This is a genomic window from Fibrobacter sp. UWB5, from assembly GCF_002210295.1.
Lineage (GTDB): Bacteria > Fibrobacterota > Fibrobacteria > Fibrobacterales > Fibrobacteraceae > Fibrobacter.
On the sequence record NZ_MWQH01000001.1, the window covers coordinates 114591 to 172261 of the forward strand.

General features: G+C 51.7%; 45 protein-coding genes (2 of these 45 cut by a window edge). 33 read left to right on the forward strand and 12 right to left on the reverse strand.

All coding sequences use genetic code 11. The features are described from left to right. From B7989_RS00595 to B7989_RS00620, 5 genes are all read left to right on the forward strand, one after another. Positions 1–522: the 3' portion of a hypothetical protein gene (locus tag B7989_RS00595; protein WP_088626718.1), read on the forward strand. 363 nt of this gene lie to the left of the window's left edge; the window shows 522 of its 885 coding nt (coding positions 364–885); its start codon lies off the left edge, out of view; its stop codon occupies positions 520–522. Between the two features lie 99 nt (positions 523–621). Next, positions 622–2355, forward strand: coding sequence for an NPCBM/NEW2 domain-containing protein (locus B7989_RS00600; protein WP_088626719.1), 1734 nt, complete (start codon positions 622–624; stop codon positions 2353–2355). A gap of 91 nt (positions 2356–2446) precedes the next feature. After that, entirely contained in the window at positions 2447–3184 is a 738-nt protein-coding gene (locus B7989_RS00605; RefSeq protein ID WP_088626720.1) for a tetratricopeptide repeat protein, read from the forward strand. Beyond that, positions 3184–3846 carry a hypothetical protein gene (locus B7989_RS13800; RefSeq protein ID WP_144264924.1) on the forward strand — a complete coding sequence of 221 codons (663 nt, stop codon included), beginning with the start codon at positions 3184–3186 and terminating at the stop codon, positions 3844–3846. Before B7989_RS00605 ends, B7989_RS13800 begins: the two co-directional genes overlap by 1 nt. A gap of 43 nt (positions 3847–3889) precedes the next feature. Then, positions 3890–4966 carry a hypothetical protein gene (locus B7989_RS00620; RefSeq protein WP_233144188.1) on the forward strand — a complete coding sequence of 359 codons (1077 nt, stop codon included), beginning with the start codon at positions 3890–3892 and terminating at the stop codon, positions 4964–4966. Here the strand turns inward: B7989_RS00620 and B7989_RS00625 are convergent. Further along, entirely contained in the window at positions 4963–5517 is a 555-nt protein-coding gene (locus tag B7989_RS00625) for a DUF1353 domain-containing protein (RefSeq protein WP_088626722.1), read from the reverse strand. The genes B7989_RS00620 and B7989_RS00625 overlap by 4 nt on opposite strands. A gap of 150 nt (positions 5518–5667) precedes the next feature. On the opposite strand from B7989_RS00625, the gene B7989_RS00630 reads away from it, so the two are divergent. The 6 genes from B7989_RS00630 to B7989_RS00655 all read left to right on the forward strand — a co-directional run bounded on the left by B7989_RS00630 (position 5668) and on the right by B7989_RS00655 (position 14063). Continuing rightward, on the forward strand, positions 5668–7044 hold the full coding sequence (locus tag B7989_RS00630) for a sensor domain-containing diguanylate cyclase (protein ID WP_088626723.1): 1377 nt from the start codon (positions 5668–5670) through the stop codon (positions 7042–7044). 1 nt (position 7045) lies between these two features. Then, positions 7046–8434, forward strand: coding sequence for a DNA methylase (locus B7989_RS00635; protein WP_088626724.1), 1389 nt, complete (start codon positions 7046–7048; stop codon positions 8432–8434). Then, complete coding sequence (locus B7989_RS00640; RefSeq protein WP_088626725.1) at positions 8427–8642, forward strand: hypothetical protein; 216 nt, start codon at positions 8427–8429, stop codon at positions 8640–8642. The genes B7989_RS00635 and B7989_RS00640 overlap by 8 nt, the downstream gene beginning before the upstream one ends. Positions 8643–8654: 12 nt before the next feature. Next, complete coding sequence (locus tag B7989_RS00645) at positions 8655–10607, forward strand: translation factor GTPase family protein (protein ID WP_088626726.1); 1953 nt, start codon at positions 8655–8657, stop codon at positions 10605–10607. A gap of 305 nt (positions 10608–10912) precedes the next feature. After that, positions 10913–11617: a hypothetical protein gene (locus tag B7989_RS00650; protein ID WP_088626727.1), complete on the forward strand. Its 705-nt coding sequence runs from the start codon at positions 10913–10915 to the stop codon at positions 11615–11617. 22 nt (positions 11618–11639) lie between these two features. Continuing rightward, complete coding sequence (locus B7989_RS00655; protein ID WP_088626728.1) at positions 11640–14063, forward strand: AAA family ATPase; 2424 nt, start codon at positions 11640–11642, stop codon at positions 14061–14063. A gap of 69 nt (positions 14064–14132) precedes the next feature. Here B7989_RS00655 and B7989_RS00660 read toward each other — a convergent pair whose 3' ends face one another. Further along, positions 14133–15023 (reverse strand): DUF58 domain-containing protein, encoded by an 891-nt coding sequence (locus B7989_RS00660; protein ID WP_073057186.1) that lies wholly within the window; start codon positions 15021–15023, stop codon positions 14133–14135. 310 nt (positions 15024–15333) lie between these two features. On the opposite strand from B7989_RS00660, the gene nhaA reads away from it, so the two are divergent. From nhaA to B7989_RS00675, 3 genes are read left to right on the forward strand one after another with little or no spacing between them, the layout of a single operon-like run. After that, positions 15334–16680: a Na+/H+ antiporter NhaA gene (nhaA, locus tag B7989_RS00665; protein WP_088626729.1), complete on the forward strand. Its 1347-nt coding sequence runs from the start codon at positions 15334–15336 to the stop codon at positions 16678–16680. Next, positions 16680–17030 (forward strand): GIY-YIG nuclease family protein, encoded by a 351-nt coding sequence (locus B7989_RS00670; protein WP_088626730.1) that lies wholly within the window; start codon positions 16680–16682, stop codon positions 17028–17030. Before nhaA ends, B7989_RS00670 begins: the two co-directional genes overlap by 1 nt. Before the next feature lie 46 nt (positions 17031–17076). Then, the gene (locus tag B7989_RS00675) at positions 17077–18027 is read left to right on the forward strand and encodes a tetratricopeptide repeat protein (RefSeq protein ID WP_088626731.1); all 951 of its coding nucleotides are present in this window, start codon (positions 17077–17079) and stop codon (positions 18025–18027) included. On the opposite strand, the gene B7989_RS00680 is transcribed toward B7989_RS00675, so the two are convergent. Both B7989_RS00680 and B7989_RS00685 read right to left on the reverse strand, forming a co-directional pair. Next, a complete protein-coding gene (locus B7989_RS00680; protein WP_088626732.1) occupies positions 18028–18801 on the reverse strand; it encodes a sulfite exporter TauE/SafE family protein in 774 nt (257 codons plus the stop codon). 17 nt (positions 18802–18818) lie between these two features. Beyond that, positions 18819–19907: a serine hydrolase gene (locus B7989_RS00685; RefSeq protein WP_088626733.1), complete on the reverse strand. Its 1089-nt coding sequence runs from the start codon at positions 19905–19907 to the stop codon at positions 18819–18821. 54 nt (positions 19908–19961) lie between these two features. Here B7989_RS00685 and B7989_RS00690 point away from each other — a divergent pair, with 54 nt between their 5' ends. The 6 genes from B7989_RS00690 to B7989_RS00715 are packed head-to-tail and all read left to right on the forward strand — an operon-like array spanning position 19962 to position 27838. Then, a complete protein-coding gene (locus B7989_RS00690) occupies positions 19962–22601 on the forward strand; it encodes a hybrid sensor histidine kinase/response regulator (RefSeq protein ID WP_144264925.1) in 2640 nt (879 codons plus the stop codon). Beyond that, the gene (locus tag B7989_RS00695) at positions 22598–23695 is read left to right on the forward strand and encodes a BMP family ABC transporter substrate-binding protein (RefSeq protein ID WP_088626735.1); all 1098 of its coding nucleotides are present in this window, start codon (positions 22598–22600) and stop codon (positions 23693–23695) included. Before B7989_RS00690 ends, B7989_RS00695 begins: the two co-directional genes overlap by 4 nt. Further along, positions 23679–26183 (forward strand): hybrid sensor histidine kinase/response regulator, encoded by a 2505-nt coding sequence (locus tag B7989_RS00700; protein WP_088626736.1) that lies wholly within the window; start codon positions 23679–23681, stop codon positions 26181–26183. The genes B7989_RS00695 and B7989_RS00700 overlap by 17 nt, the downstream gene beginning before the upstream one ends. Beyond that, a complete protein-coding gene (locus B7989_RS00705; protein WP_088626737.1) occupies positions 26167–26700 on the forward strand; it encodes an NUDIX domain-containing protein in 534 nt (177 codons plus the stop codon). The genes B7989_RS00700 and B7989_RS00705 overlap by 17 nt, the downstream gene beginning before the upstream one ends. Next, complete coding sequence (locus tag B7989_RS00710; RefSeq protein WP_233144190.1) at positions 26700–27569, forward strand: patatin family protein; 870 nt, start codon at positions 26700–26702, stop codon at positions 27567–27569. Before B7989_RS00705 ends, B7989_RS00710 begins: the two co-directional genes overlap by 1 nt. A gap of 29 nt (positions 27570–27598) precedes the next feature. Beyond that, positions 27599–27838, forward strand: a complete 240-nt coding sequence (locus B7989_RS00715; RefSeq protein ID WP_088626738.1) for a DUF1653 domain-containing protein — start codon at positions 27599–27601, stop codon at positions 27836–27838. Between the two features lie 8 nt (positions 27839–27846). Here B7989_RS00715 and B7989_RS00720 read toward each other — a convergent pair whose 3' ends face one another. Continuing rightward, on the reverse strand, positions 27847–28758 hold the full coding sequence (locus tag B7989_RS00720; protein ID WP_088626739.1) for a DMT family transporter: 912 nt from the start codon (positions 28756–28758) through the stop codon (positions 27847–27849). 214 nt (positions 28759–28972) lie between these two features. On the opposite strand from B7989_RS00720, the gene B7989_RS00725 reads away from it, so the two are divergent. The 4 genes from B7989_RS00725 to B7989_RS00740 all read left to right on the forward strand — a co-directional run bounded on the left by B7989_RS00725 (position 28973) and on the right by B7989_RS00740 (position 36179). Continuing rightward, complete coding sequence (locus B7989_RS00725; protein ID WP_088626740.1) at positions 28973–30250, forward strand: O-acetylhomoserine aminocarboxypropyltransferase/cysteine synthase family protein; 1278 nt, start codon at positions 28973–28975, stop codon at positions 30248–30250. A 536-nt stretch (positions 30251–30786) separates the two neighbouring features. Beyond that, on the forward strand, positions 30787–33474 hold the full coding sequence (gene leuS / locus B7989_RS00730; RefSeq protein WP_088626741.1) for a leucine--tRNA ligase: 2688 nt from the start codon (positions 30787–30789) through the stop codon (positions 33472–33474). A gap of 148 nt (positions 33475–33622) precedes the next feature. Further along, positions 33623–35050 carry a fibrobacter succinogenes major paralogous domain-containing protein gene (locus B7989_RS00735; protein ID WP_088626742.1) on the forward strand — a complete coding sequence of 476 codons (1428 nt, stop codon included), beginning with the start codon at positions 33623–33625 and terminating at the stop codon, positions 35048–35050. A gap of 133 nt (positions 35051–35183) precedes the next feature. Further along, complete coding sequence (locus tag B7989_RS00740; RefSeq protein ID WP_088626743.1) at positions 35184–36179, forward strand: bile acid:sodium symporter family protein; 996 nt, start codon at positions 35184–35186, stop codon at positions 36177–36179. Between the two features lie 112 nt (positions 36180–36291). On the opposite strand, the gene pgi is transcribed toward B7989_RS00740, so the two are convergent. Continuing rightward, the gene (gene pgi / locus B7989_RS00745; protein WP_088626744.1) at positions 36292–37956 is read right to left on the reverse strand and encodes a glucose-6-phosphate isomerase; all 1665 of its coding nucleotides are present in this window, start codon (positions 37954–37956) and stop codon (positions 36292–36294) included. A gap of 75 nt (positions 37957–38031) precedes the next feature. On the opposite strand from pgi, the gene B7989_RS00750 reads away from it, so the two are divergent. Continuing rightward, the gene (locus tag B7989_RS00750; protein WP_088626745.1) at positions 38032–38595 is read left to right on the forward strand and encodes an HD domain-containing protein; all 564 of its coding nucleotides are present in this window, start codon (positions 38032–38034) and stop codon (positions 38593–38595) included. Positions 38596–38603: 8 nt separating this feature from the next. Then, positions 38604–39713, forward strand: a complete 1110-nt coding sequence (locus B7989_RS00755) for a GTP pyrophosphokinase family protein (RefSeq protein WP_088626746.1) — start codon at positions 38604–38606, stop codon at positions 39711–39713. Between the two features lie 71 nt (positions 39714–39784). Here the strand turns inward: B7989_RS00755 and B7989_RS00760 are convergent, their stop codons facing one another. The 3 genes from B7989_RS00760 to B7989_RS00770 are packed head-to-tail and all read right to left on the reverse strand — an operon-like array spanning position 39785 to position 41385. Continuing rightward, on the reverse strand, positions 39785–40492 hold the full coding sequence (locus B7989_RS00760; RefSeq protein WP_144264926.1) for a Spy/CpxP family protein refolding chaperone: 708 nt from the start codon (positions 40490–40492) through the stop codon (positions 39785–39787). 4 nt (positions 40493–40496) lie between these two features. Beyond that, on the reverse strand, positions 40497–40856 hold the full coding sequence (locus tag B7989_RS00765; protein ID WP_088626747.1) for a hypothetical protein: 360 nt from the start codon (positions 40854–40856) through the stop codon (positions 40497–40499). Further along, on the reverse strand, positions 40849–41385 hold the full coding sequence (locus B7989_RS00770) for an RNA polymerase sigma factor (RefSeq protein WP_088626748.1): 537 nt from the start codon (positions 41383–41385) through the stop codon (positions 40849–40851). The genes B7989_RS00765 and B7989_RS00770 overlap by 8 nt, the downstream gene beginning before the upstream one ends. 100 nt (positions 41386–41485) lie before the next feature. On the opposite strand from B7989_RS00770, the gene B7989_RS00775 reads away from it, so the two are divergent. The 5 genes from B7989_RS00775 (at position 41486) to B7989_RS00795 (ending at position 49612) form a co-directional block, all read left to right on the forward strand. Then, positions 41486–43018: a DUF1538 domain-containing protein gene (locus B7989_RS00775; RefSeq protein ID WP_088626749.1), complete on the forward strand. Its 1533-nt coding sequence runs from the start codon at positions 41486–41488 to the stop codon at positions 43016–43018. 8 nt (positions 43019–43026) lie between these two features. Further along, positions 43027–43443 (forward strand): hypothetical protein, encoded by a 417-nt coding sequence (locus tag B7989_RS00780; RefSeq protein ID WP_088626750.1) that lies wholly within the window; start codon positions 43027–43029, stop codon positions 43441–43443. Continuing rightward, a complete protein-coding gene (locus B7989_RS00785; protein WP_175549828.1) occupies positions 43440–43844 on the forward strand; it encodes a P-II family nitrogen regulator in 405 nt (134 codons plus the stop codon). Before B7989_RS00780 ends, B7989_RS00785 begins: the two co-directional genes overlap by 4 nt. 47 nt (positions 43845–43891) lie before the next feature. Beyond that, positions 43892–46879: a spermidine synthase gene (locus B7989_RS00790; RefSeq protein WP_088626751.1), complete on the forward strand. Its 2988-nt coding sequence runs from the start codon at positions 43892–43894 to the stop codon at positions 46877–46879. A gap of 108 nt (positions 46880–46987) precedes the next feature. After that, positions 46988–49612: a fibro-slime domain-containing protein gene (locus tag B7989_RS00795; protein WP_144264927.1), complete on the forward strand. Its 2625-nt coding sequence runs from the start codon at positions 46988–46990 to the stop codon at positions 49610–49612. 172 nt (positions 49613–49784) lie between these two features. Here B7989_RS00795 and B7989_RS00800 read toward each other — a convergent pair whose 3' ends face one another. Together B7989_RS00800 and B7989_RS00805 are read right to left on the reverse strand one after the other, a co-directional pair. Further along, complete coding sequence (locus B7989_RS00800) at positions 49785–50597, reverse strand: outer membrane beta-barrel protein (RefSeq protein WP_088626753.1); 813 nt, start codon at positions 50595–50597, stop codon at positions 49785–49787. A 115-nt stretch (positions 50598–50712) separates the two neighbouring features. Further along, the gene (locus B7989_RS00805) at positions 50713–51756 is read right to left on the reverse strand and encodes an outer membrane beta-barrel protein (RefSeq protein ID WP_088626754.1); all 1044 of its coding nucleotides are present in this window, start codon (positions 51754–51756) and stop codon (positions 50713–50715) included. A gap of 61 nt (positions 51757–51817) precedes the next feature. Between B7989_RS00805 and B7989_RS00810 the strand changes: the two genes are divergently transcribed. Both B7989_RS00810 and B7989_RS00815 read left to right on the forward strand, forming a co-directional pair. Continuing rightward, a complete protein-coding gene (locus tag B7989_RS00810) occupies positions 51818–53647 on the forward strand; it encodes an ATP-binding cassette domain-containing protein (protein ID WP_088626755.1) in 1830 nt (609 codons plus the stop codon). Positions 53648–53804: 157 nt separating this feature from the next. Further along, a complete protein-coding gene (locus tag B7989_RS00815) occupies positions 53805–56486 on the forward strand; it encodes an Ig-like domain-containing protein (protein ID WP_088626756.1) in 2682 nt (893 codons plus the stop codon). A gap of 133 nt (positions 56487–56619) precedes the next feature. On the opposite strand, the gene B7989_RS00820 is transcribed toward B7989_RS00815, so the two are convergent. Then, on the reverse strand, positions 56620–57671 hold the 3' portion of the coding sequence (locus B7989_RS00820; RefSeq protein ID WP_073056524.1) for an acetate/propionate family kinase. The gene runs 121 nt beyond the window's last position; the window shows 1052 of its 1173 coding nt (coding positions 122–1173); the start codon falls outside the window, past its right edge — the gene reads right to left on this strand; its stop codon occupies positions 56620–56622.

Genomic DNA, 57671 nt, shown 5'->3' on the forward strand with positions numbered 1-57671 from the left:
TCCTCCGTGGTTGATCCCATGCCGGCCACATCGTCGTCACGGACGGAATATATATTCAAAACGGAACAGGAAGTGTTCTATGAAGCAGCCGATTGTTATGTGAGCATTTTTGAACAAGAATCGGGTGTTAGAATTATTTATAGCGGTAAGGAATTGAAGGGTAGTTTTGCAAGAATTTCGTTGTACTATCCAGAAGACGGCGTGTTGCTGCGCTTGGTAAACAACTCTTATTGGGGCGGCGCCTGCGAAGAGGATTTGGTCGCTTTCAAGAGCGAATGCGAAAATGAACTGGGCATTTTTAGGGACTACAAAAATGGCGTAGGCTGCACCCAAAATGGAAAGATGGAAGCCGCATGCGCTACACTTGCCGATGCGGGATCTCCGCGGGCAATGCTCCAGAGGGAGGCGAATCTTTACAAGCGGATTTGTGATTCAAACCCAACTCCGGCGGCACGCGAATGTAGTGTCTATTGCCGGATAGAAAACAATGTGAGCGTTTGCGATACAACTTGTAGCGAATAGCCGGATAAAAGTTGCATTTTTGCATGTTGACGCTCACACGGATTCCGCGAGGGCGTTCATGTATCGGTCTGAATTTATATTAATAACTATATTTCCTCTATGCGTATTTTTTCGAAGCTTAAGGTCCATTTTTCTAGGGATTCTTTTGCCCTTTGGGGGCTACTGGTCATTCTGCTCAATTTCGTGATGCTGCACGGAATCGGGTTTGCATCGGATTTGACGTTCTGGCGCCATTGGGTAACGGACTTGCAGCAGGGGGTCGGGAACTTTACCGGCAACTACCCGCCGCTTTATGTGTTGTGGCTTCGCGTGGTCGGCTGGATTTACCAGGTGACCGGCCTCAACATGGATTTGGAATATGAACTCAAGCAGTTCTGCCTTTTCCCGGTGATTTTGGCCCACATTTCGCTTGCTCATTTTGTGTGGTTGCGCATTCATAAAAAGAGCTGGCTTCCCGAAGTAAAAACCGTCGTGATGCTCCTAGTGGTGGCAAACCCGGCATTTTACCTGGATGGCCCCATTTGGGGACAAGTCGACATATTGCCGGTGACGTTCTGCGTGTGGGGCCTTTGGTATGCCAGCAAGCCTAAAACTTATGGCTTGGGCATGGCCCTGTTCATGCTTGGACTTTTGACGAAGTTCCAGATGATTATGTTCTTGCCGGTGTTCGGTGCGCTTTCTCTGCGTTACCGCAAGGTGATGTGGAAAGGTCTCCTCTCGATGGCGGGCGTGTTCTTGCTGGTGTTCTTGCCGTTTATTATCGCGGGAAACTTTAGCAAGGAATTTGCCCAGGCTTACCTGAGTACGATCGACGAATATCCTTATGCATCGATGAATGCGGGTAACTTGTGGATGGTATTCTCGGGGAACATGACGCCGCAATCGAGACCGATTTTTGAATGGGCTCCGGCATTCATGAACCCGGGCCTGCTTGGAAAGATTTTCTTTGTGCTTGTCTCGGTCGCAATCATGGCGCTGACCTTCTTTAAGCGCTTGCCGGTGTCGCGTATAATGACCTTGGCCGCCTTGAATGCGTTTGCCTTCTTTATGATTTTGCCCTGCATGCATGAGCGCTACGTGCTTGCGGCAGCTGTTGTTGCCATTGCGGGCGTTGCTTGCAAGGATCGCCCCGTTGTGATTTGGGCGGTGCTCCTTTCGATGGTCGCTTTCTTGAACATTTCGATGATGACGTCGGTTCGCGGAAGCGCTCTCTGGTTCTGGATTGCGATGGCGGGCATTGTGGTGATGTTTGCGTACATGGTGCATACCTTTGCCCCGGCGGTACTTGACAAGGCCTTGCTGGTATGTAACAAGGTGAAATTGCCCGCGCTTGTGCCGTATGCGCTGTTTGCCTTGATTTATTTGGTGGATGTGGGTGGTAGCTATTTGCAGCAGGCAAGGACTGCTTACCACCTTAAGAAGGGCGAAAGCTTTGTTTATGACTTGAAATTGCTGCACCAGTCTCAGGGCTACGGCAATACCAATATCGGTAAGACGGTCGACAACAATCCGCTGCATTTGAAGGGTGTTCTTTACCTGAACGGAATCGGGTCGCACGCGCCGTCGAAACATGTTTATGCACTTCCGGAAAATGCTTCTCGCTTTACCGTGATTTGCGGTGTTGACGACGAATCGGGCAATGGCGTGGTAGAATTTATCATCAAGCTCGACAATAAGGAAATTTGGCGTAGTGGACGCATGGAAGGCCGCCAGACGGCGACGGCCGATTTGGATATTCGCGGTGGTAAAAAAATTTCTCTTGAAACCGATGAACTGGGCTCCAAGAATTTTGACCATGTCGACTGGGTAAATCCGGTGATATATACGGAATAATAAAGGCGCCTTGAACCCTACCGATTGTAATGTCTGGTCATTGGTCAGGCATTTTTGTATATTCTAGCTAACTCAATGTGAAGGCTTGAAAATGCGATTGTTTGTGATATTGTTGTGCATGCTGTCGGCGGCCCTGTGGGCACGCCCCATTAATGACGGCAATAAATTGTTTAAGAACGGCGACTATGCCGGTGCGCTCGAAAAGTACATGAAGGCCCGTGAAGCGGAGCCTGCAAACCCGCTTTTGTTCTACAATATCGGAACTTGCCAGTACAAGCTCGGCAACTATGACGAAGCCAAGAAAGAGCTTGAGAGCGCCGTGCGCATGCCGGATAAAAAGATGGCGGCGAAGGCAGCCTACAACTTGGCGAATACGCATTTCCGTATTGGCGAAAAAGCCGCCGAAGGCAGTGAACGCATTGCCGCGTGGCGCGAATCGGTCGCTTACTTGAAGAAGGCGATTGACCTAGACAATAGTTTCGAAAATGCGAAGAAGAACGTGGAAATCGTTCAGCGCAAACTGAAGGAAGAACTTGACAAGCAAAAGCAAAATCAGGATCAGAACCAGGACCAGAATAACGACCAGAAGCAGCCGCCTTTAAGCGACAAGGCCAAGGAAGTTCTGGCCCGAGCCTTGCAGCTTTGCAAAGACGGCAAGTACGCCGAAGCAAAGGAAATGCTTGAGAACCTGATTGCCGAAGACGAAACGGCAGGCCAGCTCAGCGGACATGTGCAGCGCATTGACGACGTCATTGAAATTAAGGCCGGTCGCAAGCCCAAGGCAAAGATTGACGCCAGCAACACCGATAACGACTTGGAGGTAATCTAATGAAAAAGATTATGTCTATAGTCGCGGTCTTGTTCCTTGCGGTGGCTGCATTTGCGGCGCCGAAGTCTGCTAGCGCTTATTACAGCGATGCGGCTTTCCAGTACATCGAAAACCGCTTGCCCTCGGCAGAAATTACTTGTAACGAAGGTCTGCAATATTATCCGAACGACCAGAAACTGCAAATGCTCTTGGATCGTATTCACGAGGCCAAGGACGAGCAGAAGAACGAAAACAAGAAGAACGACAAGAATCAGGATAATAACCAGGATCAGAACCAAGACCAAAACAAGGACCAGAATCAGGATCAAAATCAGGACCAGCAAAACCAAGATCAGAACAAGGATCAGCAAGATCAAGATAAGGACCAGCAGAATCAGGACCAGAATCAAGATCAAAATGGTGAAAATGGTCAGTCCAGCGATTCAAAGGCCGAAAGCTCTGACAGCAACGAAGGCGGTGCAGGCCAACAGCCAGAGCAGCAGCCTGAAGGTGAATCTAGCGACAGCAATGGCGGCGAAGAACCGCAGGAACAGCCGGTGCAGATGGGTGAAATGAGCCCTGAAGACGCTGCCCAGCTCCTCAAAGATTTCGACGAGCAGAATGGCGAACGCAAACCTTGGAAACCTATCCGCGGCCAAGCCAGACCTTTAAAAGACTGGTAAGCCGAGTAGTCTTTTTCTCCATAAATAATATATATTCAAGGGTATGAGAAATCTTGCCCTTGTTTTTTGTTTTAGCGCCCTGGTGGGTGCAGGCATTGTCGCTTGCGGTGACGATTCTTCGTCGGCAAATGCCGCCGATACGCCTTCAAGCGAAAGCTCGCTCTTGTCTAGTTCTTCGGCGGATAATTCTGCCGGAGCAAAGTCTTCGAGCTCGGAGAAAACGTCTTCGGAATCAAAGCCTTCTTCGTCTAGTACAGAACCGGGTTCTTCGGAGGATGTCGCGAAATCTTCTGAATCGGCTCCGGAGTCTTCTTCATCCGTTGTGTTGGAGGTTTCTTCGTCGAGTGTGGCGCCGGCTTCTTCTGATTCTGCTCCTGCATCGTCTGACGATGGCAAGTGTACGAATTGCGATAGCTTTACTGCGGCAGACCCCGAACTCACCGAAAATGGCGGCAAGGGTTCCGTGACCACCTACGGAAGCATTACGGCGAAAGAAACGAGCTTGGGTGGCGCTTGCAATTACGGCCAGACCAACATTCAATACTATGCGGCAATCCATGTGAATGTTTCTCCGGGCGATGAAAAGGGCCCGTGGAATGGCGGCGCCGCTTGCGGCGGTTGCGTACATGTGAAGGCGAGAACGCCGGACGGTTGGAAAGAAGTCACGGTGCGCATTACCGACCGTTGCCCCGATGCGAACTGCGGCGTGGACTTGGGCGGCGCTCCTGCTAGCGATATCATGGGAATTCAAGTGGGCCGTTACTCCGGCGAATGGGAATTCGTGAGCTGCGAAGGCGTCGAAGGCGTATGGGGCGATTCCACCTCGATTTGGGTCAAGGAAGGCGCCAGCGAATTCTGGAGCATCATCCAGGTACGCAACCCCAAAGACATGGTCAAGTCCATCTCGATTTACGGCGTTGACACTCGTGATGCCCATGAGCTTGAAATGGTCGTGGGCACTGAAAACTTTTGGACTGTTCCGAAAGCAGTGCTGCAGACCGACAACCGCTATCGTGTGGTGGTCAAGTACCGCACCGGAACCGATGACGAATGGAAAATTAAAGGCTCCGAACTTGCGGAGCCTGAAGCGAATCTGTATTTGTACGAACACCGCGATTAACGGTATTCGAGTTTAGCGACAAACAGGTGCTTGCAATTGTTGTAGTCGTCGCCCCAATGGCTTGTTGAGCCTGCAAAGACTTTGATTCCGAGGTCGGCGGCGCCTGCGACCACGCGGTCCATGCCGGAGATTCTCCAGATACCGCGGAGAATATCGTCGCATTCTTCACGAGTGAGGTCTGCGCCGGTGATGGTGCCCTTGTACATGTAAAGACCGTCGTGAATAAACGGTGCGGAGTTGTAGACGTCGTTGCCCTTCTTGATATCGGGGACGATCCATTGTGCGAATTTCGGGGCGGATGCGCCGTCGGTCATGAAACCCTTCTTGAAAAGGCATGTCAGCAAGAAATCGCGGGTTTTACCGTCGGCCTTGGTGTAGCGGGAACCCTTGACGTATACATAGCGGTCAAGCTTGAAGAAATACATTTTGCCGTTGCCTTCGAAGACGAGCGGGAAATCGATGGTCACATCGTCCACGGTAATGGAATTGCGGTCTTTTTGCAGGTATTTACGGCTCTGCAGCTTGTCGATATACTTTTTTAAGATGGACATAGACTCCTTTTGGGTGCATCGCAGATGATGCACTCACCTTAAAAGATAATATTTATGTAATTAATTTATTGATAATTGCGAGATTATTTGATAATCTTTTTAAATTATTTATGAAAAGAGTAAAAGAATGCCGTGGGAGGGCAAACTTGTATGGATTTTGATCAGATTCTATCGCATTATAGGGCGAATGCCTGCGTAATGTCCGTAGACCTCTATCCGGATGGTTCTTACGGTAACATTCGCGTGGTGGCGGGGAACAAGGCTCATTGCGAAGAAATGGAATCAACTCAGGGGCACCCGTTTGTGCCGGGTTGTCCGTATGAGCTGTGTTTTCCGAAGAATCTGAATTTCGAGGACCATTGTTTCCGCTGCGTGCAGTCGGGCAAGCCTCTCCATGCTTACGTTGACCTGTACATGATGGGTCTTTGGCTGAACATGTTCTTGATGCCGCTGGACTCTGACCGCGAAAATGTCGGTTATTGCATTTACTGTTACGATGTGGCGCCCAAGGCGGATTCTTCGGCCATGGCAGACCTTTCTGCAGAAACCGCCACGAATGTCCTCAAGGCCTGTATCAAACTGCGCGGCGCAGAAAATGTCAAGCAGACTTTTCAGGAAGTGGTCGAAGATATCCGTAAATCTTGCGGTTCCGACCATTGCTGCATTTTGCTCACCGATGCCGAAAATCGCGAGTGCTCGATTTTTGCGGAATCGATTCGCGATGACCTAAAAATAAAGCCGATGTCGCGGTATGTCGAAGGCTTTTACGCGATTGCAGAAACATGGCCCGAAACACTTGCCGGCAGTACTTGCATTATCGCGAAAGACGAACGCGATATGGAAAAGCTTCGCTTGGCCAATCCGATTTGGGGCTCGATGCTTGACCTTTCCGGCGTAAAGACGATTGTACTTTTCCCGCTGCGCCATGGCGGCGAATTGCTCGGCTACTTGTGGGCAGTTAATTTTAATGTCAACGATACTCTGAAGATTAAGGAAGCGCTTGAAGTCACGACGTTCCTTATCGCGTCCGAGATTTCGAGCTACCTGCTCTTGAACAAGCTTCAAACGATGAGCACGATTGATTCGCTGACGGGCGTGAAAAATCGTAATGTGATGAACCATACTATCGATCAGATTGTGGCAGGACGCAAGCCGACGCCTGAAGCCGTTGTATTCGCTGACTTGAACGGTCTGAAGCGCACCAACGACGAACAGGGACACATCTCTGGCGATAAAGTGCTGTGCTCGGCGGCAGAAATTTTGCGGTACGTTTTCCCGGAAGTAGACGTGTACCGTGCCGGTGGCGACGAATTCATGGTGCTTGCTTCAAACATTACGGAAGAGGAGTTGAACACCCGTGTTGCCAAAATCCGCACGATGGCAAAGCTGTCCGAAAATGTGCGGTTCTCCATTGGCACTTGTTATGGTGATCCCGATGTCCGTCGGGCAATGCATATTGCTGACGAGCGGATGTATGTCGATAAAAATTCTTTCTACGCCGAACACCCTGAATTAAAATACAGGTAAAATCGTGGGACGCACTTATGCGGCCATTGACCTCAAGTCGTTCTTTGCCTCGGTGGAATGCATTCTCCGGGGCCTTGACCCCTTAAAGGCAAAATTGGTGGTGGCCGACGAAAGCCGTACCGAAAAGACGATTTGCTTGGCGGTAACGCCGGCGCTCAAGGCTTACGGGATTCCGGGACGTGCGCGGCTTTTCGAGGTGAACCAGAAGGTACGTGAAGTACAGCGACGCACGGGCGAAAAGATTGAATTCACCATCGCGAAACCGCAAATGGCGAAGTACGTGGAATATTCCACGAAGGTCTACAATGTTTACCTGAAATATGTGAGCGCCGAAGATATTCACGCGTATTCCATTGACGAATGTTTTCTGGACTTGACGAAATACCTGAAGTTGTACAAGAAGACCGCCCGCGAACTGGTAAAGACGATTATCCAAGATGTATTCACGACTACGGGAATCACGGCCACGGGCGGCATCGGCACGAATCTGTACCTGTGCAAGATTGCGATGGATGTGATGGCTAAGCATGTGGAAGCGGATGCAGATGGCGTGCGCATCGCGGAACTAGACGAGATGAGTTACCGCAAACAGCTTTGGTCGCACAGGCCGATTACGAGCTTTTGGCAGGTGGGCCGCGGTATAGCAGAGCGCTTGGAAAATTGCAGGCTGAATGCGGGGCGTGGCATTTACACGATGGGTGACATTGCCCGCGTGAGTGTCAAGAATCCCGAGGCGCTTTACAAGCTGTTCGGCGTGAATGCAGAAATCTTGATTGACCACGCCTGGGGTTACGAGCCCTGCACGATTGCAGACATCAAGAAGGCGAAGCCGCGGAACAGGAGTACGGGCGAAGGCCAGGTGTTGCAGGATCCGTATCCGTTTGACAAGGCGCGTCTTGTGGTGCGCGAAATGGTGGATACGGTTTCGATGACTTTAATTGCCCACGACCTAGTAACAAATGCGATGGTGCTCACGGTAGGTTACGACCGCGAAAACGTGGACAAGGGAATTTACCACGGCGTGACTGTGACCGATTTTTATGGACGCACGATTCCGAAGCCTGCACACGGCACGGCAAACATTGGTTATTATACCAGCTCGCAGTCAGTGATGGCGGATGCCGTCATGAAACTTTTTGACCGCATTGTAGACCCGAAACTGACGGTGCGCCGCTTGAACTTGGTGGCCGCCGATATTGTAGACGCTAGCCACGAACAGTACGACTTGTTTACCGACGTGAAAAAGCAGGAACGCGAAAAGAAACGCCTGAAGGCGGAACTCCTTATCAAGAAGCGTTTTGGCAAGAATGCCATTGTGAAGGGGATGGACTTGCAAGAGGGCGCCACCACCATTGAACGCAACGGACAAATCGGAGGACACCGTGCCTAATTTTGATTATAGCGATATTATCGATTTGCCGTATCCGCGGAACGATTGGAATTTCTTAATCAAGCATCCGCGTATGAGCATGGAAGACCGGGCGAAGATTTTCCACCCGTTTGCGGCGTTGCGCGGGCATGCCGAGGCGCTTGGTGCGACGGCCGAACGCAAGCAAGAGGCGGTCGCGAACGAGCTCACGCTAGACGAGAATTTTTAAATTAGTGGTATCATGACTCAGCCTGTTCGAAACATTGCAATCCTTGCCCACGTGGATGCCGGAAAGACGACTCTTTCGGAGCGTATTCTTTTTGCGGCGGGCGAGGTTCGCCGGCCGGGCAAGGTGGAAGAAGGCCTTGCCACCATGGACTACATGCCCGAAGAAAAAGAACGCGGCATTACCATTGAAAGCGGCGTGGCGCATTTCGAATGGAAAAACACCTGGTTCAATTTTATCGATACTCCGGGCCATGTGGATTTTGGTGCCGAAGTCGACACGGCGCTGACAGCCGTCGAGGGCGCGGTACTTGTGGTGAGTGCCGCGAGCGGAGTGGAAACGCAAACGGTAGCCGCCTTCCGTAAACTGCGCGAAGCGGGCGTGCGGACGATTTTGTTTGTCAATAAGCTTGACAATCCTGATTATTCGCTTGACGAAACGCTAATCAATATTGAAGAAGTTCTGGGCGTGCGCCCGGTGCTCATGACGCTCCCCGAATACAAGGGTGGACGCATGTCGGGCGTGCTTGATGTGCTCAGCAAGAGTCGCTTGATTCATTCGGATTCGGGCGAAGAAATTGTAGACGATTCCTGGCCGCAATCGGGCGAAGTGAGCGATTCTACCGAGAAAATAAAGAAGCATTACGCCGAGGCGGTGGAATTCGCGAGCAACTTTGACGACGAAGTCTTGCAGCTTGCGCTTGAAGGAAAGCCGGTTCCGCCCAAGACGCTTTTGCGCGGGCTGAAGGAACTGGCGAAGAATAAAGATTATGCTCTGTGCTATGCGGGCTCGGCCATTGAAGGCTTCGGGGTACGCAGCCTGACAACTGCGCTATCGTTCTTCTTGCCCGATGTGCCTGAATTTGCAGACAATGAATTAGGCCAAGTCATTCGACTGCGCCATTTTAAAGGCGTGGGCGAAATTTCGCTGTTCCGTAGCCATACCAACATGGAACGCAAGGAATGGCCCGCGGGTTTTGAATTTTCTCGCTTGAAGGCGAACTTGTTGCAGCCTGTCGACGAAATCCGTTCGGGCGATATTTACGCCATGCGCAGCCCCTTCGAAACGGAACTCGGACAGACGATTTCTCTGGATGGATCGATTCCTTCTTGCGAAGAAGAGGAAACGAAACCTTCGATTCGCGACAAGTACCAGCCGCTTTTGCAGACTCGCGTGGAATGCTTGGGCGCCGAAGATTACCACCATGTGGAAAAGAGCTTGAATGTCCTTGCCCGTATGGATCCCTCTTTCCGCGTACAAAAAGACGATGGCGGATTCTGGTACCTGCATACCGTGGGCGAAGTGCAGCTCGATGTGTTGCTTGCCCGACTCAAGCGCGAATTCGGCTGCGAAGTCAAAGCCGGTAGCCCGGAAGTACGTTGGCAGGAACGCCTCTGCCGCAATGTGGGTCCTGTCGAAAATACATTCCAGCTGGGTCCCCACAAGATTTCCATTAAGCTTTCGGCAAACCCGCTCGATGGCGATGCCCATGACATCCGCCTGTCGGCGGAATTCTTGGAAACGGCCCCGCGTGAAATTCTGGCCGGCGTGCGTTCTGCACTTTTGGAATCGACTGAAATCGGCGTGCTCGGCAAGGGCCCCCTTGTGGGTGTTTGCTTCGAAGTCCATGAATTCACCTGGACCGAAGGGGCACTCCCGCCCATGATCAAGAAGGCCTGCGCCGATGCGGTCACGAAACTCATTAAACCTGCCGATGTCCAGCTTTTTGAGCCCGTGATGGAACTTTCTCTGGAATGCCCGGTGAATTTTGCGGGCCTTGTGACGGGCGACATTCAGTCCCGCGACGGCAAGGTGAAAGAAATCGGCGGCGACGGTAAGACCCACTTTTTAAAGGCCGATGTCCCGCTGCGCAAGATTTTCGGTTACGCCACAGGCGTTCGCAGCATCAGCAAGGGTACGGCATTATATAGTATGAAGCTGCTCGGATATAAACCGGCGACCCTCTAAATTTTTTTTGAAAATCGTTTGACAAATCAAAAACTAAAAGCGATAATGTGGTGTATGCGCTTTTGGTACCCTAGACAATGTGAGTTATTTTTACTATATTGCAGTTCCTCTGCTCAAGAGGTTTAGGTGTTTGGAGGGGTTATGTCAATAAATGACATTAAATTTAAGCTATATTTAAGGGAGAGCTTCCCGACGTAATAGAAATCTTAAATCCGACTATCTAGTTGGTTTAATGTTACACATTTGTCCTTTGATCGGCCTCAAAGGGGTTTTCAACTGTCGCCTCGCGACAAAAAGGAGCGCCAATGCGCAAAAATATCGTCCTTGCAATGATCAAGATTGCACAAACCACCCCCTCCGTTTGCGAACAGATCGCAGATCGCCTCTGGAAAGTCCTTGGCGAGAAGTTGACGGACCGTGCCGTCGCCCTCTTTTACCGCATCAAGCCGGATTTCTCCAAGATGAAGATGAAAATGGATGCTCTTCGTCTGGAATTGGGCGGCGATATCTATCCGCTGTTTATCGATGCCATTATGCAGTACGACGAAAGCGAAAAAGCGTCTTTTGAAACCTTCGTGACGACCAAGATTTACTGGAAGTTCGTGGAAGACAAGTGCGAAAACTCGGAACGCACCGCCCACGAAGTGCCGGCGAGCCAGCTTTCGCCCGAAGACCTGATGACCCAGGACGAAACCCTTTCTTTTGCCGATTACTATAGTGACGATTCCGATTTGACAAATGACGGACCTTGTGACGATAATGAAGATGAAGACACCAGTTGGAAGGAGTTGTTGGCTTTGGCCTTGAAAATGGTTGAAGAATACCCGGTTCTGAAGGAATTCATGAAGACGCACCGCGAAACTCTGGAATATTGCGACCGCTACGAGGAAGTCGAAACCGCCGAACGCATGGGTTGCTCGCGCCCCACGGTGTACAACCGCTTCAATCAGATTCGAAAGATTCTGGTCGAAAACGGTCTCGACAAGGAATTCTATCGCCTTGCCGCCTAGTTGAATTTTAAGAGAGTGAATTATGCAGTCTAACACCTACTTTAAAAAGGTATACAACGACCTCAAAAAGGCCGAATTGAAGAAATTTGCGAAGACAAACGCCCCGATGAGCTTCGCGGATCTCAAGATTCTGGAATACTGGGTCCGCATTATCGACGAAAATCCGGATGGCCTGAACAAGGCCAGCGCCTTTCAGTTGATGGGGCGTGCTTGCCGCGAAAAAATCGTAAAAGGCTTTATTGACATCTTCAATCCGTTCATCACGCCGAAGAAAAAGCCGGTAAAGCCCGCCCGCAAGCAGGCTTCGATCGACCGCGAATTCGCTGATGACGATATCCCGTTCCTCGATGACATTGTGGACGATGTTGACGAGGATGAGTGCGAACTGGATACGCAGTATTGCAATGGCAGACTGCTCCGCCAGATTTGCCGTTACCGCAAAGAAATGAAGTTCGGTTGCGCCGACAGGGTGACCGACAACCTGGTAAAGGCGATTGTCGATGTCGATGCGGAATCGATGGCACCGTTCCTTTACAAGGAAGTCCAGGATATCGTGTGCGAAAACTTCAAGAACTTTGCGCTTGAAAAAATCCAGAAGGGCGTGCGTCGCGACGATCCGGTTTATGAACGTGCGCTGAAGGTAAAAGAGGTTTACCGCCTGGACGATGACGAGTTGGAAATCCTTCTCTACATGTGGTTGCGCAATCGCGATGTCATGCAGTGCGATCCGGATGGAGAATTTTTCGGTCGTCGTCGCCATCGCTTTGGACCGCCGTCGGATTCCCCGAGGGTGTTTTCGGAAGTTGCCATGACGACTGGCTTGAGTGTTGACCGAGTCATGAAGCTGATGGGTAAAGACAGTACGCTTCGCAAGCTGGGCTTGTGCAGCGAAGATATGGACATTCCCATGGAAGTCGGGTGTTTCTTGGATGGTTCCTGTGACAGCACGGGCCTCAAGGCCTTCCATCTGGCAGAACCGGGAACGGTTCCTTTCGCCCAGTTGCAGGGAAACAATCCCGATGCCATCTTGGCTCTTGACCTGATCAAGCACCACAATTGGGATCGCCCGCTGAACATTCTCCTTTACGGTGTAGAAGGTACTGGCAAGACAGAACTTGCGAAGGCTCTCGCCGCCGAAGCGGGGCTCCCTTTGCTTGAAGTGAGCATCGATGCCGACAATTCCATGGAAATGGGACGCCGTTTTGAAACGCGTTCCCAGAGCCTGATGCTTTACCGCATCCGTGCGGCGATGCTCGCCGATTGGCAGTGCGAAAAAGAGCACGGCATTATCTTGATGGACGAAGCCGACTTGGTGCTGAACGGTTTTGAAAAGGGTAGCCTGAACCATTTCTTTGAATCGGTGAATACCCCCATTATCTGGATTACCAACTCGATCAGCTTTACCGAAAGGAGCTCTCGCCGCCGTTTCGATTTTTCGATGGCCTTCAAGGGCCTTGCCAAGGACGAACGCCTGAACATGTTCGAATCGGTGCTGAAGGCGCAGGGGGCGGAAACCATGCTGACGCCCGAAGAAAAGATGAAGCTCGTGGTGGAATTCCCGGCAATGGCTGGCGGCTTCACGATTGCGACGCGCGCTACCCAGAACCTGCTTGCGAGCGGGGCCGATGTCAAGGCTTATCCCACCATGGCCCGCCTGCTCAAGGCTCACACCAACTTGCTGGAAATCAGTACGGGTTCCCTGCGCGATGTGGAATGCCATGCTCCCGCTTATACCTTGAGCGGCCTGAATATGGAAGGTTCCGTCGAAGAAATCATGGAAGTCGTCCAGAACTATGATTCGGTCTGGAAGACTCTCGAAGAAGATTCCGCTCCGAACTCCCTGAACATCTTGCTGTACGGGCCTCCGGGAACCGGCAAGACGGAATTCGTGCGCCATATTGCGCGCACCTTGGGCCGTAACTTGATCGTGCGCCGTGCAAGCGACCTGTTGGGAATGTTTGTCGGCCAGACCGAGGCGAACATTGCCGCCGCCTTCGAAGAAGCGGAACGCACCAAGTCGATTCTGTTCTTCGACGAAGCGGACAGCTTCTTGCGCGACCGTACGGGCGCCATGCAAGGCCACGAAGTTTCGAAGGTGAACGAAATCTTGACCCGAATGGAAAACTTCAAGGGAATCTTCATTGCAGCGACAAACTTTGAAAGCACGCTGGACACGGCAAGTCGCCGCCGCTTTGCCCTGAAGCTTGGCTTTGGTTACTTGAAGCCCGAAGGCATTCGCCATATCTGGAACGTATTCTTCCCGAATGTGGAATGCCCGAAGGCGGTGACCGAGCTGCCGCTCTTGACTCCGGGTGACTTCAACGCCGTCAATGGCCGCTTGCGTTTCTTGCCCGAAAGCGCCAAGTGCGCCGAACGAATCGAAGCCGAACTCCGCAAGGAATTAAGCGCAAAGGACAGCCACGCGGGCCGATCCATGGGCTTCTAAAGATACCGTGCATCCTGCCGGTGTGTTGTGGTAAGGGGCCGTGCGGGCGAAAGCCTGCACGGTTTCTTTTTACATTCTTGCCGCACGGGCTCTGCGGCGGAAGTGCTCGATAAGCGGGGCAACGGTTTCCTTGAAGTCGTCGTGCGTTTCGATGCGCACGAAGTCGATAGACATGCGCTGGAATAGTTCCTTGGTCGCCTTGCCCTGGCGCTTGGCTTCGCGGGCGAATGCTTCGCGGAAGGTAGCGTCGCCAGTATCGATCAGGAGGGTTTCGCCGGTTTCGGGGTCTTCAAGTTCCACAAGGCCTGCGGGCGGGAGTTCCATTTCACGAGGGTCTACGACAGAGACCGCAAGCACGTCGTGGCGCTTACGGAGAATCTTGAATGCGTTTTCGAAGCCTTCATCGAGGAAGTCACTCATCACCACGACGACGGCACGACGATTCAGAATCTTGCCGGCGTATTCCAGCGCTACCTGCGTGTTCGTGCCGTGGTGCTGCGGCTTGAAGTAAAGGATTTCGCGGATAAGACGCAGCACGTGCTTGCGGCCTTTCTCCGGCGGAATAAACAGTTCAACCTGGTCGGTGTAAATCAGCAAGCCGACCTTGTCATTATTCTTGATGGCGGCGAACGCGAGGAGTGCAGTCAAAGTCGCCATGACTTCGCCCTTCATCTGCTTGCCGGAACCGAATTCCGAACTGCTGGATGCGTCGACCATCAAAAGCATGGTCATTTCGCGTTCTTCGATAAACTTCTTCACATAAGGCGTGCCCGTTCGTGCGGTCACGTTCCAGTCGATAGTACGCACATCGTCGCCCGGCATGTATTCGCGCACCTCGCTGAATTCCATACCGTTGCCTTTGAAGGAACTGTGGTAAGCGCCGGTCATCACGGTGTCGAGCGTGCCGCGAACGCTAAGTTCAATGCGACTGACGGTCTTTAAAACTTCTTTATCTAACATCTCAAAGTCTCTTTTTTACGCTAAGAATATACAAAAAATCCCCCAAAAAGGCTATGTACGCTGTTCGGGGGCGTTACGGGGGCCTCCCCACCCTGGTGGCCATGCGCACTAAGCGACAAGTCGCCAAGTGCTGTCCGCCCGTAGTGGGGGTAGGGAGCAACAGCGCCTGCGCGGTGCGAACGAGGGGGAGGCGTCCCCCTTTCATATACAAAAAATGGAAAAATAAGCAACTTGGAGCGGTCACGCGCAAAAAAAATGATTATTTTGTTAGGCGCAAGGCTGAATCACACAACCCTATTTACAGGTAGCTATGTCGGCAAAAGTAACGAGCAGTGACAAGATTGAAGATTTGTTCCCGGAAACCCCCATCCGCAAAATCATCACGCCGATGGAACGACTGATGAAGGTGGAGACGACCGGTGGCATCGTCTTGATTATCATGACGATTGCAGCCTTGATCTGGGCAAACATTAGCCCTGAATCTTACCATCATGTTTGGCACATGCCTTTTGCGCTCACGATTGGCAGTTGGGTCGGTTCGGCCGATTTGCACTGGCTCATTAACGACGCCATGATGACGATTTTCTTCTTCAATATCGGGCTTGAAGTCAAGGGTGAAATGACCTATGGCGAACTCAGGAACCCGAAGGCGGCGAGCTTGCCGATTATTGCGGCGGCTGGCGGTATGTTGTTCCCGGCTTTGATTTATTTGCTGCTTTGCCCCCATGGTGCAAATAGCGCGGCGCATGGTTGGGGTGTTCCGACTGCGACGGATATTGCTTTTGTCGTGGGCTGCATGGCCATTCTCGGAAAGAAGGTGCCGCATGCCCTGCGTGTGATGATTTTGACTCTGGCTATCGCCGACGATATCGGTGCAATTCTCGTGATTGCAATCGGTTACCCCAGTGGCGACGGCGTGAACTTTATTGCGCTCGGTACGGGTTTTGCCTTGCTCGCCTTGATCAACGTGATGTTTAGAATTGGCGTGCGTAACCTGCTGTTGCATGGCGTGATTGGTATTGCGGTTTGGGCATTCTTTGTGAAGAGCGGCGTGCACCCGACTATTGCGGGCGTGCTGCTCGGACTCTCGGTGCCGGCAAAGCCTGTGCTTGCGAAGGGCAAGCTTGCTCATTTCGCTGGCAGCGTGGGTGGCGCTCTTTCGGGCGAAGCGAAGGACCGCAACGAACAGTACGAAGTGTTTACGCTTTTGAAGCGTGGTGCCCGCGAAAGTATCTCGATGCAGGAACGTTTCTTCAAACCGCTCGTGCCGTGGGTGAACTTCTTTATTATGCCGCTGTTTGCACTCAGCAACGCAGGTGTCGAAATCAAGCTTGGTGGCGTGGAAGTGCCTGTGATGGGTGCGGTGGCGTTGGCCTTGATTTTGGGTAAGCCGATTGGTATTTTCCTGTTCAGCCTGCTCGCCGTAAAGGTGGGCGTGTCGGTGAAACCGAGCTACAGCTGGAAGGTTTTGTGGGGCGGTGGTATGCTTGCCGGTATCGGCTTTACCATGGCTTTGTTTGTGGCGAACCTCGCCTTCGAGGTGGGCGACCGTCAGGATTCTGCCAAGCTCGGTATTCTGCTGGGTAGCTTCTGTGCCGCAATCCTTGGCACCATCTACATGAACCTGGTGTCGAAGGCGCATCACGAAGAATCGTAATGCCGCACTTTGTGTACATGCTCCGTTGTGCGGGAAACCGCATTTATACGGGGTATGCCGTCGATGTCGAAGCTCGTTTTGAACAACATAAATCCGGCAAGGGAGCCAAGTTTACCAAGGCATTCCCGCCGCAGTGTATTCTGCGCCAATTTGAACTGAATAGCCACGAAGAGGCGCTGCGCCTGGAAGCACGCATCAAGAAACTGCCCCGCCCGCAAAAAGAAATGCTCGCTGCCGGCGACGAAGCCTTGGCTGCGGAACTGCTCGCGGGCCTCGGCGAAACGCTTGAAGAAAGTCGCGCCCGCAAGCGCCGCGAAAAACGGAAAAACATTACCTCTCACGACGATTGATATTGTATATTTCTGCAAGAACGAATCTGTCAAAATAGGGGATGATATGTTTTTTACTGACAGAACAAATACGCTTGAAGCTCTGTTTCGTGTTCGGGCGGCCATCTTTGGAAAAAAGCTCCAGGTTTTTGAGGGGCGCGATGGCGTGATGAGCCTGCTGCAAGAATCGCTCGATGTGCAAACCAACGAAAGGGATTATCAAGGTGCTTTGGACCTTGTCAAGCCTTTGATGAAGGTGGCCGAAGATCATCCGTTTGTTTCTGACGATTCCGTTGAATATATTTCGATTTCTAGCCGAATGGAACGCGCCCTTTACCGGCATTATTTTGAACCCCTGTCAAATCGGTTAGTGAAGAACGTTCATTCCTGTTGCCCGATGGAATTTATTTGGCGGCAGGCGGGTCTTTTGGACTTGTATTTGGAAAATTATCCTGACGCAGAAAAGGCGATGTCCAATGCGGCAAAGTGGAATCCGGTTTCGGCAAAATACAGACTGATGCTTGCGAGAATCCATAGTGACCAGGGGCGTTGGGATAATGTGGTGGAAGATTCGGTGGCGGCAATGAAGGTCGCTTACAGGGCGAGCGACTTGATTCTCTGTTTTAGATTCTTGCGCAATTATTTCCTTTATAAAAAGATGTACCTAGAAGCGGTATACTGCAGTTTTGCGCGATTGAATTATACGGATTCCGGCAGCGTTCTAGACGAAATCGTCGATGATATTTTGGGGTATGCCAAGATGGTCGATATTGAACATGATCAATCAAATGATGAGAGCGTCACGGAGTCTTTAAAATGCTTTGGCGTTACGCTCGGGTTCAATCCGGATGTCGTGGCGGTGGCGAAAAAGAATTGCGAAGAAGCCTTTTTAGCAGGCGATGCGGATTTGGCTAATTATTTCGCCGAGATCATGTCGGGCTTAAAAACCGTACAAGAAAAAAAGGAAGCGTTCAACTTAAAGCAATTGGTTGAACATTACAAGAATATCAAGAGCTGATTATTTGGCAATCAAGTCGACTACAAGCGCGATGGCCATGCCGATGCTGCAAACGCTAATGAATCGCTGGATGAACTTGTTGCCCTTTTTGCGCTGCAAGAAGCTACCGAAATAGCCTCCAACCCAGGCGCCACCTGCCATAATCACGGCGATGGGCCAGTTGATTTTACCGGTCACGCCGAGCGCAATGGTACTTACCACCAAGAACACGTTGGTGAGGGAATTTTTGAGAGCGTTAATCTGGATGGGAGCAAGTCCCGTATAACGGGTGAGCCCGAAAATTTGTACGAAACCCACGCCGACTTGTACGATGCAACCGTAAACGGCAATGGCAAAAAATCCGAGAGCGCCCTTGAGGGTCAACTTTTCAGGCGGATTTGCAGGCGGTTTTCCCAAGACATTCTTGTTCAGGTTGCTCATCACGACCACAAGGCAAATGACGACAGCGAGGATTGCCTGAAACAGCTTGTCGCCGATGTGTACCAGGAAGCATGCGCCAAGAAGGGCTCCGAGAATCGTAGGCGTGAGCAGCTGCAAGAAAATGCGCTTGTTCAAGTAGCCGTGGCGGGCTAGGTTGAATGCGCTGCTGAAATTTCCGATAATAAGCCCGATACGGTTCGTGCCGTTTGCGACAGTTGCGGGCATCCCGAGGAAAATCATGATAGGAAGGCTCAGCGTGGAGCCGCCGCCTGCGATGCTATTGATAAGACTTACCACTGCGCCTAAGACGAAGTAGGCGGCGTAGAGGGCAAGTGCTGTAGGCTCGAAATTCATCGCGCCCAAATATAGAATTATCCGAAGAAGGCGTCGCTAAGGGATGCGCGGAAGGCGTGGATGCGGTCAGCGTTCGTTTCGCGGTGCGGGTAGGTAAAGTTGCTGAGCAGCACGACGGCGGCACCCTTGTCGGGGTCGGCCACAATGCTTGTGCCGGTGAATCCCGTTTTGCCGAAGGTGCGGGGCGAAATTTTTACGCCCATGAACTTGGTGCTGTTCAGTTCCCAGCCGAGGGCGGTGCAGGCATCCTTGGCGGTAGAATACTTGCTGGCGGAGCCCGCTGCAAAAGCGTTTTCGCTGACCATTTTCAAGATGCCCGCCGGAGCGACCCGTGCGCATTCTCCGCCACATCCGTTCGCGGCTACGCCATCGTTTAGAATCATTTGTACGAAATTCAGTAAATCCGGAACGCAGCTGAACATGCCGGCGCTGCCAACGGGGAACAGCTTTCGCAGCACCCAGGCGCTTTCGTCGTGAATTTCGCCTTGGATCTCGCGGCCCCTAAAACTGCAAATTTCGGTCGGCGAAATTTCATTTTTAGGAATCGGATTCCAGTCGCGAGTGAGCGGATCCCAGCCGGAACGAGTCATGCCGAGCGGAATGAAGAAACGTTCGCGGCCTTGTAGCTGCAAGTCTTTTCCGGTAAGGCGCTGCAAGATAATCCCGAGCAATACGCTGGCAGGATTGCCATAATTAAAGTCGGCACCGGGAGCCTTTTCGAACTGGTAGGTGTAAAGGGCATCCAAGATACCTTCGGCGGGCAGCGTGCGCAGGGTCTTCATGGGCACACGGTAATCGAGACTGTGCGTCAGCAAGTGGAAAACACGAATGTCTTCGCGGTAATTGGTCTGGAGTTCGGGAATGAAGTCGATGACCTTTGTATCGACCGAGAGCTTGCCTTCGAGAATGTAACTCAGGGCGAGTGTGGAGGTGGGGCACACCTTGGTGAGGCTTGCGATGTCGAAAACCGTATTTTCGGGCGTGTTGAGCGTCAAAATCTCACGACTGCCATCGGGCAAAATGAACCCGGCGACCGCTTTGTTGAAAATTCCCTCGGATTCAGCCCTCTTGAGCAGGCCTTCTAATGTTTCTTTTTCGAACTTCATGTACAGAAATATAGCATAGTGAATTTTTATTCCGAAATATCTTATATTTTGATTGTGTTCTCTAGGACTATAGAAAACGAGAATCGCGTAAGAGTTCTTTACGGGATAATCCTTGTTGTGGTGGGGCTAGCCTTTGCCACAGTCGGCGTGTACATATTCAAAGATTATTTGGAATCCGTGAAGCAAGAAACCTTGCTCGCGGGCAAGATGTCCAATGCCAAAGATGCTGAAGCGATTAATGGAATCTTGGCCCGCGGCGAATCGGTGCTGCGCGTAACCACTCGCATCGCAGAAAAGAGTTTGGATCATGGGGCCACGCTGGCGCAGATGGAATCGCTGCTGGTTTCCGAAGCGGAATATTACAGACATTCGAACGATATTGTCTTGTGCAATATGTTTGGTTTGCTCCGCGATGAATTCCTGAGCGGGGGCCGTTGGACTCCTGCCGCAGGTTATGTACCCTCGATTAGGCCGTGGTACCAGAATGCCCCTATGGAAAAGGACAAGGTTGCCTTGATTCCGACTCACCTGGAACCGCGTAGTGGCGAACAGGTGGTGACCATCAGTTTGCGCCTTTCAGATAAGAAAAGCGTTCTTGCGGTTGATCTGTTCTTGAGGGACTTGCTCGCCGATGTCAAGAAGAGCGACTTGTCGAATATGCTAGTCATTATCGACAAGAAGGGCGTGGTTGTTTCGCATACCGATATTACCCAGAACGGAAAGAACTACTTGTCGGCTGATTTCTGGGGTACGGATGAAGAAAAACTGACCCGCGCCATTTCGTTTGCCAGCGGAGAACCGTTCGTCTTTAACTTGAGGGGCCGGGACTATCGCGTGTTCTCGTCGCTGATTCAGGGCGAATGGTATGTGGTCCGCCTTGTTGAAGAAGGTAATCTCTGGAAATCCTTGAATATTTCGATTTTGCGCAATGCAATCCTCGTCTTCTTGATTTACGTATTGTTTGTATTGCTGTTCACGGCAGTATTTGCCAAGTACCTAAGGCTTCTTCGCCTGAACCGCTCCAAGACGGCATTCCTTACGAGTATGAGCCGCGAAATTCGTTCTTCGGTGAACGGAATTCTCGGTATGAATTCCATTGTGCAGAAAGAACTGCACGATGACAACATGAAGGAATATTCCAACAATATCCAGAGTGCGGGGCAAAGCATTATTTCATTGGTGAACGATGTCCTGGATGTTTCGAAAATTGAGTCGGGCCGCCTGAGCATCGAATCGATGGAATACGATGTGTTTACGGTTTTGCAGGAATGCTATAACGAGAACGAACCGAAGGCGAAAGGAAAGGGCCTGACCTTCCACATTGACTGCGATCCCGATATTCCGTCTTGTCTGTGGGGCGACCAGAACCGCATTATCCAGATTATCAACAACCTGCTTTCGAATGCGGTCAAGTTTACCGAAGTGGGTGGGGTCTCCTTGTCGGTGGGCTTTGACAACTTGCCGCCGATTGGTTCGCTGCGTACCGATGACTATATCATGCTGAAGATTGCCGTTAAGGATACCGGTGTCGGCATCCGCAAGGAAGACCGCGATTCCATATTCAAAAGGTACCTCCCCAAGGGTCCGCAGGACGAAAGCGATATCGAAGGCATGGGCCTTGGGCTTAGCCTGACGCAAGAGCTTTTGGCGAAGTGTGGCGGACAAATGACGATCAACAGCCGCTACGGCGAAGGCTCTTCGTTCTTGGTCGAAATCCCGCAGCTGGTGCTGAATACGGAACCCATGGGCGACTTCGCGATGCGCTACAGGAATGCCTCTCGCAAGAACAAGGAAGTGGCGGAAGTGTTCCTGGCGCCTGAAGCAAGGATTTTGATTGTCGATGACGTCGAACTGAATATCAAGATGTTCCGCGGCTTCTTGAACAATTCGCAGGTGAAGATTGACGAAGCCCTGAGCGGTCACCAGTGCCTGCAATTGGTTGAATCCAGACATTACGACCTGATTTTCTTGGACCACATGATGCCGGTGATGGACGGCGTGGATGTCTTTAGAAAGATGAGGATGATGGACAAGTATCCGAACAAGAATACGCCTGTGGTGGCCCTTGTGTCTGAAGGCGAATCGTTGACCAAGGATTTGTTCCTGGCCGAAGGTTTTGCCGATTACTTGCTTAAGCCGATCAAGGAACGCGATTTGCGTCGCGCCATGAAGTGGTACCTGCCCAAGCAACTGGTGCTGACTCCCGAAGACTTGACGGAACCTGTGATTCCGACGGTGAACTTGATGAACGGTGTGGCAAGTGCATCTAGCAACAAGATTGAAACGGCGTATGGGGACGACGAACTTGAACTGCGCCCGGTTACGGCGCCGACGCTGCTTGACCGATTCAAGGCGTTCAGCGAGTTCTTGGATGTCAAGGCCGGCTTGAACTACTGCGCCGATGACGAAGAAATTTATGTAGAAATGCTGCAGGAATACGTCGGTTCCCCGTTGTGTAGAAACGTGGATACCTGTTATAAGAATTCCGATTGGGACAACTACCGCTTCTACATGCATGTGCTTTATGATTCGTCCGTTGCAATCGGTGCAATTTCGATGGCGGAAATATTCCATAATCTGGAAACGGCGAGCCGTGAATCTCGAATGAAGGTCGTTCAGGATACGCATGAGCTCGCAATGGCCCTGCATGCCGAACTGATTGAAAATATCCAGAGGGGGCTTGACGAACGATGAGATGGATAGTCCTTACATCTGCACTGGCGATTGCCATGATTGTGGGCGTGTTGTTCATGTTCGGGCCCGAAACGGGATTCGAGAATAAGCCGGAAAAAGTCCGTGTCGCCATGATCATGGCGGGGCTCCGTAATGACCATAGCTGGAACGAAACTCATTACGAAGCAATCCAGAAAGCGGAAAGTCTTCTGGATTTGGAAATCGCCTATTACGAGAATGTCCCTTTCGATTCTACGGCGCGGGACGCGATGGAAGAGGCCATCAGCAACGGCGCTAAAATTGTCATTGCCAATTCGTTTGGTTACGGTGATGCCGAAATGGCCGTGGCGAGAAACCATCCGGAAGTCAAGTTCTTTTATGCGACCGGGCTGAAGTCGATGACGAACTTGTCCAGTTTCTTTGGCCGTATGTATCAGCTCCGTTATCTTTCGGGAATTGTGGCCGGATTGAAGACGAAGACGAACGAAATCGGTTATGTGGCCGGACTCAATATTTCTGAAGTGAATCGCGGCATCAATGCGTTTGCGCTTGGTGTTCAGAAGGTGAATCCCGATGCGAAAGTATTTGTCAGCTGGACCGGTTCGTGGACCGACGAATCCAGGGCGGCAGATTCGACCCGTTCGTTGCTTGAAAAGCACAATATCGATGTCCTGACGACCCATTTGGATGCGCTGTCGCCGTATGACATTGCAGACGAAAGGGACGTCTGGATTATTGGTTACAATAGGGACAACTCCAAAAGGTTCCCGGAACGTTTCCTGACGGCGCCGGTTTGGCATTGGGAAAACTTCTATATTCCGAAAATTCGCGAGGTGCTCCAGGATAAGTTTGAAGGCCGCTCTTATTGGCTTGGGCTAGAAAGCGGTATTATGGACTTGGCCGAGATGACTCGCAATGTCGACGCGTCGATACGCCAGGCTGTTGAAGATGAACGAATTCGCCTGACACAAGGAAAGTTTGACGTGTTCTATGGCCCGATCGAAGATAACCAAGGTAAAATCCGTGTGGGCGAAGGCGAAAGCATGACCGACGATGCGATGTTGAATCGCTTTGATTGGTATGTCAAGGGGGTAGTCGATGGAATTAACCCCTAAAACAGCAAGAATCAACATCAAGATGGTGGTGTGGCTTGCCGCCGTTGTGTTTGTGCTGTGCCTTGTTTGCGTATTGCTTCGTGTAAAGCTCGATGCCATTTTGAATGTCTATATGACAAAGCAGGTGTCGCAGCAGGCCGTTTTGATTGCCGACTTGGCGAACGAAAAAATCCATATCCGCCTGAACGCCCTTTCGATGATTGCGCGCAAGATAGAGGCGGATGGCTCGCGCGTGGAAGACTTCTTGGCGCTTTCGGACGTGAAGAATGAAAATTCAAGCTACGGATTGATTGCGCTTGATGGAATGGTGTACACGGGCTCTTCGCAGTTCCTGTTGCCTGACGAAACGTATCGATGTGTCATGGAATCGTTCCGCGGCAGGCAATCGATTTGCTATAGCGAAAAGATGGGAATCTTGCTTGGCGTTCCGGTGTTCCATGGCCATAACGTCCGATTTGTGCTGTACTTGCAGTACGACGAAATCCCGATAAACGATTTCTTCGATGTCGATTGCTTTGACAAGAAATGCTTCGCTCAGGTGATCGATAACGACGGACGCGTCCTGATTCAGAACAATACCGGAAAGTGGCGCCAGGATTCCGTGTGGAGCGATGTCGATGTCGCCAAGATTTATGGAAAGCTCCGTCAGGATATGGATCGTGGCGGGCATGCCACGGCGAAAAATGTCCAAATTGGCGATGATACATATTACTTCTACATGGCGAAACTTTGGCAAGACGATTTCGTGCTTGCGGGAATGGTCGCCGGCGCAGATGTGTCGGATGGCTTGGATCAATTGTCTTTCTTGGTGTTCTGGGTTGTCGGATTCTTGATGCTGTTGTTCTTGACGGGACTTGGAATCCGGTTCTTCTGGGTTCGCAAGAATCGAGAAACTCACTTAAAGAACCATTTGGTGAGTGACGAACTGGATCGCTTGCGTATGATGGAGTCTGTGGGCCAGGATATTCGCAACCCGGCGATGAACGTCTTGAATATGGGTGCGATTGTCTTGAGAGAATCGAGTGACCCCTCGCTAAAGGAATATGTTGCCGAGATGCGAGCATCTGGTCAGGAACTGCTTTTGCTTTCGAACGATATTTTGGACATGAACAAGATCCGCACGAATAGCCTTGAAATTTCTATCAAGGAATACGACTTGTTCGCGGTCCTTTGCGATTGCTACAGTGCCGCCCATAACCGCAAAAAGTCGGCGGAGTTCGAACTGTTGGTGGATTCTTCGATTCCGACTCTGCTCGAAGGCGATGAGTCTCGCTTGTGGCAGATTGTAAGCAATATCTTGTTCAACGCAGAACGCCTGATTGTCAACAGCGCAAACATTGTCCAGATTGGTTACCGCTGGGTCGAAGACGAAAACGGTGAAGAAAGCACCCAGAAGATTGATTTGGTGATCGATGTGCCGGATGCCGGCGTGAGCTGGACGGGTGCTTCGCTGACGCTTGTCAAGATGCTGGTGGGCGCTCTCGGCGGCACAATCCGGAGCAGCCATATTGCAGATGGGCTCCCGGTCATCGAAATCGCGATCCCGCAGAAGGTCGTTAAAAATGAACTGATGGGCGATTTCAAGACGCGGTACAATGAATTCGTGCATGCGTCAGAGAACCAGTCCATTCATTTCTTTGCTCCGAATGCGTCGATTTTGGCCATTGACGATGTGCCCATGAATTTGCGCGTGATGAGCGGTCTCATGAAAGAAACCTTGGCCCGCTTTGATTCGGTGTCGAACGGCATGGAGGCGATTGAAAAGTTCAGGCGCAACCATTATGACATTATATTCCTTGACCACACGATGCCGATTATCGATGGCTTGGATATTCTGACCATTATGAAGACGCTGGACGATCATCCGAATCAGCATACTCCGATTGTGATGCTTACGGCAGATGATGGCGCTACGGCAAAGACGATTTGTGAGACGGCTGGCTTTGCCGATTTCTTGACGAAGCCGGTTCACGAAGATGCCCTGTTCACGATTCTTCTGAAGTTCTTGCCGAAGGAATTGATTAACCATTACGATGAACTTCCCAAGAAAGAAGAAGTGGTGGAGCCGACACCTGTAGAAGAAAAGCCCGTGAAGAAAACGGTGCTGATTCAAGAGACGAAAAAGACGAACGAGAACTTGCCTAGCGACGTGCTGGATGTCTCGGTGGGCCTGTTCTGTTGCGAAAGGAACGAAGCCCTTTATCGCAAGAAGATGATGGTCTATGTCGATAAACAGTACGATGTGGTTTTAAACAAGTTGTTCAAGGACGAAGACTTTGAAAGCTACCGCTTGATGGTGCAGATGCTGAAGAGCGCTTCGCTTTACATCGGTGCGGTAAAGATTGCAAGTATTGCAAAGTCGATGGAATTCGCCTGCAACGAAGGCGACTATGATTATGTGCGCGTACGTCACGAAGACTTGATGCGCGAATACAAGCGCATTGTCCGGGCGATTAAAGAACGAGTGATGGATGGAAGAGCAAATTGATATCTTGAAAGCGGATGGAACCCCTGCCGGATATTCGCGCGGGCGTACCGAAGTTCATGCCAAGGGACTGTGGCACCGCACGGTGCATATTTGGGCTTTCGATAGCAAGGGCCGCATTCTGTTCCAGTTGCGCAGTCGCGTCAAGGAAAATAATCCTGGGCTTTTCGACACCAGTTGCGCGGGTCATATTTCGGCCGGAGATTCCAGCGTGAATGCCGCCGTGCGCGAACTGCGCGAAGAACTGGGCGTGCACAAGAGTTCGCGCGACCTCGAATATCTATTCGAGGCTAAGCACGAAAGCGTGCTTAACGGCGGCTCTTACCTCGACAACGAATACTACGATGTCTACAAGATTTCTCTCAGCGACAAGGAAGCGGATTCTCTTGTGCCGCAGCCGGGCGAAGTCGATAGCTTTACCTGGATGACCCGCGAAGAATTCTTTGCAAAGCACAAGTTGCATCCTGAAAAATTCGTTGAACATCCGAAAGATTATTTGTGGCTCATGGAGAATGCCTAATGGCGATGTATAAGGATATTGCGCTTGCTGTCGAAGGCGGCGGCATGCGCGGCGCCTATTCGGCCGGCGTACTGGACGTATTTTTAGATAACGGTATCAAGTTTGGCGCATGTGCCGGAACCTCGGCGGGCGCCACTCACCTTTGTAGCTATCTGTCGGAACAGCGTGAACGCAACAAGCGTCTCGACACCATTCATTCGGCAAGCAAACGCTACATGAGCTGGGGCAACCTGATTCGCACTGGCGATTTTTTCGAACTGGATTATTGCTACAATCAAATCCCGCGCGTGGTCGATCCGTTCGATTTCGAAAAGTTCCGCGAGAATACAGCCGAAACGAAATTCTATGCGGTCGCTACGAACCTGGAAACAGGCGGCCCCGAATATTTGCTCACTCGCGATCTGGACAAGCCCGAAGACATGGACAAGATTCGCGCCTCGGCCTCGCTCCCGCTCATGAGCCATATTGTAGAAGTTGAAGGCATGAAACTTCTGGACGGCGGTGTCGGCGACAGCATTCCGTTCGAAGTATTCACAGGCATGGGCTATCAAAAGCAGGTCGTAATCGTCACGCAGCCTGAAGGCTTTGTCAAGAAGCCGAATTCCATGATTCCCCTGTTCAAGATTATCTACCGCAAGTACCCCAAGTTTATCGAAGCGGCAAGGAACCGCCACATTCGCTACAACCAGTGCCTGCGCACGCTGGAAGAACGTGTCGCTCAAGGTTCTGCGTTCATGATCCGCCCGAGCGCAGAATTCAAGATTTCGCGCCTCGAAAAAGACAAGTCTAAACTGGTGGAACTTTACGACATGGGCGTGAAAGACACGACCGCGCTCATGCCCAAGTTGCTTGAATTTCTAGAAAAATAAACGTCATTGCGAGTGGAACGAAACTATCTATGTCGAAAGCAATTGCCGGTCACAAGTATCGTCACTACAAAAAAGAAACGATGATTTACACCGTCGTCACCGCCGACGCTCTCGACTGTGAATCGGTCAAGCCGCTCGTGGTTTATCGCAGCGAATACGAAACGCCCGACCACCCGAAGGGAACCTTATGGGTGCGCGACCGCGAAGATTTTGAAAGCAAGGTGACGCATGCCGACGGTACTATCGTAGACCGTTTTACTGAAATCTGAGTACAGAATTATTTTCGCTTGAATTCGGCTAGAATCATGCCTGCGACAATAGCCACTGCGCCCACGATGGCAATGGGCGTAATGCGTTCGCCAAGAGCAATTGCTGCCGTAATCATGGTAATCAAGGGTGCTACATAGCCGTAGTTGCTCGCAAGAACTGTGCCGAGCTGTTTCAGCACATTGTTCCAGATAAGGTATCCGAACAGGGAGCAGCATACTGTAAGGCACAAAAAGTTAAAAGCGACGACGGGTTCCATAAAGTTCTGCCACGGAATATCAAGCACTTTCGACACATCGCCTCGCGCTTCGATAAACAGGGCGGGAATAGACATTAGGGTGCCGTAGAAAAACATCTTGCGCGTAATGAACAGTGAATTGTATTTGCCGTTCAACTGCTTCACGACTAGCGAATAGATTGCCCACATGACTCCGGCGCTGCAGGCGAGCAGATCACCCACGGGCGAAAGCTTCAAGACGAACTTGCCGTTCAGAACCACTAGCACCATGCCGACGAATGTGACAAGACAGCCTAGAACTTGTCGCTTGCCGAGACGTTCGCTTTTATAGAAAATGCTTCCGAGAATCAGAATGAGTAACGGGTTCGCGCAAATAATGAGCGCCACGTTGCTCGACGGCGAAAACGAAAGCGCCGTATTTTCGGTCCAAAAGTAAAGTGTACATCCGGTAATGCCACTGATGAACAGAATCAGTTCATGCTTCCAGTTTTGGCTGCGGAATTGCTTGTGGCTTGCCGCCAAAAGAATCAAGTAGGTAATCGCAAAACGCAACGAGAAGATTTGCACTGCCGAAAAACCATGATTCAAGAGCACCTTCGTGCTTACGAAGCTCGTGCCCCAAAAGGTGATGGTAATAATGGCGAGCAAATGCCAAAAGGCGAGACTGTTGCGAGAGGGTATCATTGAACACAAAAGTAGCTTTTTATGGTGTTTTTTAGTGAAATTCTAGTTATAGTAAAAAACTATAGGTAGATATCGGAATTATATATGCGGGTATTTGCATAAACGCATTGACAAGCAATAGCGATTTTCTATATTTACCTATATAAAAAATATGTAAGTCGGCGCAAAATGGGCTGCTGGCTATAATTAAACGAGTTTTTAACAAGAGGCTAAAATGTCTAAAATCGAAACTTTGTGCATTCAGGGCGGCTGGCAGCCGAAAAACGGCGAACCGCGCGTGCTCCCCATCTACCAGAGCACCACTTTCAAGTACGAAACTACCAACGATATGGCCGACTTGTTCGACCTGAAGGCTTCGGGCTATTTCTACACCCGTCTGCAGAACCCGACTAACGACGCTGTCGCGAACAAGATTGCCGCTCTCGAAGGCGGTGTCGCTGCCATGCTTACGAGCTCCGGTCAGGCTGCTAACTTCTATGCCGTTTTCAATATTTGCGAATCTGGCGACCACTTCATCAGCACCAGTGCCATTTACGGCGGTACGAGCAACCTCTTCTCCGTGACGATGAAGAAGCTCGGCATCGAATGCACGTTCGTTGACCAGGATGCCTCCGACGAAGAAATCGAAAAGGCTTTCCGCCCGAACACCAAGTGCGTTTTCGGCGAAACCGTTGCTAACCCGGCTGGCAAGGTGCTTGACCTCAAGCGCTTCGCCGACATCGCCCACAAGCACGGCGTTCCGATGATTGTCGACAACACCTTCCCGACCCCGATTCTCTGCCGCCCGATTGAATTCGGCGTGGACATCGTGACTCACTCCACGACCAAGTACATGGACGGTCACGCGATGGCCGTGGGTGGCTGCATTGTGGATAGCGGCAACTTCGACTGGGAAGCAAACCACGACCGTTTCAAGGGCCTCACCGAACCGGATCCGAGCTATCACGGTCTCGCCTACACGAAGGCTTTCGGCAAGGGTGCCTACATCACGAAGGCTACTGCACAGCTCATGCGCGACTTTGGTTCCATCCAGTCTCCGCAGAATGCGTTCCTCCTGAACGTGGGTCTTGAAACGCTTCACCTCCGCATGCCGCGTCACTGCGAAAACGCTCTCGCTTGCGCCAGGTTCCTCAAGAATCACCCGAAGGTGGCTTGGGTCAACTACGCCGGTCTCGAAGGCGACAAGTACTACGAACTCGCCCAGAAGCAGTTCAAGGGTGGTCTCCCGTGCGGTGTTCTCACCTTCGGCATCAAGGGTGGCCGTGAAAAGTCCATCCAGTTCATGGATAGCCTCAAGATGATTTGCATCGTGACTCACGTGGCTGACGCTCGTAGCTGCGTGCTGCATCCGGCAAGCCACACTCACCGTCAGCTTAGCGACGAACAGTTGATTGAAGCTGGTGTTGCACCTGATTTGATCCGTTTCAGCGTCGGTATCGAAAATGTCGAAGACATTATTGCCGACTTGACTCAGGCACTCGACAAAGTGTAATCGATATTCTGAGTAGAAATTTCCCTGGCTATGCCAGGGATTTTTTTATTTGCTCGGGTTTCTTATAAAATAACGTTTTTGAGCGAGTTCCGAAAGAAATGTGCAAAAATAAACACAAGAAGTGTTTTAATTTGTGTAAAAATTGTGGACAAAAAAAGCTAAATGGAGTGTAAGTTTTTTGTATAAAATAAATTCAGTTGCACCCCTTGTCAATAAATACCCTTTATTGTAACTTTGTTTACAATAATATTGTTTTGAGGGTTAGGAGTCCATCAAACACCTCGGGAAGTCCTGCTGCGCAAGTGGCGGGGCTTCCTTTTTTACAATTTTGTGTGATTTTGTGTAAGAGTTCGAGAAAAAAAATGATTTTAAAATATGGACTTTATTAAAGCGAGTTGGCGATATTCATTACATGCTTAAACCCGCTGTCAAAAAATGCAAAAACTTGTTTTTGCGCTTTGTCGCCTTGCGCACTTTTGCCGCGGCTCTCGCCTTTTTTCTATCTTTACCCCCGAAAAAATTAAAAGGATAGAACTATGGCTAAGTACAATCCGCAAGAGATCGAAACCAAGTGGCAAGCCTACTGGGAAGAACATCAGACTTTCAAGACGGGCACCGATAAGTCCAAGCCCAAGTATTACTGCCTGGACATGTTCCCGTACCCGAGTGGCGCAGGCCTCCATGTGGGCCACCCCGAAGGTTACACCGCTACCGATATCATCTGCCGCTACAAGCGCAGCCGCGGTTTCAATGTGCTCCACCCCATGGGTTGGGATGCTTTCGGCCTCCCCGCGGAACAGTACGCCATTCAGACCGGTACGCACCCGGCCATTACCACCAAGAAGAACTGCGACAATTTCCGCCGCCAGATCAAGCGCCTTGGCTTAAGCTACGACTGGAACAAGGAAGTCAACACCACCGACCCGAAGTATTACAAGTGGACGCAGTGGATTTTCAAGCGCCTTTACGGCACCTGGTTCGATGAAGACCAGCAGAAAGGCCGCCCCATCGAAGAACTCCCGATTCCTGCCGACGTCGAAGCCAAGGGTGCTGCCGAAGTCCGCAAGTACAAGGATTCCAAGCGCCTCGCTTACTACGCCGACGCACAGGTGTGGTGGTGCAAGCACTGCAAGATTGTTTGTGCGAACGAAGAAGTCTTGAACGACGGCTCTCACGAAAAGTGCGGCACCAAGGAAGTGGAACGCCGTAACCTCAAGCAGTGGCTCATGCGTATTCCGCTGTATGGCGACCGCCTGCTGAAGGGCCTCGACAAGCTCGACTGGCCGCAGGGCGTGAAGGACATGCAGAAGAACTGGATTGGCAAGAGCTACGGCGCCGAAGTGGACTTCCCGATTGCCGACGCTAACGGCAAGCCGACCGAAAAGAAGCTCCGCGTCTATACCACCCGTTGCGATACGCTGTTCGGTGCCACCTACATGGTTGTGGCCCCGGAACACGCGATGGTCCCGGAACTCACGACCGCCGAACAGAAGGCCGCCGTGGAAGAATACGTGCACGCCGCCGCCTTGAAGAGCGACCTCGACCGTACCGAACTTGCCAAGGAAAAGACCGGCGTGTTTACTGGCTCTTATGCCGTGAACCCGCTCACCGGCGCCAAGATTCCGGTGTGGGTTGCCGACTACGTTCTGACCGGCTACGGCACCGGCGCCATCATGGCCGTGCCCGCTCACGATACCCGCGACTTCGATTTCGCGAAGAAGTTTAACCTGCCCGTCATCTGCATCATGGAACCCGATGCAAGCTGCCCCGAAGACGTTCGCCCGAAGGTCCTCGCAGGGGAAGCCTGCTGGGCTGCCGACGGCACCTACATCAACAGCCAGAACGACACGCTTTGCCTGAACGGACTCAACAAGAAGCAGGGCATCGCGAAGGTCATCGAATGGCTCGAAGCCAACAAGATTGGTAAGGCCACCGTGAACTACAAGCTCCGCGACTGGCTCTTCAGCCGCCAGCGCTACTGGGGCGAACCGTTCCCGATTATCCACTGGGAAGACGGCGAAATCTCTACCGTCGATGATTCTGAACTGCCGGTGCTGTTGCCGGAACTCAAGGACTACAAGCCGGGTGACGGCGGACAGTCCCCGCTCGCCAACGCCACCGAATGGCTCCAGGTGACCGACAAGAACGGCCGTAAGGGTATCCGCGAGACGAATACCATGCCGCAGTGGGCTGGTTCCTGCTGGTATTACCTGCGCTACATCGACGCCTGCAACGGCGACGCATTTGTTGCAAAGGAACTTGAAAAGTACTGGATGCCCGTGGACCTCTATGTGGGCGGTGCCGAACACGCCGTGCTCCACTTGCTCTACAGCCGCTTCTGGCACAAGGTGCTCTTCGACCTCGGCCTCGTCTCTACCGACGAACCGTTCCAGAAGCTCTTCAACCAGGGTATGATTCTCGCTTTCGCTTACGAAGATGCCGCTGGCTCCAAGGTCCCGACCGACGAAGTCGAAGAAAAGAACGGCAAGTTCTTCAAGAAGGGAACCGACATCGAGCTCAAGCAGATCGTGGCGAAGATGAGTAAGTCTTTGAAGAACGTCGTGAACCCCGATGACGTTGTTCGCGACTACGGTGCCGATAGCCTTCGCTTGTACGAAATGTTCATGGGCCCGCTCGATGCTGTGAAGCCGTGGCAGACCAAGGGCATCGAAGGCATGAACCGCTTCCTCGGCCGCGCTTGGCGCTCCGTGGTGGGCGACGACGATGCCGCTCCGGTTTACGTTGACGAAACCGCTCCGGAAGCAATCGAAAAGGTGATGCACCAGACCGTTATCAAGGTGACAAGCGATATCGAAAACATGAGCTTCAACACCGCAATTAGCCAGCTGATGATCTTCAACAACGAAATGATGAAGATGGACAAGCGCTACCGCGAACCGTGCGAAACGTTCGTCAAGCTCTTGCACCCGTTTGCCCCGCATATCGCCGAAGAAATGTGGAGCATCCTCGGTCACAACGAATCGCTCACGAACGTCGCCTGGCCCGAAGCCGACCACTCCAAGGCTGTGGAAAACACCGTGGAAGTCGTGTTCCAGGTGAACGGCAAGGTCCGCGCCAAGGCATCTGTCGCCAAGGACATGGACAAGGCCGCCCTCGAAAAGCTCGCCATGGAAAACGATAGAATGAAAGAGTTCATGAACGGCAAGACCGTCGTGAAGTCCATCGTGGTCCCGGGCAAGCTCGTGAATATTGTGGTTAAGTAAACCCGGCCCCACCCTTAGTGTCATCCCCGACTTAGTCGGGGATTTTTTGTTGATATTTCTGGATTCTCCTGAAAAAACGATATGTATATTTATTCTAGAAATCTTCGTTAATGAAGGTTGGCTCCATGCGGAGCAAAGGGGAGTATGTATGAAAAGATTTATAGTTTCGTTTGGTCTTGCGATTCTTTTTGCGGCCTGTAGTGGAGATAACGTGTGTTCCGTTGACAAGCCTGAAGCAAGTGATTCTTCGTCAAGCGTTGCGCCGGTGTCCAGCAGCAAGACGGTTAAATCAAGCAGTAGCAACGATGTGGTTAAATCAAGCAGTAGCAACGATGTGGTTGAATCGAGTAGCAGTGCCGAGGCCTTGCCAGATACGGTATTGATAGACGAACGCGATGGCCAAACTTATAGGATTGTGAAAATCGGCGACCAGATCTGGATGGCGGAAAACCTGAATTACGAAACGGAAAGTAGTTTCTGCTATAACGATTCGACGGAGTACTGCGAAACGTACGGTCGCCTCTACACTTGGGCGGCGGCGGTCGGTAAATCAGAAAAGGAATGCGGCAGCAGTTTGTGTGGCCTGCCCAGAAGAAACGTGCAGGGGGTATGCCCTAGCGGTTGGCATCTGCCGTCGCATGAAGAAATGGACGACTTTGTTTATACAGTGGGTACATATCCACTTGTGACGGCTATAATCAAGTCGCGGACCGGGTGGGATGATGGGTCGAACGGTACGGACGATTATGGCTTTTCTGCACTTCCTGCAGGCTATCGCAATATTGTGGGGGGATATGCCGGCAAGAACAGTGCTTACTTCTGGATGGCTGAAGAGGACCGTCAAGAAACGGCTTATAAGATGGGCTTGATTGACGGCGATCCAACGGCTAATTGGGGTACTGAAAAAAAGAGACTCGCTTTTTCAGTCCGTTGCCTTAAGGACAAGGAGCCGAACTTGAAGGATTGGAGCTGGGATGTGCCGAAGGATGTCCGTCTGAATCCGGATGTTGCATATGACAGCGTTAAAGACTCTCGCGATGGCAGGGTTTACAAGACGGTAAAAATCGGTGGCCAAGTCTGGATGGCCGAAAATCTGAATTACGCCGACAGCGTGGCAACCCCCGGCTTGAAAGGCGGAAGTTGGTGCATTGACAATGATACTGCCAACTGTAATGTGGCCGGACGGCTCTACTATTGGGAGGCCGCCGTGCAGGGCGTTTGCCTTGACGGTTGGCATTTGCCGACAAAAGAGGAGTGGAGCGCATTGATTGATACCCTTGGGGGCGCTGTGTCGGCGGGTAAACGTCTCAAGTCCATCACCGGCTGGGATAAAAACGGCAACGGCGTTGACGATTTCGGCTTCTCAGCTTTACCGGCAGGGAAGGCTTCTTCTGCGCCTTTTTATGGATTGTCATTTAGTGATGATGGCGTGGGAACTCTTTTTTGGAGTTCTACAGAAGGCGATGACGTCGGCGCATACGGTGTATCGTTGTGGAATTATTCTGATGTGGCTGATTTGGATTACTTCTTCAAAGATCTCGGGTCATCAGTCCGTTGCGTGAAAGATTCTGAATAAACGCGAAAGGTCCCTGAGCCTGCCGAAGGGCCTTTGCATCAAAGAGTCTTCCTGGAGCGTCCGTGAGGACGCGATAGGATCCATAGAAATTCAGACCGTAGCAAAAACGCTGCGGTCTTTTTATATTTAAAGCATGTTTAAGGTAATCAAGGCGTTTTGCCGTCTGCTTTCGAATTACGCTTCCCCCTTTGTCATCGCAAGCGCAATAGTCGCATTCTTCGTTCCGGTCGCTTTCGGCTGGGTTCACGGGAATGTATCCTCCATCATTCTCGGCGTCATCATGTTGAGTATGGGCCTTACCATTTCGACAGATGATATCCGCAATCTGCTAAAACAGCCGCTCCATATTTTGCTCGGTGCGGTTGCTCAGTACACGATCATGCCGTTTGTCGCTTTCGGGCTTTCGAAGGTGTTCGGGCTGGATCCGTATCTGGCTGTGGGTATCATTCTGGTAGGATGCTGCCCGGGCGGTGTCTCGAGTAACGTCATGAGTTTCTTGGCCCGCGGTGACGTGACCTATTCGGTGAGCATGACCATGGTGAGCACGCTTCTTGCGCCTATCATGACGCCGCTGCTTGTGCTGTGGCTGGCTGACACGAGCATTGACGTGAATGCGAAGGGAATGTTCCTGAATATTCTTTATGTGACGATTGCGCCGATTACCATCGGATTCCTTTGCAACTACTTCTTGGGCAAGCGCGCCGTATTTAAAGAAATCCAGTCGAACATGCCTGCCGTGAGCGTGATTGGCCTGATGATGATTGTGGGTGGTGTAGTCGTGACGGTGCGCCCGCAATTGTTCGCAAATGGCCTCGGCCTGATTTTCTTGGTGCTTGCGGTGGTGTTCTGCCACAATGCGCTGGGCTATGTGCTTGGCTACAGCGTGGGTAAACTCTTCAAGTTCAATACCGCCAAGAAGCGTACCATCGCTATCGAAGTCGGCGTGCAGAATGCCGGCATGGCGACGGTGCTTGCCATGGCTTTCTTTGCGGATCCCGAAAACGTGGCGAAGAACCCTGCCGCGGTTCTTTGCATGGTGCCCTGCGCCTTGAGTTGTGCCTACCATTCCATCAGCGGAACGGTGCTGGCCAATATTTTTGCTTGGCGCGACAAGAAAAAGGCTCAGTAAAACAACATTTATCCGAAAAAATCATTTTCTCGGACAAAGTGAATATGAAAAAAGCCGCGACCTTTAAGTCGCGGCCTTTTAATTTTGGGAAGCGGTTGGCCCGCCCTTCAGATTACTTCTGGTGAGCCTTGAACCAGCGGATAAGACCGTTGGTGGAGCTGTCGTGGTTCAGTTCGGCGTCGGCCTTGGCAAGTTCCGGAAGGATCTTCTTCGCGAGCTGCTTGCCGAGTTCAACACCCCACTGGTCGTAGCTGTTGATGTTCCAAATCACGCCCTGCGTGAAGATCTTGTGTTCGTACATGGCGATGAGGGCGCCGAGCGTTTCCGGAGAAACGTAGTCCATCATGATGGAGTTGGTCGGCTTGTTGCCTTCGAACACCTTGTGCGGGGCGAGGAATGCGATTTCTTCTTCGCTCTTGCCGTCCTTGCGGAGTTCTTCCTGAGCCTGGGCGAGGGTCTTGCCGTTCATCAAGGCTTCGGGCTGTGCAAAGAAGTTAGAGAGGAGCTTCTGGTGATGGTCGCCGACCTTGTTGTGGCTGTTGGCCGGGGCGATGAAGTCGCAAGGAATCATCTTAGTGCCCTGGTGAATCAGCTGGTAGAAGGCATGCTGGCCGTTCGTACCCGGTTCGCCCCAAAGGATCGGACCAGTCTGGTAGTTCACGCGCTTGGAATCGCGGTCAACAGTCTTGCCGTTGGATTCCATGTCGGCCTGCTGGAAGTAGGCAGCGAGGCGGTGCAGGTACTGGTCGTACGGGAGCATGGCGTAGCTGGAAGCGCCAAAGAAGTTGTTATACCACACGCCGATGAGGGCGAGGATCACCGGGAGGTTCTTATCGACCGGTGCAGTCTTGAAATGCTGATCCATTTCGTAGGCGCCCTGGTGGAGCTTCATGTAGTTGTCGAAACCGATGCGGAGAGCAATGGAAAGACCGATGGCAGACCACAGGGAGTAACGGCCACCCACCCAGTTCCAGAATTCGAACATGTTGGCGGTGTCGATACCGAAGGCAGACACGGCTTCGGTGTTGGTGGACAGAGCCACGAAGTGCTTGGCGATGGACTTTTCGTCGCCATTGAAAGCCTTGAGGACTGCAGCCTTGGCAGTTTCGGCGTTGGTCATGGTTTCAAGAGTGGTGAAGGTCTTGGAAGCAACGATGAAGAGCGTTTCTTCGATGTTCACCTTCTTGAGGGTTTCGGCCATGTGGGTGCCGTCGATGTTGGAAACGAAGTAGACTTCCGGAGAGTATTCGCCAGCAGCCGGCTTTTCAGCATACGGCTTGAGGGCTTCGGTCACCATCACCGGACCGAGGTCGGAACCGCCGATACCGATGTTCACCACATACTTGATGGCCTTGCCGGTGTGGCCCTTCCACTTGCCGGTACGCACGAGCTTGGTGAATTCTTCCATGTGCTTGAGCACGGCGCGAACTTCGGGCATCACGTCCTTGCCATCGACGCAAATCGGATCGTTACCCTTGTAGCGGAGAGCGGTGTGGAGCACGGCGCGCTTTTCGGTGGTGTTAATCTTTTCGCCGGCAAAGTACTTCTTGCGCATGTCTTCGAAACCGGCGGACTTCAGGAGGTCCTGGAGCTTAGCCATGGTTTCGTCAGTGATGATGTTCTTGGAGTAGTCCAGGAAGAGGCCGCAGGCTTCGGCGCTGAACTTTTCGGCACGAGCCGGGTCCTTTGCGAAGAGTTCCTTCATGTGCCAGGTCTTTGCGACTTCGGCGTGGGCCTCAAGGGCCTTCCATTCCTGAGAATCAGTCAGTTTCGACATAGATTAATCCTTTCCGCTGCGCGGTTATTTGTTGCGAGGGTAAAAATAGAAAAATTTTTATATACATTTAGTGACATGGATACATCAATTCTCGACAAAGCGATTGTTTTTGCGGTCAAGGCGCACCAGGGGGCAGAACGCAAGGGGAAGGGTTTCCCGTATATCGTCCACCCGATGGAAGCCGTCTCGATTGCCGCTACCATGACAAACGACCAGGAGCTTCTGGCCGCCGCTGCATTGCATGATACCGTAGAAGATACGGCGGTCACGCTCAAGGATGTGGAACGGGAATTCGGCAAGCGCATTGCGGAACTTGTCGAGGCGGAATCCGACATTGAATTTGAAGGTAAGAGCCGCCAAGAAAGCTGGCGCCTTCGTAAAGAAGAAGCCATTGAACGCCTGTCGACGGCGACGAACGAAGTCAAGATGGTTGCTCTTGCGGATAAATTAAGTAACATGCGCGCCATCTACCGCGATTACCAAGCGATTGGCGACAAGGTGTGGGACTTGTTCTGTGTCAAGGACAAGGCTTCGCACGAATGGCATTTCCGCGGGCTTGCCCGTGCCCTCGCTAGCCTCAAGGGAACTTTCGCTTACGATGAATTCGCCGAAACCATCGACAAGGTATTCGGAAAGTAGGCCAAGCAATGGATCAGCAAGAAAAAAAGAATTACGGGCTTCCTCCGAAAGAAACCTTGATTCTGGAAGAATACCGCGAACAGCATGTTTTTTTTGAAAAGCTTTTGCGGGTGGTCAAGCGCATTCTTCGCGAAAGCATCGAAGAAAATAAAATCTACATCAACGCCATCGAAGGCCGCGTCAAGGCCGAAGATAGCCTTGCGGGCAAACTCGAGCGCAAGTCGGGCAAGTATAATTCTCTTTCAGATTTGACGGACATTCTGGGCGTTCGCATCATTACTTTCTACAGCGACGAGGTCGATAAAGTTGCCGCCCTTGTGGGCCGCCTTTTCGAAATTGACTGGGAAAACAGCATCGATAAACGTAAGATGCATGAAATCCATAGCTTTGGCTACAACTCGCTGCATTACATTTGCCGCCTGCCCAAAGAAAAATACTTTGATCCCGAATATCCGCAAATGAACGAAGTGCGTTTCGAAGTGCAAATGCGCACGGCCCTACAGCATGTGTGGTCGGTGCTTGATCACGATACGGGTTACAAGTCGGGCTTCGAGGTTCCCAAGGAATACCTGCGCAACTTGAATCGCTTGGCAGGCATGTTGGAACTGGTTGATGAACAATTTTGCGTGATTCGTACGGGAATCAACGACTATCGTCGTCAGGTGCAGTCTTTGGTGAGCTCGGGCAGCTTTGACGAAGTCGAACTCAATGGCGACTCGTTTGGGAATTACTTGGAATTGCGTCCGTTCGATATGTTGAACAGGCGTATCGCATCCATTAATCAGGCCGAAATTCACGAGACTTCGCTAACGCGATTCCTGAGCGTGTTCGCTTCCTTTGGATTTAAGACATTGGGAGATATCGATCGGCTCATTAAGAGAGATACGGAAGATGCTTACCAGTTGGCAGTATTCCAGTTGGCAAATACGGACCTCGATATCATCAACTCTTCGCTCGGCGTCATTTCGCTTTGCGCGGTCCATGTGCTTAAACAAGGCGGTGGCGTACTGGAACTGACCCGCTTCCTGGAAACACTCAACGGGGTGTCTGCCAGCAACAAGCACCGTGCCGAGGGCATTTTCCGTGTGGCGCAGAACCTGTCGTTCATGAAGAAATGATTAGTAAATAGTAAACGAAAAATCCCCAGCATTGTTGCCGGGGATCTTTTGTTTTTTGAGGGAGTCAAATTTTAGTTAGCCGGAGGCGGAGGAGGCGGGTTGCCATGCGGGCCGTCATGGTGGTGTTCGCCGTGCGGGCCGGGGCCTTTCGGGCCTTTCTTATGCTCGCGGAACTTCTTCATCTGTTCCTTGTGGAAGGCGTTGAACTTTTCAAGCTGTTCGGCGGTCAAGATCTTGCCGAGAGCAGCCATTCCGTTAATGCGGTGTTCAAGCAGAGCCTTGTCTGCTTCAAGAACCTTTGCCTTGGCGGCTTCGATGTTTGCTTCATCTTTGCTTTCCAGGGCGGCGCCCAGGGCCTTTTCGGCTTCGTGCTTTTGCTTGCGGAGTTCCTTGAAAATGGAATCGCCCTTCACGCGGCTGGCTTCGATGGCGGCCTTCTGTTCCGGCGTCACCTGCAGCAAGGAATCGATTACTTCAAAGTTCGGGCCTTTGAATTTCGGACCGGGATCCTTGTCAAAGTCGCCATGCGGACCCTTGTGGCCATGCTTGGCGCAGTTCGGGCAATGGCAAGGTTGACCGTTCTTTTCGCAAGAACAGGGGAGACCCTTGGTGCAGTCGCAGGGGGCGTTCATCGAGCTGTGTTCGCAAGGGGCGCCTTTTTTGCAGCAGGACATGCCCATGCCGTTACAGCAACAGCCGCCTTTAAGTGTTCCCAGGAAAAATCCCAGGGCGAGGGCAAGGATTGCGATACTTGCCGCGAAGAGTTTGTTTCCGTTCATAGAGTTACTCCTTGATTAAATAATTAAAGCCGACAGTTTCTTCCAAAGTTTCGAATTCGTCGCTGGCGGAATTCCCGAGGCTTTCGTACCAGCTCAGGACTTCGGACGGTGCAGAATTGCTGATCGAAACGTATTCGGTCGAAACAGAATTTTCCTGTTCGATATCGCTGGTAAAAGAAGGCAAAATCGCGGTCAGGCTCACAAGCACAAAGCTTGCGGCCAGCGGAATCGCGCTGTACCAGCTCTTGATAGGGATAATCTTGCTCTTCGCGTTTTCGGCGTCAAGGCGGGCGCAGACTTTGTCCCACGAGTCAGCCCGAGGAGTGAGCCGCTCCATTTTCGAGAAGTCAATTTTATTAGACATGGTTAAGCTCCTTTTTTAACAATTTCCTTGCGCGACTGAGGCGTGCCTTGATGGTTCCTTCGGGCATCCTGTAGATTTCCGCCAGGTCTTTCACGTCCAAGTCTTCGGCGTCTTTAAGCCAGAGCATGCTTCGCGTTTCGGCGTTGAGCGTGTTTAGGGCCTTTTCCAAAAGTTCCGGATTGAAACCGCTCGTGTCGAAGTCCTCGTTTTTGCCGAGAGCCTCTTCCACGATGGTGTCTAAGTGTTCTTCTTCGAGTTCGCGGTGGCGCTTTTGCGCCCGAAGTTTCATAAGACATTCATTGACGGTGAGCCTGTAAAGCCACGTTGCCAGTGCCGATTGCCCCTGAAAACCCTGGATTTTCTTCGGAATCTGCACAAAAATGTCCATCAGAACGTCTTCGGCCTCGTCGCGGTCCTTGAGCATACGGAATGCCAAGTTCAGCACGTTCGCGCTGTGCGCCTGCCAAAGCAGGCTTAACGCTTCGCGGCTACCGCCCTTAAGGTGTTGAAGAATCACTTTTTCGTCCATTGTACCCTTTAGATGCCCTAAAAGTTGCATCGGTTGCATCTTTTACGAAAAATAATTATAAAAATGTGCGTTTTCTTGCGTTTTTCTATATTTCCCGCAAATGTTTAAGATTTTGCTGGACAAGTTGAAAGAGGCGTTTGGCTCGGTTTTACCGGTGACGCTGATTGTACTTGCGGTGTCGTTCACACCGTTGGTGACATTGTCCTTTAAGCAACTTGCCGTTTTTTCGATTTGTGCGGTTTTCTTGATTGGGGGCATCGGGCTTTTTAACCTGGGTGCCGACCTAGCCATGACCCCGATGGGCGAACATGTGGGTTCGGGTCTTACCAAATCCAGGCGTTTGCAGTTGCTTGTTTCGGTGTGCTTTGTGATGGGCGTGCTCATTACGGTCGCGGAGCCCGATTTGTCGGTGCTTGCCGAGCAGGTGCGTGCGGCGGTGGAGCCTACTCTCTTGATCGCGACAATTGGTGTTGGCGTGGGTTGTTTCCTGGCGCTTTCGATTATCAAGATCGTGTTCAAGAAAGACCTTTCGACAATCATCATCTTTTTCTACCTCGTGTTGTTCATGCTTGGCATGGTCATGGTTACCTTCGGAAAAGATGTCTTTGTTCCGCTGGCTTTTGATTCGGGGGGCGTGACTACGGGCCCGATTACGGTTCCCTTTATCATGGCCCTCGGTGTGGGTGTGGCGGGAGCCATTGGCGGTAAAAATGCGAATGAAAACAGCTTCGGCCTGATTGCGCTTTGCTCGGTGGGCCCGATTATTGCGCTCATGGGACTCGTGATCTTTTCGAAGGGTGATTTGACGTACCAGCTTTCGGAATCGGCCTATTCGATTGATGCAAGTCTCGGTATGAACTTTTTGCCGGTCATTTTGGGCGTTGCAAAAGAAGTGCTTGTGGCGCTAGGCTTGATTGTGGTATTCTTTATGCTGCTCCAGATTACGGTGCTTCGCCTTTCTTGGTCCAAGTTGATTCCGATGGCATTTGGCATTGTGTACACGTTTGTGGGACTGGTGGTGTTTTTGACGGCAGTTGCGGTCGGGTTCATGCCGATCGGATTTGAACTGGGCAAGCAGCTGGGCGCCATGCCGCGTGCGCTTGTGGTCGCTGGCTTTGTGCTTGGCCTGGTGGTGGTGCTTGCAGAACCGGCGGTGCACGTGTTGAACAAGCAGGTCGAAGAAGTAACGGGTGGCCTGGTGACCAAGCGCTCGATGCTGATTGCACTTTCGGTGGGCGTGGGAATTTCGATTGGTCTTTCGATGATTCGAATTATTGTCGGATTCCCGATTATTTATTACCTGATTCCGGGTTACTTTATTTCGCTCGGACTTTCGTTCTTTGTGCCTAAGCTTTATACCGCCATTGCCTTTGACTCCGGTGGCGTGGCGAGCGGTCCGTTGACCTCTAGCTTTATTCTGCCGCTTGCCATTGGTGCTTGCGCAGGCCTGCGTGATGGTGGCGATTCCATTTTGAATTATGCTTTCGGTATTGTCGCGATGGTCGCGATGACGCCCTTGATTACTATACAGGTGCTCGGTTTCAGGGCTACCGTTTCGACGGCGCTCCGTAACCGCATGATGATGCGTCGCATCCAGGATGCCGACGACGAACAGATTATCGACTTTATGTAGGGGGCGCCATGGATGTAGAAAAGAAAATAAGGAACAGGGTGTTGCGCGGGAGCACGCGTGCCAAGGTTTCCATGAACCGCCTCAAGATCTTGATTACGGTGGTGAGCCGTGCCAAGGCGGACTTTTACATGGACCACATTCAGTCTTTTGGCGTGAACATGCAGATGGTTCTGTTCGGGCAGGGAACTGCCCCGCGTGAAATTGCGACAGCCATGGGCCTAGCCGATTCGGACCGCGCCGTGATTATTAGCATTATTGGCGAAAACAATTTGCGTGCAGCCCTCGATAGCCTTGCCGAAAAGTTCAATACGATTGTGGGCGGCAAGGGTATTGCCTACACGATTCCGATGGCAAGCATTATCGGCAAGTCCATCTTTAACTTTTTAAGCGACAACCGCGATGCGGTACGGAGAAACGAAAAATGAGCGGATTCAATCACGAAGTCATCTTTTGTATTGTGAATACCGGATTCTCTGAAACCGTGATGGAAGCGGCGAAGGATGCCGGTGCCCGCGGCGGTACGATTCTGAATGCCCGCGGTACGGCGAACAAGGAAGCCGAGTCGTTTTTCCATATCGCGATTCAGCCCGAAAAAGAAATCGTCATGATTCTGGTGGACGCCAAGATCAAGGATGCCGTTTTGCATGCCCTTTACCAGAAGGCGGGACTTGACACCATGGGTCAGGGAATTGCATTTTCGCTCCCGGTGGACAACGTGGTTGGCCTTACCCCGTGGAAGGCGGAAATCAAGGCTGCCGAGGTTGCTGCCGAAAAAGCGGCTGAAAAAGCTGAAGTCGCCGTCGAAAACGCTGAAAAACAGCAGTAGTTCCGAGTCGTTTTTTACAACTTAATAACTTTTTTTATTATTAGGGTATGAATATCCTAGTCTATTTCCTGTTTGCCCTGTCCGGGTTTGCGGGCCTGATTTACGAAGGCTCGTGGGCTCGTTACCTTAAACTCTTCTTGGGGCATTCTAGCTACGGCCAGGTGCTCACGCTCTGCATTTACATGGGCGGCCTTGCCATAGGCAGCTTTATTGCGGGCAGGATGGTCGAGAAAACCAAGCGACCGCTCTTGGGATACGGCTTGGTGGAACTGGCTATCGGTATTGGCGGTGTTGCATACCACCCGCTGTACATTTGGCTTACCGGAATATTCTACGATTCTGCATGGACCGCTTCGCTTACGCCGCGCGGTGCAGAAATCGCGAAGGTTGCGCTTGCGACGGGCTCTACGCTCCCGATTGCGATTGCGGTGGGCATGACGTTCCCCTTTATTGCTGCGGGACTTATGCGCAAGAGTGGCGCCGAAGTTTCGCTCCCGATGCTTTACTTTACCAACAGCTTGGGCTCGGCCATCGGTATTCTGGCGACAAGCTACCTGTTGATTCCTGAAATCGGTAACCATGCTACCTTGTGCGTGGCGGCCTCTATCAACTTCTTGCTGGCTGCCGTGTTCAGCTTTATCGGTATTGCGACTTCGCCGGTGCCGCCTAAAGATGACGATGCGCCCGAAGTTCATGACGAAGACTACGTGGCCGAACACAAGCTTGCCATGCCGCCAAAGAACACTTGGTTCTGGATTGCGGCGATTACGGGCCTTACTTCGTTTGTCTATGAAATTGTCTGGATCCGTTTGCTGTCGCTGTTGCTGGGCTCTTCGAGCCATAGCTTTGACCAGATGCTTTCGGCCTTTATCTTGGGCCTTGCGCTGGGCTCTGCAGTGAGCGGCAAGCTGCTTAAGAAAGACAGCTTGATTGTGCTTTCGATGGCGCAGATTTTCATGGCCTTCTTCGCGCTTTGCACGCTGTACTTCCATCAGCCCTTCTGGGGCATGATGAACGAGGCGAACCAGATTTTCAATCCGACCTCTGACGGTTACGTTTGCTGGAGCCTGTTCAAGTATGCGCTTTCGATGCTGTGGATGATTCCCACGAGTTTCTTTGCCGGCATGACGCTCCCGCTGATCACCTTGATTCTGACTCGCGCCTTCAAGAGCGAAGCCCCGATTGGCAAGGTCTACGGCTGGAATACGCTGGGCTCTATCATCGGTTCTGCAGGCGGTGGCCTTGTGCTGTTGCCGCTTTTGCAGCTCAAGGGCGCTCTTGTGACGGCAGCATTGCTTGACTTTGCAATTGGTTTCTTGCTGCTGGTGATTTACCGCAAGCGCTTCCGCTACAGCGTGATGTTCTACATCATGGTGTGCGTGATGATCATGCCGGCAGTCTTTGTAAAATTCGATCCGTCGCTCATTACCTCGGGCGTGTTCCGCAGTTACAAGAACATGCACCCTAACGAAAAGATTCAGGTGATTGACGGAAAGACCGCAACGATCAGCTTCCACGAATCGCCGGTGCATTACTACGTGAAGACGAACGGTAAGGCCGACGCGAGTATGAGCAAGGACCGCGAATCTCCGATTTCGAGCGATGAACTGACACAGGCCGCCACCGCCTTCATGCCGATGGCCGTGAAGACGGAACCGTATGATGCCGCCATGGTTGGCTTCGGTAGCGGCATGGGAGCGCATTACTTGCTTGCAGACCCGTTGCTCAAGGACTTTGACTGCGTAGAAATTGAGCAGGCCATGATGGATTTGGCGAGGGGATTCTATCCGTGGAATTACCGCGGCTACGATGACCCGCGCATTCACATCTTTATTGATGATGCGACCACGTTCTTCCATACGAACCGTCGTCAGTACGACATGATTATCAGCGTGCCCTCTAACCCGTGGGTGAGCGGTGTGGCTGGACTCTTTGCACATGAATTCTATGCCAAGATGCGCCGCTACATGAAACCGGGTGCTCTCTGGGTGCAGTGGATTCAGACTTATGAATTCAACGACTTGATGTTCCTGAATATCTTGAAGGCGCTCGATACAGTATTCCCGTACGTAAGCTTGTACAAGTCGACCGATGAACCTGACATCATCATGATTGCGAGCGACCAGCCGGTATTCCAGAAGGGCATTGGGCGTTTCTCCACCGATACCGCACTTGTGGCCGAATTCAAACGCATTCACCGCGATCCGGAATTCTTTGGCGAAAGGAATTTCCTGTTCACGAATAAGATGCTTAAATCTCTGCTTGAAGGCGTGAAGCCGAATAGCCTGTTTATTCCGATGGTCGACAACAAGGCTGAAGAAGCCCGCTTCGTTCACTCCGAAGCGCACATCGTGGATGTTTTTGACAGCTGCGAAGTCTGCTGGCAGCAGTACTTGGATCCCGAAGACTACAAGCTCCGTCGCCCCGCTCGCGTGAAGGCGATGCTTGCCGAGCCGAAGGATGAATTCAAGAAGACTGCCTTGCTTTCTTACATGCAAGAACTTGAAGCGGCAGCGGCCAAGGATTCGTTCTCTCGCGTGCTTGTCAAGGTCGATACGATTGCCCAGGGCGACAGCGTTATCTTAGATAGCGTCGTGTCTGAAAATCCGCGCCTAGTCGAACTTGAAGCGTCTATAGGTTATCAGAAGTTCCGCGAAAACTTTGTGGAATGGATTCGCAAGGTTCCGATTGAATGCCGCGATTCTGACGAGGTTTACATGAAGGCGATGGATCTTGTTTCCATGAATGCTTTCCCGCGGGCCTTCGCCGACGAATTCGGAATTCTCGAGGCTGCCCGTCAGGGTGTTTACAAGCAGGCTGCCCTTTTGATTGCGAACTTCTTTGACCGCTACGAGATGAACGACATGGGCGACATATTCCTGCGTAACTGCATCGTGCTTTCGCTCCTTGCAGGCGAACCGGAACTTGCCGATGCAATCTACAAGAATGTCATCCAGAAGAACGAAGACTTCTTCGCCGTCGAAAAGCGCCTGATTGAGCGCGAAATCCAGCAACTCAGAAGAAAGCTCCAGTAGCTACTGGATAAGTCTAAATTAATGTAAACAGAATGAAACCCGGACCTTGCCGGGTTTCATTTGTTGTTTTATCTTTGTGGTAAGAATACTTTGTTAGAAGGAGGAATCGTGAGACGATTGTTTTTGGTGGCGGCCCTCAGTTTTGCGGCGGTATCGTTTGCAATGAACTATACGGGCAATGTGTATGTAAAAAAATCTGTCCGTGTCTCGGAATTTTTGTATCTGTCCGTTGGCTGTACGGCAAAAAATGATAGCGGTGTGGTCAAGGCTATCGGTACAAGTGATATCCCTATTTCGAGCAGGGATGAGTATGGGTGGTTTTTTGGATCGGTCAAATCGCTCCTTCAGGGTGACACAATTGCCCCGTTCTGTTTTTACAGAAGCATTCTCGATAGCACGGCAAAGAGGGTTGTCGACGATGAGGGCTATGCGAGCTACGTTTACGAAAAATCCTACCAGTCCTCAAGAATCTTCACTGCAAAGGATTTTGATAATCACGAAGACCTCTATATCGACTTTGACAAAGGCGACCTGATGTATAAGGATCTCTCTGCTCCGACGGTATTCTTCAAGGCGCCGGATTATTGGGGAACAAGTTACGTCATTGCTAATAACGAGTCGGTCAAACTCCAGAAAAAGACAAGTGATGGGTGGTTCGTTGCCCATGACGAACTGAAGGTCCCGTATATCAGGGCGAATGTCAAGTTGGATACAGTCGTTAGCTATACTGTGCCTGATTCAGTACCATATAGGGAAACGGTTTACGATACTCTTTCTGCGGATACGCTTTATAGAGCTCTTAATGGGAAGATTGCGTTTACCAATGGTGCAGTGCGCTATGTTTATGCAGAAGAATTCAGTGTGAGCGATGGTAGCTATGGCTACTACGTCTCCAAGCTTGGTATAGACCTTTCTTTGTACGATAGCGATTCTATTTATGTCTTCGAAAATCCCAAGAAGGAACATTCCACACTGGTGCGCACAAAGGCTCCGGAACAAGTGTATAGTGTGCATGTGCTTCCGCCCCAAACCGCAGATTGGTTTGGTGAAATTCCGGTAATCGTGAATGGAACTTCTGGCGTAAAGTCTACGGTGAAAGTCTATGACAGAAATTGCGGTTGGTTTACATCGGTCTTCTTTGAAGAATCCATTCCGACGAATGCTTCTTTTGTCGGAAAAGAAAACTCTGCGCTTTCGTTTGCCAAAGGCTTGAATCTTGATTCGTTGTTTAAGGCTCAGAAGACGACAGAACTCTTTTATGTTGCAAACGATTTGACCAAGACATTCTGGTATAATAAAAATCCTGAAGTAAATGGAATCTGCTCGGTGGAACTGCAGGGAATTGTCTATGATACCGATGCTAGTCTTCATCCGGCGTTCTCCTGCTATTCTCAGGGCGGCGAAGGTTGCCAGGCTCTCTCGGGTACTGCCGCTCAGGATGTCGATAAGACTGTTGCCATGGAGGCGATCAATGCTTGTATTGGTGTGACGCCTGGGATTGTAGACAGTGTCCTTGGCGCAGACAATAAGCCGGTCCTTTCTAAAACGGGTGAAAAGTGCTTTATCAAGTCGGAATACTTTAACCAGTTGTTTAATCCGACCGAAGGCGTAAACGAAACGACTTGCTCGGCAATTCCGTTTATGCTCAATAATGAGGGCAAGTGGGAATTCTTGTCGGATGCATACACATCTCCTGGTGCACCTGTGATTGGCGGCTATTATCCTGTTGAACAAACTGAGGATGCCGATGTTGTCGTGGGGAGCCCGGTTGCTGCTGCAAGAACTAAGCGCACCGCAGAAGGTCCCGTGTTTATTGGCTCGAAACTTCGAGCACTTGACTCGGTCGAAAATGTGTCGAAGATGAACGTGCTTTGCAAAGGCCCTGCGTGGGATAAGGGTATTGATTGCTCTGGACTTTTTGCCGATGGTGAAGACCTTACGGCGCCTCTTACAAAGTACTTGGGCGCACCGGAAACTGGAAGCGAACTTTGCGTATGGGGTTGGTCTTGCCCCATGGATGCTCCCGATGGTTGGCCGCTGTTCAAGGACTATGAAACGCTTGTTGGTGGTGCTGGAATAAATGCGTCCGCGATGTCTTTTGAAACGAGATGGTTCTCTCCGAAAGTTGGGCGTAACCAACATTTCTGTTTCGAAAGCCATGCCAAGTTTACTTATAAGAAAGGTCAAAAGTTCGGTGTCCGTGGAGATGACGATATCTGGATCTTTATCGATGGAAAACTTGTAATCGACTTGGGTGGTACGCATTTGGCGGCTCCTGGTTATGCTGACCTTTCCCGCGTGAAGGGTAAGAACGGGGAACCTTTGGTTGTCGGAAAATCCTACGACATCGATATCTTCTTCTGTGACCGTCGCACCACCATGAGCAACATGAATATCTTCAGCAATTTCTACCTGGACCAGTCCGAGACGATTGAAAAGATGAAGCCTTGCAAGGTGGACGTGAAGAATATCTTTGATGACGATTCGCTTTCGGGTCACACGGTTGTACAGCGTAGTGTTGTACTGCCTGCGAAGATTGACGTTGCCGTTGAAGGCCGACTTGCCACTGTTTCCGGTGTAAAGCCCGGTTCGGAATTGACCTTGATGGATATGCAGGGCCGCGTGATCGGCCGTTACCTTGCCTCGACTGCGAACGTGAAGATCGAAATCCGCAATGCAGGCCGCTATATCCTGAAGACGAAGTCTGGACTGCTGCCGTTCACCATCAAGTAAGATTTGCTGAATGCAAAAAAGAAAGGAGCCTTGCGGCTCCTTTTTTAATTGCTTTGTCGTAAAACCGTGCGGTCTTTCTGTGAGTAACAAACGCCTCGTATTAACGAGGCGTGGTTACGAGAGCGAGGTGATATCACATTTTCAATTATGTGATAGAACCGAGCAGTCTTTATTAGAACATGAAGTTTATACCGAGAGTGGTATAGAACGTGTTGAGCGAAGAATCATAGAAGGCTTCTTCGGCAACCAGCGTCTTGTTCAGGAGGCTCGTGAAGCACTGTACCACGCGGATATCCACGCTGACCCAGCGGGTGAGCATGTAACCGATGTCGAGGGCACCGCCCACTTCCATACCGGAGGTAGCGACCGTATTGTCACGCTTGCCACCGCTGGTCTTGAATTCAGACGAACCGTTCAGCTTGAGGCCCATGTTGATACCCAGGCCCACGTAGAAGTCGTAATCTTCGAAGGTGTAGCGGAAGATAATCGGAATTTCGAACATGAAGAGATCGATGCTTGCTTCGTTGGTGTAAGCATCCATGTCTTGTTCGTAGGTGTAATGTCTGTAGTTGAAGGTCAGTTCGGGCACGAGGCTCAAGTTCTTGACCATGAAGTTCATCTTGAGCAGAAGGCCGCCACCGCCCTGGTAGCCGATCTTCCAGCCGTCAGAGTTTTCGCCAAAGAAGGTGTTGATACCGCCCTGGGCGCGAATACCGAGCAAAACGGCACGCTGGAAACCTTCGTTACGCATGCGGTTGATTTCGGATTTCTTGGTCGTTTCGGCCTTGTAACGAGCGTATGCGCTGGCGTATTCTTCGTCGTTCGCAAATTCGCTGTCGGTAGAGCCGTCGTACGACTGGTCGTCGCCGGAACTTTGGGCAGAGGGGGCTGTAGCCCAACCTTCATCATCATCATCTTGAGCCATGGCGGGCATCGAAAATGCCAGAGCCATGGCGAAAGCAACACTCAATCTCTTAAAATCCATAGTCTAATTATAATAAAAGGGCACGTAAGGTCCGCCTATAAAATAAATTCTAGGACCTAAAATAGTGCCGAAATTTTTGTTTACTTATAAGGGGGCGTAACGAAATGCCCCGATTTTAGAGCAGGAACGTTGCGCCGAAGCCTACATGCATGGTGTAGAGCTTGGAATGCATCAGGGAGGATTCTGCGATCAGGTCAAGATCCAACAGATTTGTAAAGTTTTGGATAACTCGGAGGTCCAAGACAAGCCAGCGGTTGATGGCGCAGCCTACGTCAAGAAGGGCGCCGATTTCCACGCCCACGGTCGGTATGGTGTTGGAACGGGTTTCCTTCATCCTGGTGCCGGCAAAGTTGATCGTCTGCTCGTTTTCGGAATCGCCGCTCATCTTTAGGCCGAGGTTGGCGCCTACGCCGATAAAGAATCCGTCTTCGTCGAAAACGAACTGGGCGATGACCGGGATTTCAAAAAGCATTTCATTGATTGTAGCGTCGTTCTTGCTGTAGGTCTTTTCGTCGCTGTCGGTGTCAATTTGCTTGTATTCGGATTTGCCTTCGTAGCCGTAATGGCGGAAGCTGAAGTTGAGTTCGGTAGATACGGCAAAGGAACGGCCGAGCGGAAGCTTGGCCATGATGCCTGCGCCGAGTTCGGGACCGATGTTCCAGTCGCTGGCCTTGCTGCCGAGGTTCTTGTTGATGCCGACCTGGGCGCGGACGCCGAACTGCATGCCCTTGGAGAAGCCTTCTTTACGGGCGCGGTAATCGGCGGCATTTTCTTCGATGTAGTGCGAAGACTCGTCGTCTTCTTCGTCGATATTCGTGGTGGCGACTTCCGGAGCTTCGTCCTCTTCTTCTTCGTCATCGCTATCGGTAGTGGTAGTAGCGGCGGCGGTTGTGTCGGCTGGGGCTTCTTCTGTGGAGGTGGGCCAGGGCTCTTCTTCGGTCGTGGAGCCGTTGTCGCTGTAAGAATAGCTCGTACTGTCTTCGTCTTCGCTCGGGGCGGCTTGATCGGCAGATACGTACCCGCATCCGTCGCCTGTGCAGTTGGGGTCGGGTATCTCGCCGGAGCCTTCGAAATCGCCTTGCGCGAATGCGTTAGCGACTGCCAGAGAACCTGCGAGAATTGCAATAGCGAAGCGGTTAGACAGCGAAAATGTTTTCATGCTTTTAATTATACAAAAATTTTTTTTGAGAATGCGTAAAACTTTTTATTTTTGGGAACGTATGCCGATTCTTTCTGCCCAGAACCTTCTTTTACGCATTGGGGCGAATGCACCCCTGCTCGATAACGTGAGCTTTGACATCGAGGCCGGCGACCGGATTTGTCTGGTCGGCCGCAATGGTTGCGGCAAGAGCACTTTGTTGAAAGTGCTCTCGGGCGAGGCCGAGGTGCAGTCGGGCGATATCGTCAAGAAGTCGGGCCTCAAGATTTCGCGCATGATTCAGGAAATTCCGGCTCATATCGAGGGCACGGTCCGCGACGTGGTGATGCAGGGGGTGCTTGCCGATGGCACCCATGATACCCACGCCGAGGCGATTCTGGGCAAAACAGGGATAGACGCCGAGGCCTTGTACGACAGCCTGAGCGGTGGTCAAAAACGCCGTGTGCTTTTTGCCCAGGCGCTGGCCCAAGACCCGGACCTGTTGTTGCTGGATGAACCGACCAACCATTTGGACATTCCGGCTATCCAATGGCTCGAAGGAATCGTGACCCGCCTGAATTGCGCCCTGCTTTTTGTAAGCCATGACCGCACCTTTGTGCGCCGGGTGGCTACCCGTATTTTTGACTTGGACCGCGGCCGCGTTCGTAGCTGGGATTTCCCCTACGACAAGTTCGTGCAGTTCAGGGACCAGGCCCTGGCCGAAGAAGACAAGGCGAATGCACTTTTCGACAAGCGCCTGGCCGAAGAAGAAGTCTGGATTCGCAAGGGAATCCAAGCGAGGCGGACCCGGAACGAGGGCCGCGTGCGCGCGCTCATTAAAATGCGTGAAGAACGTGCAGCGCGCCGCACCCGAACGGGCAACGTGAACATGCAGATTACCGAGGCGGACCGTTCGGGTCGCCTGGTGGCACGCCTCACTGACGTGAGCTATTCCTATGACGGTGCGCCCCTCATTAGCAGTTTTTCGACGGAGGTTTCCCGCGGAGACCGCATTGGAATCGTGGGCCCGAATGGCTCGGGCAAGACGACTCTCTTGCGCCTGATTTTGGGCGAACTCACTCCCGATACCGGCGATATCCGCCTGGGCACGAACCTGCAGGTCGCCTATTTTGACCAAATGCGTACCCGCCTCCGCGAAGACAAGTCGCTGGTAGAAAACATTGCCGACGGCCAGCAGTACGTGATGCTGAACGGCGTCAAACGTCATGTGTTAAGTTATCTGCAAGACTTCCTTTTCTCGGCGGATCGCGCCCGTGGCCCGATCAGTGCCCTGAGTGGCGGAGAACGTAACCGCCTGCTGCTCGCGTGCCTATTCAGTCACCCGAGTAATGTGCTCGTGCTTGACGAACCCACCAACGACTTGGATATGGAAACCTTGGACCTGCTCGCAGAACTCCTGGCCGACTACAAGGGAACCGTGCTTACCGTAAGCCACGACCGCGCCTTCCTGGATTCCGTTGCGACAAGCATCTTGGCAATCGAAGACGGCGGAAACGTTTTTGAATCGGTGGGCGGTTACAGCGACTACGAAGCCAAGAAAAAAGTCCGCGATAAGGAAGCCGCAAACGCAGCCCGCATCGCTGCCGAAAAAGAAGCTGAAAAGCAGGCGAGGGCCGCGCAGAATTCCGGTGCGGCGCTACCTCAGAGTACCGGGGCTGCGGCCGCGAAAAAGAAAAAGCGCAGTTACAACGAAGAGCGCGAATACGCCGCCTTGCCCGAAAAAATCGAGAAACTGGAAGCCGAAATTTCCGAACGCCAGACGGAACTTTCCAAGCCCGAGGTGTTCACCAACGCGGCCCGTATTGTGGAACTCCAAAAGGAAATCGCGGACCGCGAAGCCGAGCTCGAAAAGGCTTACGAACGCTACGAAGAACTTGATTCGCTAGGTTGACGGGTGCCAGGGTCGGACTTGCAGTCCTAGTCTGTTTCGAAAAGTTTACGTTTGTGGACAAAAAAGCACTACAATCGTGCTGTTCCAAGTTGCATTATATGCCCACAGAATATAGATTTGGAATGATGGTAATTTGGGAAATCATAAGAGGTCAAATATGATGAAAAAAATGATTTCGTGGATGGGCGTGATGGGCGCCTTGGTAAGTTCTGCCTACGCAGCGTCGGCGACTGTTTGGTCCGCTGAAGATGGCAATGGTACGGTTCCTCCTGTAGGAGCCTGGTACAAATATCCGACTAAGACTACAAACGGGGCTACAGCCACGTTCGTGACGGATTCCATACACGGTTACAAGACGTTAAAGGCTTCTGTCAGCGCAACGAACGAAAGCAGTGCTGCCGGCATGGGCTTTGCTTGGGCCAAGAACGAGGGCGAAATTTCGCTCGCTGCTTATAAGGGTGTTTGCCTGACCTATTCTGCAACGTCTCAGTTCAGGCTCGAATTCAAGCAGTCGACTATTTCTGACTATGACTATTACGGTGTTGTCCTGAACAAGTCTACCGCCCAGAAGTCCGTCTTTATTGACTTTGCTGACTTGACACAGGAAGGTTGGGGCGATGCGGCTGATTTTGATTTGACTGCACAGCAGGCTCTCCAGTTCGCGTACAAGCAGTCTCTCGCTGCAGAAACCGGTAACTCGACAACGAATACCATTGCCATTTCGGCAGTGTCCCTCGGTAACTCTTGCGGCGGTCACGCTCCTGAATTAATCGCCACGGAGACAGAAAAGGACTTGAACGAAGGCGACACCTTGAAACTTGACCTCTCCAAGGTGTTTGCTGACGAAGATGAAGACATTGTTTCTTACTCCGTGTCGATCGTTTCTGAAAAAGCGGGCGCTGTTAAACTTGCCGATTCGCTTTACGCCAAAACGGGTTCTGTGAAGCTTGTTACGGGAGCAAACCCTTCGGGCTCTGCGACGGTGACGGTTATTGCGGTTGATGCGACTAAAAAGTCTGCCGGGTATGTACTGACGGTGACTCCGGTTGACCGTGAAAATGCGCCGGTTGCCGTGAATGACAGCTACACGACTAAGGAAGAAACCAAGTTGGTGAAGTCGACGCTGTCTCTCGGAGTCATGCTCAATGACTATGATCCGGACGATGATGACTTTGTTCCGCAGCTTGTTTCTACGACTGAACATGGTGAACTGGATTTTAACGAAAAGACGGGTGGCTTTACCTATACGCCGGCAAAGGACTTCTTTGGTGCCGATTCCTTTACTTACCAGTTGGTCGAATCCAAGGCTGATGACCCGCTGACTAGCAATGTTGCTGTAGTAAAGATTGAAGTGACCAATGTGAATGACCCGCTCACTATAGCAATAGTTGATTCAACGATTTCTTTCGGAGAAGCTGAATATAAGCTTGGTGATACCCTTGTGGTTCAAGAGGACTTTGAACCGACGACGGTCATTATCCCGGTTGCAAACGTTGCCTTTGTTGACCCTGATTTTGTTGGCGAAGCTGAGGCTAAAGTCAACGTGAAGTCTAGTGGTGTTATTAAGGTTCAGTACAACAAGATGGGTTCGAACCATTTGATTGACCTGTTGCCGATTGACAATGCGGATGGTGTTTCCAAGGTGACGATGTTTGCTGTTGACGGCAAGGATACGGCGTCTGTCTCGTTCTTTGTGATGGTGACTCCGGTTGCGGATCCGCCGGTTGCTCTTGATGACGCCTATAGCGTAAGCGCTGGCACTGTAGCGAAGATTGCTGCTGCCGAAGGTGTGCTCAAGAATGACAAGAACCCCGATAACGCGAAGTCCAAGCTTACGGCTGTTCTGAAGGACAATGCGGCCGCTGGCAAGGTTACGCTTGCCGCAGACGGTTCGTTCACTTATGAATCTACCGAAGCTGCCGAACAAGATGTGTTCACCTACGTTGTCGTTAACGAAGAGGGCGATTCCTCTGAATTGGCCGCTGTGGTACTCACGATTGTACAGCCGCCTGTATTTATTGAAGATTCTCTGCCGTCGATTACCAAGCGTTTTGCAAACCTGAAGGAAGAATTCTCTACGAAACAGATTCGAATTCTCGATTTGCAGGACTGGTTCACGGATGAAAAGGATAAGGGCAAGTTGACCTTTACGGCTCGTTCCGAAGACAGCCTGCTGAACCCGGTGGTGAACACGACGACGAAGTACTTTGTGCTGGCCTCCGTGAAGAACGCCTGTGGTGAAACGAACTTTATCTTGACGGCCAAGAACTCTCGCGGCGGCTCCGTTGACGTTGCAATTCCGGTCTCGATCGAATGCGTGAACGACAAGCCTGTGCTTGAAAAGCTGCTGGATACCCTGTACATTGGCGCAGGCGTCTGGAAAGATACCATAGACTTGAATGACTTCGTGACCGATCCGGATGGCGACACCTTGGTCTTCACGATTACGGAATCCAAGGCTTTGGCAGAAAAACTGAGCTGGGAACAGGAAGGCAATCTGTTCATTGCCGAAAGCAAGGATAGCCTTGCCAAGGGTACGGTAATCAAGTTCGACGTGAAGGCTGCAGATGCTTCCACTTACGTGAAGTACACGCTGGTGCTGATTGCCGACGAAGCTCCGAAGGCCTCTATCAAGCTGACGATTGCCGCTGCTCCGAAGATGAACTGGCAGAGCGCAATCCTCGCAAACCGCGGCGCCGTGGCGCTGTTCGATATGCAGGGCCGCGTGATGTGGAAGGCCAAGCTTCCGGTCAGCGAAGCGGACGTGCGTAACGCTGCCGCTCAGGTGCAGGGCAGAAAGATCCTGCAAGTGAACAAGCAGAGTTGGACAATCAAATAGACGAGAGAACGGGCCTACGGCCCTACAGACGAAAGACGAGAGATATTTCGTAACGATATTTAAAAGAAAGGGCTCCGCGATGCGGAGCCTTCTCTCGTCTGTAGCCGCAGAGCGGCGTTCTTTCGTCTCTCGTCTACTTTACGAGTGCTTCTGTATCCAGCGCAATCAGCAGTTCTTCGTTGGTGGCGACGACCATCGCGGTCGGCGTGCCGTCCTTACTGATGATGTGGCCGGATTCCTTGCCGTTCTTTTCGTTGCGGGCTTCGTCAATCTGGTAGCCGAGAATCTTGAGGTTGTCCATGGCCATCTTGCGGACAAGCTTGCTGTTCTCGCCGATACCGCCGGTGAACACCAGTGCGTCGATGCGCGGGAGTGCCATGGCGATGCCGCCGATTTCGCGGGTAAGCCTGTAGGCGAACGTTTCGAGAGCGATCTGTGCGCCGACGTGGCCTTCGCTTGCGGCCTGCGTCAAAGTACGCATGTCGTTAGAAAGACCGGAGAGACCGAGAAGGCCCGATTCCTTGTTCACGAGCTTGTCGAGGCGGTCGATATCGTAGCCGTACTTCTTGCTGATGAAGAAGAGAATTGCCGGGTCGAGGCTGCCGGAACGGGTACCCATGATAAGGCCTTCCAGCGGGGTGAATCCCATGGTGGTGTCTACGCACTGGCCGTTCAAAATGGCGGAGCAACTGGAACCGTTACCGAGGTGAGCGGTAATGAAGCAGCAGTCTTCCGGCTTCTTGCCCAAGATCTTGGCGGCTTCGCCGGTCACGAAGCGGTGGCTTGTGCCATGGGCGCCGTAGCGGCGGATTTTGTCTTCTTCGTAGAACTTGTAGGGGATGCCGTAGAGGTAGGCCTTGCGCGGCATGGTCTGGTGGAAGGCGGTGTCGAACACGGCGACCTGCGGGAGGCCCGGGAAGAACTTGGTGGCGCATTCCATGCCGGTGGCGTGTGCGGGTTCGTGGAGCGGGGCGAACAGCGTGATGCTGCGGATGTAGTCAATGACTTCCTGCGTGACGCGCTCGCTCTTGACGTACTTGCCGCCGTGCACCACGCGGTGGCCGATGGCTTCGATGGTGTCGGTGAGCTTCTGTTCGGCGAGGAACTTCTGCACTTCGGCAACTGCTTCGGCATGAGTCGGGCAATCGAAATTGAAGTCGATGTTGCCTTCGGGGCCCTTGGCCT

Excerpts from the sequence above, each read along its gene's own strand:
- B7989_RS00600 (WP_088626719.1), top strand. The coding sequence starts at position 622 with ATGCGTATTTTTTCGAAGCTTAAGGTCCATTTTTCTAGGGATTCTTTT.
- B7989_RS00605 (WP_088626720.1), top strand. The coding sequence starts at position 2,447 with ATGCGATTGTTTGTGATATTGTTGTGCATGCTGTCGGCGGCCCTGTGG.
- B7989_RS13800 (WP_144264924.1), top strand. The coding sequence starts at position 3,184 with ATGAAAAAGATTATGTCTATAGTCGCGGTCTTGTTCCTTGCGGTGGCT.
- B7989_RS00620 (WP_233144188.1), top strand. The coding sequence starts at position 3,890 with ATGAGAAATCTTGCCCTTGTTTTTTGTTTTAGCGCCCTGGTGGGTGCA.
- B7989_RS00625 (WP_088626722.1), bottom strand. The coding sequence starts at position 5,517 with ATGTCCATCTTAAAAAAGTATATCGACAAGCTGCAGAGCCGTAAATAC.
- B7989_RS00630 (WP_088626723.1), top strand. The coding sequence starts at position 5,668 with ATGGATTTTGATCAGATTCTATCGCATTATAGGGCGAATGCCTGCGTA.
- B7989_RS00645 (WP_088626726.1), top strand. The coding sequence starts at position 8,655 with ATGACTCAGCCTGTTCGAAACATTGCAATCCTTGCCCACGTGGATGCC.
- B7989_RS00650 (WP_088626727.1), top strand. The coding sequence starts at position 10,913 with ATGCGCAAAAATATCGTCCTTGCAATGATCAAGATTGCACAAACCACC.
- B7989_RS00655 (WP_088626728.1), top strand. The coding sequence starts at position 11,640 with ATGCAGTCTAACACCTACTTTAAAAAGGTATACAACGACCTCAAAAAG.
- B7989_RS00660 (WP_073057186.1), bottom strand. The coding sequence starts at position 15,023 with ATGTTAGATAAAGAAGTTTTAAAGACCGTCAGTCGCATTGAACTTAGC.
- nhaA (WP_088626729.1), top strand. The coding sequence starts at position 15,334 with ATGTCGGCAAAAGTAACGAGCAGTGACAAGATTGAAGATTTGTTCCCG.
- B7989_RS00670 (WP_088626730.1), top strand. The coding sequence starts at position 16,680 with ATGCCGCACTTTGTGTACATGCTCCGTTGTGCGGGAAACCGCATTTAT.
- B7989_RS00675 (WP_088626731.1), top strand. The coding sequence starts at position 17,077 with ATGTTTTTTACTGACAGAACAAATACGCTTGAAGCTCTGTTTCGTGTT.
- B7989_RS00680 (WP_088626732.1), bottom strand. The coding sequence starts at position 18,801 with ATGAATTTCGAGCCTACAGCACTTGCCCTCTACGCCGCCTACTTCGTC.
- B7989_RS00685 (WP_088626733.1), bottom strand. The coding sequence starts at position 19,907 with ATGAAGTTCGAAAAAGAAACATTAGAAGGCCTGCTCAAGAGGGCTGAA.
- B7989_RS00695 (WP_088626735.1), top strand. The coding sequence starts at position 22,598 with ATGAGATGGATAGTCCTTACATCTGCACTGGCGATTGCCATGATTGTG.
- B7989_RS00700 (WP_088626736.1), top strand. The coding sequence starts at position 23,679 with ATGGAATTAACCCCTAAAACAGCAAGAATCAACATCAAGATGGTGGTG.
- B7989_RS00705 (WP_088626737.1), top strand. The coding sequence starts at position 26,167 with ATGGAAGAGCAAATTGATATCTTGAAAGCGGATGGAACCCCTGCCGGA.
- B7989_RS00710 (WP_233144190.1), top strand. The coding sequence starts at position 26,700 with ATGGCGATGTATAAGGATATTGCGCTTGCTGTCGAAGGCGGCGGCATG.
- B7989_RS00715 (WP_088626738.1), top strand. The coding sequence starts at position 27,599 with ATGTCGAAAGCAATTGCCGGTCACAAGTATCGTCACTACAAAAAAGAA.
- B7989_RS00720 (WP_088626739.1), bottom strand. The coding sequence starts at position 28,758 with ATGATACCCTCTCGCAACAGTCTCGCCTTTTGGCATTTGCTCGCCATT.
- B7989_RS00725 (WP_088626740.1), top strand. The coding sequence starts at position 28,973 with ATGTCTAAAATCGAAACTTTGTGCATTCAGGGCGGCTGGCAGCCGAAA.
- leuS (WP_088626741.1), top strand. The coding sequence starts at position 30,787 with ATGGCTAAGTACAATCCGCAAGAGATCGAAACCAAGTGGCAAGCCTAC.
- B7989_RS00735 (WP_088626742.1), top strand. The coding sequence starts at position 33,623 with ATGAAAAGATTTATAGTTTCGTTTGGTCTTGCGATTCTTTTTGCGGCC.
- B7989_RS00740 (WP_088626743.1), top strand. The coding sequence starts at position 35,184 with ATGTTTAAGGTAATCAAGGCGTTTTGCCGTCTGCTTTCGAATTACGCT.
- pgi (WP_088626744.1), bottom strand. The coding sequence starts at position 37,956 with ATGTCGAAACTGACTGATTCTCAGGAATGGAAGGCCCTTGAGGCCCAC.
- B7989_RS00750 (WP_088626745.1), top strand. The coding sequence starts at position 38,032 with ATGGATACATCAATTCTCGACAAAGCGATTGTTTTTGCGGTCAAGGCG.
- B7989_RS00755 (WP_088626746.1), top strand. The coding sequence starts at position 38,604 with ATGGATCAGCAAGAAAAAAAGAATTACGGGCTTCCTCCGAAAGAAACC.
- B7989_RS00760 (WP_144264926.1), bottom strand. The coding sequence starts at position 40,492 with ATGAACGGAAACAAACTCTTCGCGGCAAGTATCGCAATCCTTGCCCTC.
- B7989_RS00765 (WP_088626747.1), bottom strand. The coding sequence starts at position 40,856 with ATGTCTAATAAAATTGACTTCTCGAAAATGGAGCGGCTCACTCCTCGG.
- B7989_RS00770 (WP_088626748.1), bottom strand. The coding sequence starts at position 41,385 with ATGGACGAAAAAGTGATTCTTCAACACCTTAAGGGCGGTAGCCGCGAA.
- B7989_RS00775 (WP_088626749.1), top strand. The coding sequence starts at position 41,486 with ATGTTTAAGATTTTGCTGGACAAGTTGAAAGAGGCGTTTGGCTCGGTT.
- B7989_RS00780 (WP_088626750.1), top strand. The coding sequence starts at position 43,027 with ATGGATGTAGAAAAGAAAATAAGGAACAGGGTGTTGCGCGGGAGCACG.
- B7989_RS00785 (WP_175549828.1), top strand. The coding sequence starts at position 43,440 with ATGAGCGGATTCAATCACGAAGTCATCTTTTGTATTGTGAATACCGGA.
- B7989_RS00790 (WP_088626751.1), top strand. The coding sequence starts at position 43,892 with ATGAATATCCTAGTCTATTTCCTGTTTGCCCTGTCCGGGTTTGCGGGC.
- B7989_RS00800 (WP_088626753.1), bottom strand. The coding sequence starts at position 50,597 with ATGGATTTTAAGAGATTGAGTGTTGCTTTCGCCATGGCTCTGGCATTT.
- B7989_RS00805 (WP_088626754.1), bottom strand. The coding sequence starts at position 51,756 with ATGAAAACATTTTCGCTGTCTAACCGCTTCGCTATTGCAATTCTCGCA.
- B7989_RS00810 (WP_088626755.1), top strand. The coding sequence starts at position 51,818 with ATGCCGATTCTTTCTGCCCAGAACCTTCTTTTACGCATTGGGGCGAAT.
- B7989_RS00815 (WP_088626756.1), top strand. The coding sequence starts at position 53,805 with ATGATGAAAAAAATGATTTCGTGGATGGGCGTGATGGGCGCCTTGGTA.